33 protein-coding genes and 1 pseudogene (1 of these 34 only partly in view) are annotated in these 40,477 nt (G+C 59.5%); 15 read left to right on the top strand and 19 right to left on the bottom strand.

The genetic code is table 11. The features are described from left to right. The 6 genes and pseudogenes from AC1DNI_RS21545 to AC1DNI_RS21520 all read right to left on the bottom strand — a co-directional run. Positions 1 to 257: pseudogene (locus AC1DNI_RS21545) on the bottom strand (homoserine dehydrogenase); the annotation flags it as partial. A gap of 53 nt (positions 258 to 310) precedes the next feature. Continuing rightward, the gene (locus tag AC1DNI_RS21540; RefSeq protein ID WP_477693373.1) at positions 311 to 1,330 is read right to left on the bottom strand and encodes an aldose epimerase family protein; all 1,020 of its coding nucleotides are present in this window, start codon (positions 1,328 to 1,330) and stop codon (positions 311 to 313) included. Positions 1,331 to 1,332: 2 nt separating this feature from the next. Then, the gene (locus tag AC1DNI_RS21535; protein ID WP_477693372.1) at positions 1,333 to 2,310 is read right to left on the bottom strand and encodes an ABC transporter permease; all 978 of its coding nucleotides are present in this window, start codon (positions 2,308 to 2,310) and stop codon (positions 1,333 to 1,335) included. Then, positions 2,307 to 3,254, bottom strand: coding sequence for an ABC transporter permease (locus AC1DNI_RS21530; RefSeq protein ID WP_477693383.1), 948 nt, complete (start codon positions 3,252 to 3,254; stop codon positions 2,307 to 2,309). Before AC1DNI_RS21530 ends, AC1DNI_RS21535 begins: the two co-directional genes overlap by 4 nt. 44 nt (positions 3,255 to 3,298) lie before the next feature. Continuing rightward, the gene (locus tag AC1DNI_RS21525) at positions 3,299 to 4,837 is read right to left on the bottom strand and encodes a sugar ABC transporter ATP-binding protein (RefSeq protein WP_477693371.1); all 1,539 of its coding nucleotides are present in this window, start codon (positions 4,835 to 4,837) and stop codon (positions 3,299 to 3,301) included. A 99-nt stretch (positions 4,838 to 4,936) separates the two neighbouring features. Beyond that, entirely contained in the window at positions 4,937 to 5,917 is a 981-nt protein-coding gene (locus AC1DNI_RS21520; RefSeq protein ID WP_477693370.1) for an ABC transporter substrate-binding protein, read from the bottom strand. Positions 5,918 to 6,083: 166 nt separating this feature from the next. Between AC1DNI_RS21520 and AC1DNI_RS21515 the strand changes: the two genes are divergently transcribed. Further along, on the top strand, positions 6,084 to 7,214 hold the full coding sequence (locus AC1DNI_RS21515; protein ID WP_477693369.1) for a LacI family DNA-binding transcriptional regulator: 1,131 nt from the start codon (positions 6,084 to 6,086) through the stop codon (positions 7,212 to 7,214). Here the strand turns inward: AC1DNI_RS21515 and AC1DNI_RS21510 are convergent. Further along, the gene (locus tag AC1DNI_RS21510) at positions 7,211 to 8,569 is read right to left on the bottom strand and encodes a sigma-54-dependent transcriptional regulator (RefSeq protein ID WP_477693368.1); all 1,359 of its coding nucleotides are present in this window, start codon (positions 8,567 to 8,569) and stop codon (positions 7,211 to 7,213) included. The two genes, AC1DNI_RS21515 and AC1DNI_RS21510, sit on opposite strands and share 4 nt — an antisense overlap. Beyond that, the gene (locus tag AC1DNI_RS21505) at positions 8,566 to 10,416 is read right to left on the bottom strand and encodes a sensor histidine kinase (RefSeq protein ID WP_477693367.1); all 1,851 of its coding nucleotides are present in this window, start codon (positions 10,414 to 10,416) and stop codon (positions 8,566 to 8,568) included. The genes AC1DNI_RS21510 and AC1DNI_RS21505 overlap by 4 nt, the downstream gene beginning before the upstream one ends. 244 nt (positions 10,417 to 10,660) lie before the next feature. Between AC1DNI_RS21505 and AC1DNI_RS21500 the strand changes: the two genes are divergently transcribed. Further along, on the top strand, positions 10,661 to 11,989 hold the full coding sequence (locus AC1DNI_RS21500; RefSeq protein ID WP_051615333.1) for a dicarboxylate/amino acid:cation symporter: 1,329 nt from the start codon (positions 10,661 to 10,663) through the stop codon (positions 11,987 to 11,989). A 47-nt stretch (positions 11,990 to 12,036) separates the two neighbouring features. Here the strand turns inward: AC1DNI_RS21500 and AC1DNI_RS21495 are convergent, their stop codons facing one another. The 7 genes from AC1DNI_RS21495 to AC1DNI_RS21465 all read right to left on the bottom strand — a co-directional run bounded on the left by AC1DNI_RS21495 (position 12,037) and on the right by AC1DNI_RS21465 (position 19,167). Then, on the bottom strand, positions 12,037 to 13,404 hold the full coding sequence (locus AC1DNI_RS21495; protein WP_477693366.1) for an FGGY-family carbohydrate kinase: 1,368 nt from the start codon (positions 13,402 to 13,404) through the stop codon (positions 12,037 to 12,039). Beyond that, positions 13,401 to 13,724 (bottom strand): L-rhamnose mutarotase, encoded by a 324-nt coding sequence (gene rhaM / locus AC1DNI_RS21490; protein ID WP_027233151.1) that lies wholly within the window; start codon positions 13,722 to 13,724, stop codon positions 13,401 to 13,403. The genes AC1DNI_RS21495 and rhaM overlap by 4 nt, the downstream gene beginning before the upstream one ends. After that, positions 13,721 to 14,722 carry an ABC transporter permease gene (locus tag AC1DNI_RS21485; RefSeq protein WP_477693365.1) on the bottom strand — a complete coding sequence of 334 codons (1,002 nt, stop codon included), beginning with the start codon at positions 14,720 to 14,722 and terminating at the stop codon, positions 13,721 to 13,723. Before AC1DNI_RS21485 ends, rhaM begins: the two co-directional genes overlap by 4 nt. Then, a complete protein-coding gene (locus AC1DNI_RS21480) occupies positions 14,719 to 15,717 on the bottom strand; it encodes an ABC transporter permease (protein ID WP_027233149.1) in 999 nt (332 codons plus the stop codon). Before AC1DNI_RS21480 ends, AC1DNI_RS21485 begins: the two co-directional genes overlap by 4 nt. Before the next feature lie 4 nt (positions 15,718 to 15,721). Beyond that, complete coding sequence (locus tag AC1DNI_RS21475) at positions 15,722 to 17,242, bottom strand: sugar ABC transporter ATP-binding protein (RefSeq protein ID WP_091924969.1); 1,521 nt, start codon at positions 17,240 to 17,242, stop codon at positions 15,722 to 15,724. A gap of 64 nt (positions 17,243 to 17,306) precedes the next feature. Then, complete coding sequence (rhaS, locus tag AC1DNI_RS21470; protein WP_027233147.1) at positions 17,307 to 18,305, bottom strand: rhamnose ABC transporter substrate-binding protein; 999 nt, start codon at positions 18,303 to 18,305, stop codon at positions 17,307 to 17,309. A gap of 52 nt (positions 18,306 to 18,357) precedes the next feature. Continuing rightward, positions 18,358 to 19,167 (bottom strand): DeoR/GlpR family DNA-binding transcription regulator, encoded by an 810-nt coding sequence (locus AC1DNI_RS21465; protein WP_477693364.1) that lies wholly within the window; start codon positions 19,165 to 19,167, stop codon positions 18,358 to 18,360. 217 nt (positions 19,168 to 19,384) lie between these two features. Here AC1DNI_RS21465 and AC1DNI_RS21460 point away from each other — a divergent pair, with 217 nt between their 5' ends. The 7 genes from AC1DNI_RS21460 to AC1DNI_RS21430 all read left to right on the top strand — a co-directional run bounded on the left by AC1DNI_RS21460 (position 19,385) and on the right by AC1DNI_RS21430 (position 28,079). Beyond that, complete coding sequence (locus tag AC1DNI_RS21460) at positions 19,385 to 21,481, top strand: bifunctional rhamnulose-1-phosphate aldolase/short-chain dehydrogenase (protein ID WP_477693363.1); 2,097 nt, start codon at positions 19,385 to 19,387, stop codon at positions 21,479 to 21,481. A gap of 20 nt (positions 21,482 to 21,501) precedes the next feature. Next, the gene (rhaI, locus tag AC1DNI_RS21455) at positions 21,502 to 22,794 is read left to right on the top strand and encodes an L-rhamnose catabolism isomerase (RefSeq protein ID WP_477693362.1); all 1,293 of its coding nucleotides are present in this window, start codon (positions 21,502 to 21,504) and stop codon (positions 22,792 to 22,794) included. 141 nt (positions 22,795 to 22,935) lie between these two features. After that, positions 22,936 to 24,465 (top strand): ABC transporter substrate-binding protein, encoded by a 1,530-nt coding sequence (locus tag AC1DNI_RS21450; protein WP_477693361.1) that lies wholly within the window; start codon positions 22,936 to 22,938, stop codon positions 24,463 to 24,465. Between the two features lie 81 nt (positions 24,466 to 24,546). Further along, positions 24,547 to 25,488, top strand: a complete 942-nt coding sequence (locus tag AC1DNI_RS21445) for an ABC transporter permease (protein ID WP_027233142.1) — start codon at positions 24,547 to 24,549, stop codon at positions 25,486 to 25,488. Next, a complete protein-coding gene (locus AC1DNI_RS21440) occupies positions 25,488 to 26,357 on the top strand; it encodes an ABC transporter permease (protein WP_027233141.1) in 870 nt (289 codons plus the stop codon). Before AC1DNI_RS21445 ends, AC1DNI_RS21440 begins: the two co-directional genes overlap by 1 nt. Positions 26,358 to 26,359: 2 nt before the next feature. Continuing rightward, on the top strand, positions 26,360 to 27,571 hold the full coding sequence (locus tag AC1DNI_RS21435; RefSeq protein WP_477693360.1) for an amidohydrolase/deacetylase family metallohydrolase: 1,212 nt from the start codon (positions 26,360 to 26,362) through the stop codon (positions 27,569 to 27,571). Positions 27,572 to 27,581: 10 nt separating this feature from the next. Then, a complete protein-coding gene (locus AC1DNI_RS21430) occupies positions 27,582 to 28,079 on the top strand; it encodes a RidA family protein (RefSeq protein ID WP_477693359.1) in 498 nt (165 codons plus the stop codon). A gap of 11 nt (positions 28,080 to 28,090) precedes the next feature. On the opposite strand, the gene AC1DNI_RS21425 is transcribed toward AC1DNI_RS21430, so the two are convergent. Next, on the bottom strand, positions 28,091 to 28,918 hold the full coding sequence (locus tag AC1DNI_RS21425) for an IclR family transcriptional regulator (RefSeq protein WP_477693358.1): 828 nt from the start codon (positions 28,916 to 28,918) through the stop codon (positions 28,091 to 28,093). Between the two features lie 105 nt (positions 28,919 to 29,023). Between AC1DNI_RS21425 and AC1DNI_RS21420 the strand changes: the two genes are divergently transcribed. Further along, positions 29,024 to 30,235 (top strand): aminotransferase class V-fold PLP-dependent enzyme, encoded by a 1,212-nt coding sequence (locus AC1DNI_RS21420; RefSeq protein ID WP_477693357.1) that lies wholly within the window; start codon positions 29,024 to 29,026, stop codon positions 30,233 to 30,235. Between the two features lie 15 nt (positions 30,236 to 30,250). Further along, entirely contained in the window at positions 30,251 to 32,065 is a 1,815-nt protein-coding gene (locus AC1DNI_RS21415) for an ABC transporter ATP-binding protein (RefSeq protein WP_477693356.1), read from the top strand. Between the two features lie 42 nt (positions 32,066 to 32,107). Here the strand turns inward: AC1DNI_RS21415 and AC1DNI_RS21410 are convergent, their stop codons facing one another. The 3 genes from AC1DNI_RS21410 to AC1DNI_RS21400 are packed head-to-tail and all read right to left on the bottom strand — an operon-like array spanning position 32,108 to position 35,088. Then, entirely contained in the window at positions 32,108 to 33,307 is a 1,200-nt protein-coding gene (locus AC1DNI_RS21410; RefSeq protein WP_477693355.1) for an extracellular solute-binding protein, read from the bottom strand. 27 nt (positions 33,308 to 33,334) lie between these two features. Further along, complete coding sequence (locus AC1DNI_RS21405) at positions 33,335 to 34,354, bottom strand: amidohydrolase family protein (RefSeq protein ID WP_477693354.1); 1,020 nt, start codon at positions 34,352 to 34,354, stop codon at positions 33,335 to 33,337. Then, a complete protein-coding gene (locus AC1DNI_RS21400; protein ID WP_477693353.1) occupies positions 34,351 to 35,088 on the bottom strand; it encodes a glucosamine-6-phosphate deaminase in 738 nt (245 codons plus the stop codon). The genes AC1DNI_RS21405 and AC1DNI_RS21400 overlap by 4 nt, the downstream gene beginning before the upstream one ends. A 121-nt stretch (positions 35,089 to 35,209) precedes the next feature. Between AC1DNI_RS21400 and AC1DNI_RS21395 the strand changes: the two genes are divergently transcribed. The 4 genes from AC1DNI_RS21395 to AC1DNI_RS21380 form a co-directional block, all read left to right on the top strand. Continuing rightward, the gene (locus AC1DNI_RS21395) at positions 35,210 to 36,388 is read left to right on the top strand and encodes an ROK family protein (RefSeq protein ID WP_477693352.1); all 1,179 of its coding nucleotides are present in this window, start codon (positions 35,210 to 35,212) and stop codon (positions 36,386 to 36,388) included. Between the two features lie 45 nt (positions 36,389 to 36,433). Then, positions 36,434 to 37,624: a glycine C-acetyltransferase gene (locus AC1DNI_RS21390; protein WP_477693351.1), complete on the top strand. Its 1,191-nt coding sequence runs from the start codon at positions 36,434 to 36,436 to the stop codon at positions 37,622 to 37,624. Between the two features lie 9 nt (positions 37,625 to 37,633). Further along, the gene (gene tdh / locus AC1DNI_RS21385) at positions 37,634 to 38,671 is read left to right on the top strand and encodes an L-threonine 3-dehydrogenase (protein WP_477693350.1); all 1,038 of its coding nucleotides are present in this window, start codon (positions 37,634 to 37,636) and stop codon (positions 38,669 to 38,671) included. A gap of 238 nt (positions 38,672 to 38,909) precedes the next feature. After that, positions 38,910 to 40,477: the 5' portion of an alpha/beta fold hydrolase gene (locus AC1DNI_RS21380; protein WP_477693349.1), read on the top strand. The gene runs 7 nt beyond the window's last position; the window shows 1,568 of its 1,575 coding nt (coding positions 1–1,568); it begins with the start codon at positions 38,910 to 38,912; its stop codon lies off the right edge, out of view.

The following is a 40,477-nucleotide window of genomic DNA, read 5'->3' as shown; positions in this document are numbered from 1 at the left end:
GCCGTCAGCGCCGCGGCATTGGCGACCTCGCGGCCATGGCCGCTCTCCTGGTAGGCGATGTCGACGGCTTTGAGCGCATTCGGCAGCTTCAGTTCCGAGATCGCGCCGATCTCGATGCCCGGCATGTGCGCCACGCGCGTCACGATATCCGTGCCCATCTCGCCCGAACCGATCAGCCCGATGCGGATCGGCCGCCCGGCATCCGCCCGCGCCTGCATGTCTCGCGCCAGTCCCGTCAGTGCAACATTGGTGCTCATCTGATTGTCCTCCGGTTTGATGGGACCGGAATAGGACGGCAAGACGCGCTTGTCTAGGAACTGTGGAAGCGAAATTCCGTGCGTTGCCGGTAGGTTTCGCCCGGCACGAGGGTCGTGCTTGGAAAATGTGGCTGGTTGGGACTGTCAGGGAAATGCTGCGCCTCAAGACACAGCCCGGCGAACCGCCCGTAGTTTCTGCCGCCAAGACCGAGAAGGGCTGGAATCATGGCGCCGTCGTAAAACTGCAGGCCGGGCTCGCTGGTGTGAACTTGCATGGCAAGACCATTGCCGCCGGCAAGCGACGCGGCAAATCGCATGCCCTGGCTCAGGGGCTCGGAGAGGACGAAATTGTGGTCATAGGGCGTCGATCCCTCGACGCCGATGCGGCGCGGCAAGCGGAAATCGTAAGGCGAACCGGCGACCGAAGCGATCTCTCCGGTTGGAATGAGACCCGCGTCGACCGGTGTATAGGCGTCGGCGAGGATGCGCAGGCGGTGATTGCGAATGTCGTTCGTACCGTCGAGGTTGAAATAGCTGTGCTGCGCGAAATTCGCGACCGTCGGTGCATCGGCCGTCGCTTCGATATCGACGCGCAGCGTCGCGTCTTCCACGAACCGATATGTGCAGCGCACATCGAGATTGCCTGGGAAACCCTGATCGCCGTCCGGAAGGTGGAGGGTAAGGGTTACCGCACTTTCGTCGTGGTCGGCGATTTTCCAGAGACGCTGGGAAACGCCGCCGCTGCCCCCATGGAGGGTTTGGACACCTCGTTCATTGCGGTCGAGAACGATGGTCTTGCCGTCGAGCACGAAGCTGCCATTGGCGATGCGATTGGCATAACGCCCAACGAGCGCGCCGAAATAGGGTGAGCGCCCGGGGTAGGGGGTAAACTCATCGAAACCAAGCACCACGCGCTGGAGTGTGCCGTCGGCCAGCGGGACTTCCAGATCGCGGATAACGGCGCCCCAATTCAATATGCGGGCAACCGCGCCCGCTGCAGAGCGAATGGTGACTTCCGATACTGGGTCGCCCTCGAACTCACCGAAGTCTTTCGTATTTGTGACGCCACGCAAAATCAGTGTTCTCCTGCGACGGTTCGGCTGCGCGCGGCAAGCTTTGCCTGCAGCATGACGACGACGAGCAGGAAGAGCCCGCGGATCACCGACTGCCAGTAGGCCGAAAGCGAAATCCAGCCCTTGCCGTTCTCGAAATTGAGGACATTGAACAGGATGCCCAAAAGGAGCACGCCGGCAAGTGTCGCCCCGACCGAGCCGACGCCGCCAGTCAGCAACGTGCCGCCGACAACGACTGCGGCAATGGCAAAAAGCTCCCAGCCCACACCCTCGATAGGCTGCCCCGCGCCGAATTGCGAGGCCAGGATCACACCGGCAAGCCCGGCAAGCCCGCCGCTTCCGAGGTACACGAGGAACTTGATCCGGTCGGCAGGCAGACCCATAAGGCGCGTCGCGTCCTCATTGCCGCCGACGGCGAGGACGCCGCGACCCGTTCCCGTGAAGTTCAGCACGATCCAGCCGATGAAATAGGCGAGCATCGCGATCCATGCGGGAATTGGAAAACCAAGGAAATTGTCTTGTCCGATCGAGGTGAAGCCGCTGTCATAGGATACGGATACCGACTGATTGTCGGCAAGCAGCAACGCCGTACCGCTCGCGGCGAGCATCATTGCGAGTGTGGCGACAAAAGGCATTATCCGCAGACGCGTCACGAGGATCGCATTGACGAGACCGACGCAGAGGCCAGCACCGACACCAGCACCTAGTCCGATCCAGACTCCGTAGGGGCTGGCAAGCGCCGCAACGACACTGCCGAGCGCCGCAGTCGAACCGACCGAAAGATCGATGCCACCGGTCATGATGACGAAGCACATGCCGAGGGCGACGAGCGCGAACATGGAGTTGTAGCGGAGCACGCTGGTGATGTTGAAGAAGCCGAGAAAATAGTCGTAGCGCGCCCAGCCAAAGAGGACGAGCAAAAGCAACGCAACCACGACGCCATAACTTCCAAGCAGGGAGATCAATCTGGTTCTGGTCATGCGCGCCTGCCCTGTTGCTGTATCCAGACCGCGAGCACGATTATGCCAGCCTTGACGACGAGGGCCGCTGCGTCCGGCACGCCATTGGCGAGCAGCGTATAGCGCACGAGCTGGATGGTCATGGCGCCGAGAAGCGTGCCGATGATGGTTGCCTTCCCGCCGCTAAGAAGCGTTCCGCCGACCGCGACGGCCGCGATCGCATCGAGCTCCATGCCGAGCCCCACGAGGTTGGCGTCGCTCGACGAGTTGATGGCGATGACGATGAGTCCCGCTATCCCCGCGCACAGTCCGCTGATGGCGTAAACCGCCAGCTTCACCTTCGACACCGCGATGCCCGCAAGTTCCGCCGCCCGTTCATTGCCGCCAATTGCGATAATCTGCCTGCCGAAGACGGTCCGTCTCAGCACCCAGGCGGCGGCGACGACCAAAAGCGCCATGAGAACCACCTGGACAGGAATGCCGAAGATGCGGCCGAGACCGATGAACTGAAACTCCGGCACGCGGAAGGTCTGCAAGTTACCGTTGGTCAGCACCTGGGCAATGCCGCGCCCGGCGATGAAAAGCACGAGTGTCGCGACAATCGGCTGAATGCGGAACTTGGCTATTAGCCAGCCATTGAAAAGACCGAGCAGCCCGGCAATGCCGACCGAGACGATCATGGCCGCAGCAACTGCCAGGCCGACATTGTCGATCGGAACGATCTTGCCCAGGAAGATCATCGGTGCCAGCGCACCTGAAATCGCCATCAGAGAGCCGACGGAAAGATCGATACCGCCGGTCGCGATGACGAGCGTCATGCCCACCGCGACGATGACGATGGTGCAAACCTGCGTAAGGTTGACGTTGAGCGTCTGCATCGTCGCAAAATTACGGGTAAAAGCAAAATTGAAGATGAGGAGCGCGACGAGCGCAATCAGGGTACCGTAGCGCGCCATGAAATCCATGGGGACGAAGGGTCGCGAAACGCTTTGCTGCCGGGTCGTGTCGGTCAAGACAGGGCCTCCGCATTCGTTGGTGGGCTGCCATGCGCCATGGCCGACATCACCGCATCCTCCGTCGCCTCACTGCGGTCAAATGTGGCGACGCTCAAGCCTTCCCGCAGGACGAAGACCCTGTCGGCGCCCTCGGTGACTTCTTCGAGTTCGGATGAGATCATCAATACCGCGAGGCCTTCATCGGCGAGCGATTTGATCAATGACTGGATCTCGCCTTTGGCGCCGACATCGATGCCACGCGTAGGTTCGTCGAGGATGAGCAGGCGCGGGTTCATGGCGAGCCAGCGTCCAAGCAGGACCTTCTGCTGGTTGCCGCCGGAAAGTTCGCGCACTTTCTGGTCAGGTCCCGAACATTTTACGCCGAGTTGCTTGATGAAACGTTCGACGATTTCGCGCTGCGCCTTTTCGTCGATGATACCGGATTTGCTGAGTTTCGGCATCAAGGCCAGCATCATGTTTTCGGCAACGCTCATTTCAGGCACGATGCCTTCGCTCTTGCGGTCCTCGGTGCAAAATCCCATCCCTGCGGCAATGGCTTCTGCCGGGCCGCGTGGTGCGAATTTTTGCCCGTCGAGTTGCATCGTACCGGCGCGTGGCCGGTCGATGCCGAAGACAAGCCGCGCCGTCTCAGTGCGCCCCGCACCGAGGAGCCCAGCAAATCCCGCGATTTCGCCCTGCCGTACATCGAAGGAAACATCCTGGACCGTCTGATTGATTGCGAGATTTTCTGCCGACAACAGAACATTGCCGATCTTGCGTCGATCCCGCTCGCTGAAGGCGGTCGCATGCCCCTCGGCGCGGTCGATCGTGCGTCCGAGCATGGAAGAGACAAGCCCGATCTTGTCGATCTCGATCATCCGCGCAGATTTGATGGTCCGCCCATCGCGCATGATCGTGACGCGATCGCAAACTTCGTAAAGTTCATCGAGCTTGTGGCTGACGAAAATGACCGAGACGCCCTCTTGTTTCAATTGGCGGATAACGTCGAAGAGCACGCTCACCTCGCGTTCGTCGAGCGAGGAGGTTGGCTCATCCATAATGACCAGCTTGGCAGAAAAACCGATGGCGCGGGCAATGGCGACCATCTGCTGGGTCGCCGTGTTGAATTCCATCAGCGGGCGGCGCACGTCGATACGCACGTTGAATCGCTGCAGCAATGTTTCGGCTTCCTGGTGCATGCGCTTCCAGTCGAGAAAGCCGAAGCGCCGTGCTTCCCGGCCAAGACAGATGTTTTCCGTGATGGAGCGATAGGGGACCAGGTTGATCTCCTGGTAAATCGTGCTGATGCCGCTCGCCTGGGCCTGATGCGGCGAAAAGACCTCGAACGGCCGGCCGTCAAACGTCACTTCGCCGGCATCGCGGCGATGATAACCGGTCAGTACCTTGATCAGGGTTGATTTACCGGCACCGTTCTGGCCGATCAGGGCGTGAACCTCACCGCGCCCCACTTCGAATGAAGCGCCGGACAAAGCCGAAATGCCGGCAAACCGCTTGTCGATCCCCGTCATCGATAGAAGTGTACCGGTGTTCATTACCAAGCCGTTTCTGCAGAACGTGGAAAAGCTTCGACGATCAAAACAACACGTCGAAGGAGGGCCAGCGCCCTATTGAGCGCTGGCATGTTCATAAAATCAGTAGGCGGTGCTCAGCAGGTCTTTGGCGTTGCTCGCGTCATAGAACTGGTCCGGATTGATCAGCTTGGCAGGTATCTTTTCGCCGTTTGCATAGGCGACCGCCGTATCAAACGCTTTTGGACCAAACCGCGGATTGCATTCGACGACTGCCGCGATCTTGCCATCGACAACGCCCTGCACGGCTTCCTTGCCGCCATCGATCGAAAGCACGAGGATATCCTTGCCCGGCACCTTGCCCGCAGCCTCGATAGCCGAAATCGCACCAATTGCCATTTCGTCATTGTGGGCATAGACGACATTGGCGTCGGGATGGGCCTGGAGCAGAGTTTCCGCAACCTGACGGCCCTTGTCGCGAGCGAAGTCGCCGGTCTGCGAGGCTACAATCTTGAAGTCCGAGTTCTTGGCAATGACGTCGTCAAAGCCTTTCTTGCGGTCATTGGCGGGCGAGGAACCGGTGGTGCCTTCGAGTTCGATGATCGTCGTCTTGCCATTGGCATTCTTGACGAGCCAATCGGCGACGCGCTGTCCTTCCTCGATGAAGTTGGAACCGATGAAGGTAACGTAGTCTTCACCCGGCTTTGCAAGCGAGGCATCGACATTACGGTCGAGCAGAATGACCGGAATGCCGGCATTCTTGGCGGCCTTGATGGCCGGGATCAGCGGCTTTTCTTCGCGCGGGGCAAGGAAGATGAGGTCGACGCCCTGGGCGATCATCGAATTGACGTCAGCGACCTGCTTTGCGGCGGAACTTGCGGCGTCAGTGTAGACGAGCTGCCAGCCGCGCTTCTTGGCTTCGTCCTGCATGCTGGCGGTCTGAGCGAGACGCCATGGGTTGTTGCTCTCGGTCTGGGCAAAGCCAACCTTGTAGGTATCTTTCTTCTTCAGCGGCGGCGATTCCGCAAAGGCGTTGGCGGCAAACGTGGCTGCAGCAAATCCTGCGGCCGAAGTTAAAAGCAGAGTGCGGCGAGTAATGGTCATAAAAATTCCCTCCCAGAAATCTAGCGGGTCGTCCCACTAAGCGATCATCGCTGCTTATAAAAATTAGTCAATAATTATTTATATTGATTAGTCGGATCAACTGCTCCTAATATCCCCAGAGGTCCGGGGCGAGTCGATGCGCCGGGCAGGAGGGTGAACAACGCAAATGAGCGAAACAGTGGAAAAAGACCCCACTGAGAAACCCAAAAGGGCTCGCGTGACCACCCGCCGCAAGCGGGTCAGCAAACGCGTGACCATGACCGATATCGCCCGTGCAGCGGGATGTTCGCAGGCGACCGTCTCATTCGTTCTCAACAAGACTCCGGGTATCAAGCTCGCCGCCGAGACGCGCGAGCGCGTCATCGAAGCTGCTCGCACCCTCGGATATGCCGCGCCGAGCTTTGCTCACATGGAACCCGGCGAAGCGCATATTCCCCGCATTGAAGGCAAGATCGGGTTCGTGGTCGATCAGCTCGCCACGAGTCCCGAGGCGGTCGTCGCCATCGAGGGTGCGCGGCAGGCCTCATGGAACGCCGGCAATATCATCCTTGTTGCGCAGACGCTGAACGATCCGGAAATGGAGCCACGCACCATCCATGCCCTGCACGAGCAAGGCATATCGGCGCTCATCTACATGGCGATCTTCACCCGCGAGGTGGTGCTTCCCAAGGCGGTCTATGAACTCGACGTGCCGGTCATACTCTTGAACTGCTACTCGGCCGATCACGCCTTTCCCGCCGTTGTGCCGAGCGAAATTGCCGGCGGCCAGCATTCGACCCGCCACCTCATTCACCATGGCCACCGCCGCATTGGCACGATCACTGGCGAGCCGTGGATGGAAGCGGCCAAGGATCGCCTGAAAGGTTACAGGCGCGCCCTCGCCACGGCCGACATTCCCTTCGATCCGCAACTCGTCATCGAAGGCGACTGGTCGGCAAGCGCGGGCTATGCCGCGACGCGAAAACTGCTTGAGCTCGATGACAGGCCGACCGCCATTTTTTGCCAGAACGATCGCACCGCCATCGGCTGTTATGAAGCGCTGAAGGAAGCCGGCTTGCGTATTCCCGAAGATATTTCCGTCATCGGCTATGACGACGAGGAAATTTCACGGCATCTGCATCCGCAGCTTTCCACCTCGGTTCTGCCGCATCGCGCCATGGGCCGTTGGGCAATCGAGCAACTCGACAGCTATCTTCACAACCCGGCCAAGCGCTATCCGGTGACGAAGCTCGAATGTCCGCTCGTTGAGCGACTGTCGGTGACCGATTGTGCTGAGCGGAAAGCCGCATATCGCTAGGCCTCGGATTTTCTCTTCACATAGTCGCTTCGATCGATACCGTGCCGTTGCAATTTATCGTAAAACGTCTTGCGGGGTATGCCGAGCGCTTCAATTGTCGTTCGCACATCACCGTGATTTGCTGCAAGGGCATCGCGAATAAGTTTCGCCTCGTACTTTTCCATGGTCTCAGGCAAGCTTTTCGGGTTCGTCGCCTGACTGGTTTTGGCGTCGGCAATATCGTGGAGGCCAAGCGCCATCCGCTCAGCAAAATGCGCAAGTTCGCGCACATTTCCCGGCCAGTCGTGCTCCATAAGCCGTGATCGAATCGCAGTAGTAAATTCCGGCGGTTCCGATTTGAAACGAGCGGCCGCGCGGTTGAGAAAGTGCGTGAAGAGAAGCGGGATATCGTCCTTGCGCTCGCGCAAAGGCGGAATAGAGACTGTGACGACGTTCAAACGATAGAACAGGTCCTCACGAAAATTGGCGCGCTGCTCGGGACTGCCAAGATCAACCTTCGCGGCAGCGACGACCCGCAGATCGACGGAGCGGTGCTCGTTGGTTCCGAGCGGCGCAACCTCGCGCGTCTCCAGAACCCGCAGCAATTTAACCTGCGTCGCAAGCGGCATGCTTTCGATCTCGTCGAGGAACAGCGTACCGCCGCTCGCATGTTCGATACGCCCAACGCGTTTCTTCTGGGCCCCCGTAAACGCTCCCGCCTCATGGCCGAACAATTCACTTTCGATGACCGTATCGGGTAGCGCCCCGCAATTGAGCGCGACGAAATTTCCTCCCTTGCGGCGGCTCCATTCGTGCAACAGGCCGGCGGCCACGTCCTTGCCGGTACCGGTTTCGCCGGCGATTAGGACATCGACATCGGCATTGGCGACATGGCGCAACGTCTTGCGCAAATTCTGCATGACCGGGGTCTGGCCGAGCAGAGGCATCGCCTCGTCGGACGATTCGAGTGCCAGGCGCAATTGGCGGTTCTCGATCACCAGCCGCCGTTTCTCCAACGCACGCCCTATGCTCTGCACCAGGCGCTCGGCGGCAAAGGGTTTCGCGATGAAATCATAGGCTCCTTGGTGCATGGCCTCGACGGCCATTTCGATATCTCCATGTCCGGTGATGAGGATAACCGGCAGATCCGGATCGACTGCGCCCAACCGCCGGAACAGTTCGAAGCCGTCCATATGCGGCATGCGCACATCCGTGACGACGATACCAGGGAAATCCGGCGTCAGAAACCGCAGCGCGCTCATCGCATCGGCAAAGGGAGTGACATTGAAACCGGCAAGTTCCAGCGTCTGGCGGTTGGCGTTGCGCAACTCGTCATCATCATCGACAAAAGCAACCGTTGGCTGGATATCCGTCATGCGACCCTCGGCAAATGCACAGTGAACGTCGTCCCGCTCGAACTCGATACGACTTCGATACGGCCTCCATATTCGGCGACGATGTCATGACAGATGACCAGCCCAAGGCCGAGGCCGCGCTCCTTCGACGTGTTGAACGGCGTGAACATCGCCTGCATGATCGCGTCCGGAATACCGGGGCCATTGTCAGAAACGATGAGCGCAACTTCGTCTTCGTTCACCGCATAGCGCAGATTGATACGGCTTTTTGGCCCACCTTCCGTCGCCTCGAGGGCGTTCTGCATGAGGTTGATGAGTACCTGTTCGAGCCGGATGCGATTGCCGTTCACCTTGATTTCGGGAGGCGGGATGTCGGTCGTGATGTGTCCTACCGTCTGGCGAAACCGGCTACCGAGCAGAAGCATGGCACCATCGATGATGTCGCAGACGGCGATTTGACCGGTGTCGCCCGTGCCCTTGCGTGAAAACGTACGCAGTTCATCCGTAATGCTGCCGATCCGTTCGGTGAGCCCGGCAATCGATGCGAGATTTGCCTTGGCGGAATCGAACTGCGTGCGGTCAAGAAAGATCTTGGCGTTATCGGCATAGGCGCGGATCGCGGCGACAGGCTGGTTGATCTCATGAGCGACGCCGGCTGTGACCTGCCCGAGGATGGCGAGGCGGTTTGCCTGCACAAGTTCTTGCTGAACCGTTTGGAGCTTTGCTTCCGTCTTCTGCCGCTCTTCGGATTCCATGACGAGTTCCGCGTGGGCGGCGCTGAGATCGGCCGTGCGTGCGGCCACCCGGCGCTCAAGCTCGATCCGGGCGGCGTCCTGTTCGCGGGCCCGGCGCAGCGCAAGGCCCCTTCGCCGCATGACAAATGCCGCCAGTCCGGCCAACGGGGCGAGCACGAGCAGCGCGAGGGAAAGCGCGGTGCGGGTTGCCTCTGCCACAGCGGCTGTCGATGGCGTTAACAGCTGCAACGTCCAGTTAGTGGTTGGCACCGCGGCTTCGACACGCACGAACTCCGCAGTCGTTGTCGCGCCGGGCAAGCGCGCCGCCACGATATCAGGCTGGCTTTGCGGCAAAGCAGGAATGACATTAAGGGGCTCCAGCGGCGCATCGCCAAACTGGAGGCTTTCGCGCAGCGGCCGCTTCTGGTCGGCAGGAACGGGCTCGCGAGTCATGAAGCGCCATTCAGGGAAACTGGTGATCAGGACGATGCCGCGCTGGTCGGTGACGAAGGTCGGGTCGCTGTTTTTGCGCCAATCGGTTTCCAGTTCATCGAACTCGACCTTCACGACAATCACCCCGAGGAGACCGGAAGGACCGTCGATCCGCTTGGAAATATAAAGGCCAGGACGCTTGCTTATGGTTCCAAGTGCGTAGTGCTCGGCGCTACCGTTTTCCACCGCCCGCGTATAATAGGGACGGAAGCTATAATCGATGCCGACGAAACTGGTGGGTTCGCGCCAATTGCTCGCGGCGACCGCAAGGCCATTGGCATTGAGAAGGTAAATGACAGCCGCCCGGGTTCCGGGTACGAGGCTCTCAAGCCTGCCGCTAATCAGCTTGAACATGCTCTCACTGCCCGACGACAGGGCGCTGAGAACGTCACGGTCTTGCGAAAGCACCAGCGGCAGGGACCGCTGCTTTTCAAGCACGGTCCGCAAGAGGACGGCGTTAAGTTCGGCGCTGCTTTGTGCGCGAGCCCGCAGCGAGTCATAGGCACGCTCGCGACCATAGCGCGCCGCGCCCAAAAGGCACACGCCGATCAGGATCGCCGCAACGACGGCGAAAACATATTTCGCCACAGGCTTTGACTTGCCATAGGCGTCGACAGGGCCGATTTCGGAAGCGTGCTCCATTTTTCCATCTGTGCATAAATCCGCACAAATAACAATAATGTCGTGCGAAACTTCGCACGGACCCACGACAACCCATTTTTAGGTGCAAATAATATCTTTTGTTTTCAATGCTTTATTAATTTCACGAAACTGGCACGACGCTTGCAAAACAAAATCTCAAGGCATGGACCATTCCAGCCCTAACCGAGCCTCGGGAGGCTGACAGGCTTTTCTGCCAGACGCGGCTCATACCATGGAGGAAGTCATGAGTCCTGTGACAATCAACACAGCGCCGCAGCCATCGCGCGGCAAGACACCAATTTACGCCCATCTCTATTTCCAAGTCATCGTTGCCATCACAATCGGCATTCTGCTCGGCCATTTCTATCCGGAAATCGGCACGAGCATGAAGCCGCTCGGCGATGCTTTCATCAAGCTCGTCAAGATGATCATCGCTCCTGTCATTTTCCTGACGGTCTCCACCGGCATCGCCGGGATGAGCGATCTGAAGAAAGTCGGCCGCGTCGCCGGCAAGGCAATGATCTATTTCCTTACGTTCTCGACCCTTGCGCTCATCGTCGGCCTTATCGTTGCCAATCTCGTTCAGCCGGGCGCGGGCATGAATATCGATCCGGCGTCGCTCGATGCAAAGGCAGTGGCAACATATACGCAGCAGGCGCATGAACAGAGCGTCGTCGGGTTCCTCACCAATATTATCCCGACAACGATCGTCGGTGCGTTTGCCTCCGGTGACATCCTGCAGGTCTTGTTCTTCTCGGTTCTTTTCGGCGTGTCGCTGGCAATGGTTGGCGAAAGGGCAGAGCCGGTCACCAACTTCCTGCAGGCCCTTGCAGCCCCGATCTTCAAGCTGGTTGCGATCCTGATGAAGGCCGCCCCCATCGGCGCTTTTGGCGCGATGGCCTTTACAATCGGCAAATACGGCATCGGCTCGGTCGCCAATCTGATCATGCTGATCGGAACCTTCTATCTGACCTCGCTGCTCTTCGTGTTCTTCGTCCTTGGCGCCGTCGCCTGGTATAACGGCTTCTCCATTCTCGCGCTTATCCGCTATATAAAGGAAGAACTGCTACTGGTCCTCGGTACGAGCTCGTCGGAAGCGGCATTGCCGACACTGATGGCCAAGATGGAAAAGGCGGGCTGCAAGAAATCCGTCGTCGGCCTTGTCATTCCGACCGGCTATTCCTTCAATCTTGACGGCACCAACATCTACATGACCCTGGCGGCCCTGTTCATCGCCCAGGCGACCAACACACCGCTGACGCTTACCGACCAGGTGCTCCTGCTGCTCGTTGCCATGTTGAGTTCGAAAGGCGCAGCCGGCATTACCGGGGCGGGCTTCATCACCCTTGCTGCCACCCTATCGGTCGTTCCGGCGGTCCCCGTTGCCGGTATGGCACTCATCCTCGGCATAGATCGCTTCATGTCCGAGTGCCGTGCCCTCACCAATCTCGTCGGCAATGCAGTTGCCACGATCGTAGTTGCCCGCTGGGAAGGCGAGTTCGACAAGAACCAGTTTGATCTCGCCCTCAACGGCGGCTTCAGCGAAGACGAGGCACTCGTCCCCGCGGAGTAATACTTCCAGCGTCTCAAAGGGAAGGCGGGCTCAAGGGCCCGCCTTTTTCATTTGTCGGACAGTCGCTCACGCCATTCCGCGGCATAAGCCAGGAATTCTTCGCCAAGGGGCTCAACCATAACGCTTGACTGTTGAAGATCGCATGTGGCGCCAGCGAGCAAAGCGGCTCCGAGGCTGGTACCCGTCGAGCCTGGCAGCGCAATAATCTCGCGGCTGGTAAGAGAGCGCAGCGCCGAGAGGTAAACGCCGTTGCGCGAGAACGGGCCCTCCACGACAGTCGGCCCCGAAGCGCCGATCAGTCCAAGGCAGTTATGCGTCATCATGGCGGCATAGAGCGATGCTGCGGAATTTCGCTCCAAGCTACCGGAAGGTTCCCCGTTCGGCCAAACGGCTTTACGTTGCGGGAAGGGGCCGGACCCATTGACGACGCCCGGCAAAATCATCAGCCGTCTGTCCACAACATCGCGCAGCGTACCGGCATCGGGTTCGCGCTTGTCGCCTGCGGTGAGAATGTCGAATTCGCGCCCGCCCATGAACCGAGCGGAAGGCACGGCATGGCCGTTGGCATCGACATTGGCGAGCGTGTCCCGGTCAGGATCAAGGCGGTCGAGCTGCCCGCCGACGGCAAATGAAACGACCCAGGTACCGGTCGATACGACCGCAAAGGGCGATTTTCGGGTCATAAGGTGGGGAAGCAACGAAGCGTTGGAATCATGAATGCCGCAATAGACCGGGATAGTCCTGTCACTACCGATCTTACCCGCGACAGCGGGCGTCAAATTGCCGATCCGCTCAAAGGCGGAGCGAATTGGTGCCATCAGATCACGAATACCCAAGGTATCGACGAGGCTCGAATAGGCATTTGCCTGCGGATTCCACAGATCGGTATGGCAGCCGAGCGAGGTAACCTCGTTGGCGGCAATTCCCGTCAACCGCCACACCCAATATTGAGCATAGGTGAGGATGGTGCGCACCTTGGCGAAGGCTTCAGGAAACTCGGTCTTCTGAAAATGTATCTGCGCACCGACATTCAATCCTCCGGAAAGAAGCGGGGAACTGGTCTCCGCAAAGGGCGGGCGCAGCTTCCTGTAAGCGGAGCGCACGCTTTCCGGGTATTCATATTCGTAATCGATCACCGGCATGGCCAGCGCATCATCGCCGAGCAGCGCCGCCGCCGCCCCGTGTGCTGTAACGGAAATCGCATCGACACCCGGCGCCTTGACGAAACTTGCCAGTGCGCCGACAACAAAATCCCAGAGCGCATCTACATCGTAATGCGGATAGGGGCCCTCGCGGATGACGGTGTTAGCAACGCTGCGCGCGGCAATCTCGGTTCCAGTCGCGGCATCGACGACCACCACTTTGGCATTGGTCTTGCCTATATCGAGGACGGCTATGTTGTGGCGCGACGTCATGGCATATGGAACAGGCAGACAAGTTCGCTCTGCACCGGCGAGTTATCCTCATTGGTCGCCATGATGTCGGCCATATGCGCCCACCACTTCTTCATGACCGGATGATCGGGCAGACCTTGCATTCCGTGATCGCTCGGACGCGTCAAGACACCAAAGAGCGTGTTGGTTTCGCGGTCGAGATGAATCGAATAGTCGCTGACGCCCGCATCATGGAGAAGACTGACGAGTTCCGGCCAAATCGCATCGTGGCGGCGCCGATACTCGGCTTCCATGCCAGGATTGAGGTGCATCTTGAAAGCGTATTTTTCGAGTTCGCTCATGCTGGCTTCCTGCGTCCCAACCGGCGGATGATGATCGGCAGGGTAATCGTTGTGATCAGCAGCAACCCGATGAAGATCGACATGACGATGCCGGGCACATTGAGGAGCCCCAGTCCGAACGTCACGAGCCCCATGACGAAGGCTGCGATAACGACGCCGCCAATCGTTCCCGAGCCGCCGAGGATGGAGACGCCGCCGAGAACGACCATGGTGACGATCTCGAGTTCCCAGCCTTGCGCGATTGAGGGGCGTGTCGATCCGAGACGCGAGGTCAGGCAAACGGAAGCAATTCCCGCCATGAGACCCGTCAACAGGAACAGGGTGAATTTGATACGCTCGACATGTATGCCGGAGAAACGTGCCGCGAACTCGTTGTTGCCGATCGCATAGATGCGACGGCCGAAATTGGTCGCGTGCAGGACGACAGCGAAAATCACTGCAAGTACGCCAAAGAGAAAAAACTCGAAGGAAATGACCCAGAACACGTAGCCCTGGCCGAAATAGGCGAACGAAGGTGGATAGCCGCCATAGGCCTGATCACCAAGCACGATGTAGGCGATGCCGCGAAACAGGCTCATCGTGCCAATGGTTACGACAATGGACGGCAAGCGCAGTCCTGCCACGAGAATACCGTTGATGAGGCCGCAGCCGAGGCCGACGCCAATGCCGATGAGGATGAGACCGGGCGTGCCAATGCCTGCTTGCGCCGCCGCGCCCATGGCAGTAGAGGCGAGGGCGATGATTGCGGCCACCGAGAGGTCAATCTCGCCGGAAATGATCAGCAGCGCCATGGCAAAGGCGACCATTGCTTTTTCGGTGAAGTTGAAGGTCGCGTCCGACAGATTCCATGCGTTGAGGAAGTAGGGCGAGGCGAAGGCGTTGGCGATGAAGATCAGTACCGCCACCATGAAGAGGAGCGCTTCCCAGCTCGCGAACAGCCGCGTCGTCGATGTGCCGAGGCGATCGGGGATCTGTCGTCTTTCGGAAACCGCGCTCATGCTGCCACCCCTATCTCTTCAGATGCGCCGCGATCGCGCAGAATGATGCGGCCCCGGCGGCGTTCCTGGCGCGCGTTGAATATGACGGCGGCAATAATCACCGAACCCGAAATCGCCATCTGGGCGAAGGGCGATATGTCGATGACCGGCAGCGCATTCTTGATGACACCGAGAAACAGAGCGCCGAGGACCGCGCCAGCTACGGTTCCGATTCCGCCAAGGGTCGAGATTCCGCCGATGACACAAGCCGCGACCGTATCGAGTTCGAAACCGGCAGCGATATCGACATAGGCCACCGCATAGCGCGATACCCAAAGATAGGCGCAGAGCCCGGCAAGCGTGCCCGAGATCACGAAAGCATAGAACCGCGTCCGCCCGACATCGATGCCTGCATAGACTGCTGCCGTGGGGTTGCCACCGGAAGCATAGATAGCGCGTCCGAGGAATGTGCGCGACATGATGAGATACATGATGCCGACGATGACGATTGCCGTCCAACCAAGAAGTGGCAAGCCGAGAAAGAGCTGCCGCGGCGTCTGCAGGAAGGGCTCGGTCATCTGGTGAGCGTTAACCCAGGCGCCTCCGGAAAGGACGAACGCCATGCCGCGATAAATCGTCAGGGTTCCAAGCGTGACGACAATCGAGGGGATGCCCAGCTTCCAGACGAACAGACCGTTGATTGCACCAAGGACAGCGCCTATGCCGAGAGCCACAAGCACGATGGCGGCGAGCGGCAAATCGGGATGAGCCGCATTCAACATCCCGACCGCCATGCCGGTAAATGCCACATTGGCGGCGACGGAAAGGTCGATCGACTTCGTCAGGATCACCGTCATCTGCCCGAGCGCGAGAATAATCAGGATCGACGTATCGTTGAAGATGTTCGCAAGATTGGCGGGGCGGGCAAAGCCGGGTGAGCGCGTGGAAAATGCTGCGACGAGAATGGCGATGACCACAACCAGCAGCATTTCGCGATATTTGAACAACTGTCTCATCATCTCATGCATTCCCGGTTGCGGCTCGAACCAGCGTCTCGGCATTGAGGTGGTTTCGCTCGTAAATGCCCGCTGAAAGCCCTTCGCGCATGACGAGCACACGGTCGGACATGCCGAGAATTTCCGGCAGCTCAGAAGAAACCATGATGATGCTGAGGCCTTCGCCGGCGAGCTCGCTGATGAATGCGTGAACGGCCGCCTTCGACCCGATGTCGATACCCTTGGTCGGCTCATCAAGGATGAGGATCTTCGGCTGTGTCGCCAACCATTTGCCGATGACGACCTTCTGTTGGTTGCCGCCCGAGAGCGTTCCGACAGGAACAGAAAGCGCCGCGGCCCGAAGATCGAACCGTTCGGCGTATTTCCTGGCAAGCGCGAATTCCGCTGCCGCGCGCAAAAAGCCCGAGCGCGACGTGCGCGTCAGCGAAGGCAGCGATATGTTCTGGTAGATCGGCAGTTCCAAAACCGCGCCGTGACGGCCGCGCTCTTCCGGAACGTAGACGATACCAGCTTTGATCGCCTCGCCGGGAGAGCCGATCGTGATCTCTTCGCCATGAAGCCGCAGTTTGCCGCCAGACGGCCTGGTCACGCCGAACAGGGATTGGCAGATCTCAGAACGACCGGCACCCACCAGGCCATAGATACCGAAAATCTCGCCTTTCCTCAGCGTGAAGGTGATATCGCGAAATTCCGTCGGATGCGTGTAGTTCTCGACGGACAGCACCGCTTCACCGAGCGGAATCTCGACCTTGGGAAAGGCATGCTCGATGGAACGGCCAACCATCAGCCGCACGATCTCGTCCTGCCCGGTGCCGGCAAGCACGCCGCTGCCGACAGCCTTGCCGTCGCGGAACACCGCATAGTTGTCGGCGATTTCATAAACTTCGTCGAACTTGTGGCTGATGAAAAGAATCGCCTTGCCCTGTCCCTTCAGCCGCCGAACGATCTGAAACAGATCATCGACCTCCTTGCGCGACAGTGCCGCCGTCGGCTCGTCCATGATGACGATGCGAGCGTCGACGGAGAGCGCCCGCGCAATCGCCACGAGATGGCGCTGTGCGATCGACAGATTTTTGAGACGGGTGCGTGGATCGATATTGCTTTCAAGCGAATGCAAGAGGGCAAGAGCCCGCGCATTGACGGCCTTCCAGTTGACGAAGCCGAGCCTGGTCTTCGGCGCGTGGCCGAGAAAGATGTTTTCGGCCACCGACAATTCGTCGAAGAGCACCGTCTCCTGATGGATCGCCGTAACGCCGAAATCGATGGCGTCCTGCGCATTGGTGAAGCTGACGGCATCGCCATCGACGCGGATCTCGCCTTCATCAGACTGGTAAATCCCGGTCAGAATTTTCACCAGAGTCGACTTGCCCGCACCATTCTCGCCGATCAGCGCCGTCACCTTCCCCGCATAGAGGGCAATGTTGACGTCGTTGAGTGCCTTGACGCCGGGGAACGACTTGGAAATGCCGCGCATTTCGAGAAGCGGCGTCTCCAGGCGTTGATCTGACATGGCAATCTGGTTCATCGAGCATTCCGAGAGTGAAGGAATGCCCGGCAGACGTGCTGCCGGGCGGGGGCGGTGTCGAAAATCAGAAGATTTTCGAGAACTGGTCGATGTTCGTTGCGTTGTAGACGAATGGATCGGCCATGGCGGCTTCGCCATTCTCGCCCACCTTGATCTTGCCCATGCGGCCGGCATCGATCTCGCTGCCGGGCGCGCCGTCCGTCTCGCCCTTGACGAGGCGATAAGCGATTTCGGTGGCTGAGTAGCCAAGATCGATCGGGTTCCAGATGGCGAATTCCTTGGTAACGCCCGACTTGATCGCGCCGGCCATTTCCGAAGGCAGGCCGAGGCCTGTGACATAGACATCGCCGATCTTTTTGGCATCAGCGACGGCCTGCGAGGCCGCAAGCACACCGACCGTTGTCGGCGCGACGATGACCTTCACGTTCGGCTGCGAGGTGAGGATGCCCTGTGCTTCGCGGTAGCTCTTGTCGGAAAGGTCATCGCCATAGACGGTGGTAACGAGGTTGAGGCCCGGGAAGTTCGGCAACTGCTTTTTCATCTCGGCAATCCAGGTGTTCTGGTTGGTCGAGGTGGTGGTTGCCGAGAGAATGGCGAAATCACCCTTGCCGTCCTTCAGATGGTTGGCGGCGAGCTGCAGGCACATCTTGCCAATGAGTTCATTGGATGACGGATTGAGGTGCATGATGCGGCCATCCTTGCCGACAGCCGAGTCCCAGGAAATAACCTTGATGCCGCGGGCCATGGCCTTCTTCAGTGCCGGCACGAGCGCATCGGGATCGTTGGCCGAGACAGCGATGGCGTTCACGTTCTGCGCGATCAAAGCGTTGATCACCTCGATCTGGCCTTCCGCCGTGGTCGAGGTCGGACCGGTATAGATGACCTCGACGCCGCCAAGTTCCTTGGCAGCTTCCTGCGCGCCCTTGTTGGCAGCTTCGAAAAAGCCATTGCCCAGCGATTTGACGACCAGCCCGATCTTTACCGTATCGGCCGCCTGCGCCTGCGTTGCGAGCATGGCAACGGCGAATGCCGATCCCAGTATGAGTTTCTTCAATAGTTTCATTGTCTGTCCTCCCAGAGTTTGAACCATGCGTTGGATAGTGACCGCTACGCCCTCAAGCGACCGAAGCGGAATTTCGTGACTTGTCCTGATTGACCTTGGCGACGATCAGCTGAATGCTCGCATCCTCCACCATCTTCCGGTCAGCATCGGTAATGCCGTCATCGGTGATGATGGTCGCCACCCGTTGCAACGGACACAGGATCAGGCTGGAACGGCGCGCAAACTTCGTCGAATCGACCAGCAGCACCAGATCGTCGACCTGGTTGATCAGCTTCTGCTCGCCCTGGATGATAAGCGCATCGGATTCCATGACGCCGAACGGACCAACGCCCTGCGCCCCCATGAACATGCGCTTTCCGTAGAAGTTGCGGGTCACGTCATTGTCGAAAGGCGACAGGATGATGCTCTGCTCGCGGTAGATGGCGCCGCCCGGCACGATCACCGAACTTTTGGAGTTCTTCACCAGATGTTCGGCAATGGCAAAAGAATTGGTCATGACCTGCAGACGTCGCGACGCGAGGAAATGCACCATCTGGAAAGTGGTGGTGCCACCATTGATGATGATGGCGTCCCCTTCCTCGCACAGCGCCACGGCCTCCCTGGCAATGGCGCGTTTCTTGTCGGCGTTTTCGGATTCCGAAACATGGAAGTGCCGGCCCGCGAGCGGCGTCAGTTGCGGCGGATGGACGGCTTCGGCACCGCCACGCACACGGCGCAGCTTACCCTTGACGTGAAGCGAAGCGATGTCACGGCGGATCGTTGCCTCCGACGCTTCCGTCAGATCGGCGATGTCCTGAATGGTGATGACCGGCTTTTCCTGAACAGCGCTCAAGATGATGCGGTGGCGCTCACGCTCGTGCATTCGTCGTCTCCTCCTGCGAAGATTTATTGCGCAAGTTTGTGATCAGTGTCAATCAACTTCAATCAAATAATTTCATATTGCACTGCACAATGATGCGAATATGATTGGATTTGATTGTTTATGATTGACAATAAAACCGGTTCTGCTCCATAGCTAAAGGAAATCGCGGTGCTGGCAAATCGAGCCAGACCGGCAATTGACCTATCGGGAGGCGAACATGGCAGACAGGGTCCAACTTCTGGAAAACCGCTGGGACGATGCAAAGGCAGCCGGGCTCGATGAGCCTGGCAAATTGCTCTATCGCTCCAATCTGCTCGGCGCCGACAAGCGCATTACCAATTACGGCGGTGGCAATACGTCGGCTAAAGTCAGCGAAAACGATCCGCTGACGGGCGCGACCATCGAAGTCCTGTGGGTCAAAGGTTCGGGCGGGGATGTCGGCACCATCAAGCTCGATGGCTTCGCGACGCTGTATATGGACAAGCTGGAATCGCTGAAGTCGATCTACGGGGGCGTCGAGGATGAAGACCGCATGGTGGGCTTCCTGCCGCACTGCACATTCAACCTGAACAGCCGCGCCGCATCGATCGACACTCCCTTGCATGGTTTTGTGCCATTCAAGCACGTCGACCATATGCATCCCGATGCGATCATCGCCATTGCCGCCTCGAAAAACTCGCGCGAACTGACGCGAGAAGTGTTCGGCGACGAGATCGGCTGGCTGCCCTGGCGCCGTCCCGGATTCCAGCTCGGTCTCGATCTCGGTGCCTATGTTGCCGCCCACCCCAATTCCAAAGGCGTCGTGCTCGAAAGCCACGGGCTTTTCACCTGGGCCGATGATGCAAAAGAATGCTACGAACTCACGCTCGATATCATCAATAAGGCAATCGTCTGGCTTGACGCAAAGTCGGAGGGTCGCAAGGCTTTCGGCGGTGAAGCCGTCGCGAGCCTCGATAAGCCAATCCGACGCGCAATTGCCGCGCGTCTGATGCCTGAGATACGCGGTAAGATCGGGGTTTCGGAGCGCAAGCTCGGCCACTTCGACGACCAGCCAGCTGTTCTCGAATTCGTCAATTCACACGATTTGCGCCCGCTTGCGGCGCTTGGAACAAGTTGCCCGGACCATTTTCTGCGCACGAAAATCCGTCCGCTGGTGCTCCAGTTCGATCCCGCCAATCCGGATGCGGATGCTGTCGTTGCTTCGCTTGACCAGGCGCTCGAAGACTACCGCACGGACTATGCGCGCTACTACAACGCCTGCAAGCATGCAAACTCGCCCGCCATGCGCGATCCCAATCCGGTGATCTTCCTTATTCCCGGCGTCGGCATGTTGTCCTTTGCCAAGGACAAGGCGACAGCACGCATCGCCGGCGAATTCTATGTCAATGCGATCAACGTGATGCGTGGCGCATCTTCTGTGTCCGAGTACCAGGGGCTTTCCGAACAGGAGGCCTTCGACATCGAATACTGGCTGCTCGAGGAAGCAAAGCTGCAGCGGATGCCCAAGCCGAAATCGCTCGCGGGTCGCGTCGCCTTCGTAACCGGAGGCGCCGGCGGCATCGGACGTGCGACGGCGGAACGCCTGCTCGGGGAGGGCGCCTGCGTGGTGCTCGCGGATATCGATCAGGAGGCGTTGAAGCTCGCCCATGACGATTTTGCCAAGCGCTATTCCGCTGATGCCGTGCGCAGCGTTCCCTTGAATGTGACTGACGAGGCCGGTGTCATAGCCAGCTATGCGGAAGCGGCCGTGGAATTCGGTGGTGTCGATATCCTGGTCTCGAATGCCGGCATAGCCTCCTCGGCTCCGATTGAGACGACCGAACTTTCGATGTGGAACCGCAATATCGACATTCTGGCGACGGGTTATTTCCTGGTCTCGCGCGAAGCTTTCAGGCTGTTCCGGCGGCAGAAGCTCGGCGGCAATGTCGTGTTTGTTGCCTCGAAGAACGGTCTTGCGGCTTCGCCGAACGCCAGTGCCTACTGCGCCGCGAAAGCCGCCGAGATACACCTTGCGCGCTGCCTCGCCCTTGAAGGCGCGGAGGCAGGAATCCGGGTCAATACCGTCAATCCCGATGCCGTGCTGCGTGGCTCGAAAATCTGGAACGGGGAATGGCGCGAGCAGCGTGCGGCTTCCTCGAACCTTCAGGTGGACGAGCTCGAAGAGCACTATCGAAAGCGCTCGCTGTTGAAGCTCAACGTGCTGCCGGAGGATATTGCCGAGGCCGTATACTTCCTTGCCTCGGACGCGGCAGCCAAATCGACGGGCAATATCATCAACGTCGATGCCGGCAACGCTCAGAGCTTTACGCGTTAAGATTGTCTCGGGAGGACATGATGGCTGAACAGAAGATATCCGGCGACCTGATCGCATCCGAGAACGAGCGGCTGCGTGCCGCCCACGAGAGCGACTACGAGGCGCTTGGCGCTCATCTGGCGCGGCGCAACATCGACATCGGCGCAGTCACGAAAGAGGTAGCGCGATTTTTCGTTGCGGTGCCCTCATGGGGCGTCGGAACCGGCGGAACCCGCTTTGCGCGCTTTCCGGGCAGCGGCGAGCCGAGGGGCATTTTCGACAAGCTCGACGATTGCGCCGTCATTCAGCAACTGACACGCGCAACCCCGACCGTGTCGCTGCATATTCCCTGGGACAAGGCTGATCCTGCGGAGCTCAAGGCGCATGCCGACGCACTCGGTCTCGGCTTCGACGCAATGAACTCGAATACGTTTTCGGATGCACCGGGACAGACGAATTCCTACAAGTACGGTTCGCTCAGCCATGTCGACGCCGCCACCCGCGCGCAGGCCGTCGAGCACAACATTGAGTGCATCGAGATCGGTAAGGCCATCGGTTCCAAGGCACTCACGGTCTGGATCGGCGACGGATCGAACTTCCCGGGACAGACCAATTTCGCGCAGTCCTTCGAGCGCTATCTCGCCGCCATGCAGGAGGTCTACAAGGCGCTGCCCGATGACTGGCGCATCTTCTCCGAGCACAAAATGTACGAGCCCGCCTTCTATTCCACGGTCGTACAGGATTGGGGCACAAACTACCTTATCGCACAGACGCTCGGACCGAAGGCGTTCTGCCTCGTCGATCTCGGCCATCATGCGCCCAACACCAATATCGAGATGATCGTTTCTCGTCTCATCCAGTTCAAGAAGCTCGGCGGCTTCCACTTCAACGATTCCAAATATGGCGATGACGATCTGGATGCCGGGTCGATCGATCCATACCGCCTCTTTCTCGTCTTCAACGAGTTGGTCGATGCCGATCATCGCGGCGTGACGGATTTTCATCCTGCGCACATGATCGACCAGTCGCACAATGTGACTGATCCGATCGAAAGCCTGATATCGAGCGCCAACGAGATCCGCCGTGCCTATGCCCAGGCCTTGCTCGTCGATCGGGAAGCTCTTGCCGGCTATCAGGACGACAACGATGCGCTCATGGCGTCCGATACGCTGAAGCGCGCCTATCGCACCGATGTGGAGCCAATTCTCGCGGAAGCGCGCCTGCGCGCGGGTGGGGCCATCGATCCGATCGCCGCCTATCGCCATAGCGGCTATCGGCAATTCGTAAGCGACAAGCGTCCCGCAAGCGTCGCGGGAAGCGGCGGCATCGTCTAGTCGATTTCCACTCTTGAGAATTACCGAGCAGCGCCCAGGCGCTGCTTTTTCCTTTTTTGAATTGACAGCCTTCTACACATTTGGTCTTATTCTACTATAAAGCATTATAATCCATTATAGTGGAATACGAAGGGAACTGTCATGAAGTCATTGAAGCTTGCGCTCCTTCTAGGTTCGGCACTTGTTGCTCTAAGCCCGTCGGCTTTCGCCCAGTCCAAGGGCGGCGTTATCAATGTTGCCACCATCGGCGAACCACCAACGCTCGATGCCATGGCCTCGACGGCCGATCTTGTCGGCATCGTCTCGCAGCACATTTTTGAAACGCTCTATACATTCGACAAGGCCTGGAACGTTACGCCGCTTCTTGCCGCGAGCCTTCCGGAAGTTTCGGCTGACGGCAAGGTCTATACGATCAAGCTGCGCTCGGGCGTGAAATTCCACGATGGCACGGATATGGATTCGGCCGATGTGGTCGCATCGCTGCAACGCTGGACGCAGATTGCGTCGCGCGGCAAGCAGACCGCCTCGATGATCACCTCGATCGAAGCTGTCGATCCCGCCACGGTCAAGATCACGCTGAATACCCCTTACGCGCCGCTGGTCTCTCTCCTCGCGTTCAACAATGCAGCGGCGATTATTCTTCCCAGCGAAAAGCAGCAGAACCCGATGACCGAACCGGTTGGCACCGGACCCTATATGCTGAAAGAGCGCAAGCCCGACCAGTATATCCAGCTGACCCGCTTTGACGGCTACAAGTCGCCCGAAGGCGACGAGAACGGCTATGGCGGCGCGCGTCATCAATATCTTGATGAAATCCGCTTCGTTCCCGTACCGGACGCGAACACGCGCGTGCAGGGCGCTCTCTCCGGCCAATTCGACTATGTCGACAGCCTGCCGGTCGAATCCTACGAACAGCTGAAAGGCCAAAAAACGACCGAGGCGGTCCTCCTCAAGCCTTTTGGCTGGCCGGTCTTCGTGATGAACACAAGTCAGGGCATCACCAAGAATCAGGATCTGCGCCTCGCTGTCCGTGATGCGCTCAGCGAAGAAGACATGTTGGCTGCCGCCTTCGGCAGTACGGACTTCTATGCGCTCAATCCGTCCATGTATCCTGATGGCTACAGCTGGAAAACCGACGCAGGAACAGAAGGCGCCTATAATGTCGCCGATCCGGAGAAGGCTGCCGAGGAGTTGAAGAAGGCCGGCTACAATGGCGAGCCGCTGCGCATTCTCACCAGCCGCCAGTATGAATTCCACTACAAGATGGCGCAGGTTGCGGCAGAATATCTGAAGGCTGCCGGATTCACCGTCGATCTTCAGGTCGTCGATTGGGCGACGCTGACGCAGCGCCGTGCCGATCCCAAGCTCTGGGATATCTATATCAGCCACAGCCCGTTCCTGCCCGAACCAGCGCTGATCGGTGCCATGTCGACGAGCGCACCGGGCAATTGGGACACGCCGGCGCGCAAGGCCGCCGTCGATGCGTTCAACTCCGAGGTCGACCCGCAAAAGCGCATCGCCCTGTGGGCCGAGGTGCAGAAGGTGATCTATGCCGAAGTACCGATCATCAAGATCGGCGATTTCAATGCGCTATCGGCGAAGTCACCGAAGCTCGAAGGTTTCACGCCTGCACCGTGGCCATATTTCTGGAACGTATCGCTCAAGCAGTAGTGCTTTGCCGGGTGCGGAAGGCGATGCGCCAACCGCGCCCGGCTGCCCAGTCCTCGTCAATTTGGGATCGATTGGCCACAGATGCTCCGTTACATTATTCAACGCTTTATCGGCATGATTGTCGTGATGTTCCTGGTGGTGACGATTGTCTTCGTCATCGTCCGCGTCACGCCGGGCGATCCCGCCGCCGTCATGCTCGGGCCTGAAGCGACCGCCGCCGATATCGCCGAGCTGCGCCAGCGCCTCGGGCTCGACCAGTCGATACCGGTGCAGTATGTGTTTTTCATCGGCAACCTTCTCAAAGGCGATCTCGGCCAGTCGATCTTTCTCAACCAACCGGTATTGCAGGCGCTCGCGCAACGGGCTGAGCCCACATTCTTCCTGACTATCTTCTCCCTGCTAATCGCCAGCGTGATTGCAATACCGATCGGCGTCTACGCGGCCTATCGGCGAGGCTCGCTGTTCGACCAGGCGGCAACGGCCCTCGCCATGCTGGCCGCCAGTATTCCGAGTTTCTGGCTCGGCCTCATTCTCATGCAGGTTTTTGCCGTGCGCTTCGGGCTGTTCCCGGTCTCCGGTTATGGCGGCCCGGGAACCTCGCTTGGCGAACGCCTGTCTTATCTGGTCCTCCCGGCCTTCGCGCTCGGCATCGTATCTTCCGCGCTCATCATGCGCTTCACCCGCGCCTCGATGCTCGACGTACTCGGCGACGATTACATTCGAACCGCTCGAGCCAAGGGCGTCGGCGAGGCCAGCGTCGTCCTGAAACACGCTTTCAAGAATGCCCTCATTCCGATCCTTACCGTTCTCGGCCTCACCGCCGCGGTGCTGATTTCCGGCGCGGTCGTGACCGAAACGGTGTTCGGACTCCCCGGCGTCGGCAGCCTTGTCGTTTCGGCAGTGCTGCGCCGCGATTACCCGGTGATCCAGGGCGCATTGCTGATTATCGCGGCGCTCTATGTTCTCATCAATTTCGCCATCGACATGCTCTATCTCGTCGTTGATCCAAGGGTGCGCTACTGATGACCGAAATCGTGTCCACCGCGCCCGTCAGCGAGCGCTCCAAATTCTTCCGCGTCCTGATCCGGCGCAAGACTGTGCTGTTCGGCATGATCGTGCTGGCCATCTTCGTGCTGCTTGCCGTTTTTGCACCCCTGATCACGCCGTTCTCGCCAAGCAAGCTTTCGATCGTCAACCGGTTGAAGCCGCCGGACATGAAGTTCCTCTTCGGAACCGACGAGTTCGGCCGCGACGTCTTCTCGCGTACGATCTACTCGGCGCGCCTCTCGCTTCTTGTCGGTTTCGCAGTGGTCGTCCTTGCCTCGCTTATCGGCGTCACGCTCGGCCTGCTCGCCGGTTTCTTCCAGAAGCTTGACGCGCCGATCACACGTCTCATCGATGCGATGATGGCGTTCCCGGATATTCTCCTTGCCATCGCGCTCGTTGCTGCGCTTGGGCCATCGCTCACGACCGTGATCGTGGCGCTCAGTATCGTCTATGCGCCGCGCCTTGCCCGTATCGTGCGGGCCTCGACCCTTGTCATTCGTGAGCTCCCCTATGTGGAAGCGGCGACATCGCTCGGGATTTCCACACGCCACATCATGACCCGGCACGTATTGCGCAATCTTCTTTCTCCCATTCTCGTGCAGGGCACATTCCTCTTCGCCAGCGCCATGCTAGCCGAAGCCGGACTTTCATTCCTCGGCCTTGGTGTCAGCCCGGAAGTACCCACCTGGGGGACGATGATTGCATCCGGCCGCCAATATATCGGCAAGGCCGACTGGATGACCCTCTTCCCCGGTATCGCGATCGTGCTCGCCGTTCTGTCGCTGCAGATGGTCGGCGACGGCTTCCGCGATCTTCTTGACCCCCGCCTCAGAAAGGATCTTTGATCATGTCTGCCTCCCCCGCAACCGATGGTCGCCTGCTTGTGACCAACGTAAAGCCGGTTGCCTTCGGACCCGGTATGCCGTCGTCCCGCATCGACATTCTTGTCGATGCCGATGGCAAGATCGCTGCATTCGGCCCCTCGCTGAATGTTCAGGACGACATTCGCCGCATTGACGGCAACGGCGCCTGGATTTCGCCGGGCTGGGTGGATCTGCATACGCATATCTGGCATGGCGGCACCGACATTTCTGTGCGTCCGCAACTGTGCGGCGCCGAGCGCGGCGTAACGACGATCGTCGATGCGGGATCGGCCGGAGAGGCCAATTTTCATGGCTTTCGCGAATATATCATCGATCCGGCGCGCGAGCGCATCAAGGCCTTCCTCAACCTCGGCTCCATCGGCCTCGTTGCCTGCAACCGCGTCAGCGAGCTTAGCGATATCCGTTCGATCGACATCGACCGCACCGTCGCCTGCGTCAACGAAAACCGCGACCATATTGTCGGCCTCAAGGTCCGCGCCAGCCACGTAATCACCGGCTCATGGGGCGTTACGCCCGTCAAGGTCGGCAAGAAGATCGCCAAGATCCTCAAGATACCGATGATGGTGCATGTGGGCGAACCGCCCGCTCTCTATGATGAGGTACTCGAGATTCTTGGACCCGGCGATATCATCACCCATTGCTTCAACGGCAAGGTCGGCAGCAGCATCATCGAGGATGAAGACCTGTTCGAACTCGCGGCGCGTTGCGCCGGGGAGGGCATCCGCCTCGACATCGGCCATGGCGGCGCATCCTTCTCGTTCCGGGTCGCGGAAGTGGCGATACAGCGCGGTCTTCTGCCCTTCTCGATCTCGACGGACATACATCTGCGCAGCCTCAACTTTGCCGTCTGGGATCTGGCGACGACCATGTCCAAGCTTTTGAACGTCGGCATGCCCTTCGACAAGGTCGTCGAGGCCGTGACACTTTCGCCCGCCTCGGCCATTGGACTGCCTACCGAAAACCTGCTTTCCGTCGGCACCCGCGCCGATTTCACCATCTTCGAACTCGACGACTCCGATCTCACCGTCATCGACTCCATGGGTTACGAAGCGAGGCTCGAAAAGCTCTTCGAACCGCGCTGGGCGGTGCTCGGCAACGAATTGGTCAAGGCAGGTCGTTACCAGCCGGCCAAACCTGAAACTTCGGGTGCGATAGCGCCCTATTCTTACCGCTGAGGAACACGTCTTGAGCACAACACCCAGCCCGGCAGTCAGCGCCGGCAAATCACCCTACGATCGTTTGAAGGCGCTCGGGCTGACCCTGCCGCCTGCGCCAAGCCCGATCGCCAATTTCGTCACCCATATCCAGGAGGGTAACATGCTCTACCTGTCCGGGCAGGGACCGCGCGAGAACGATGGCCATCTTCACACCGGCAAGGTCGGCGGCAATGTTTCGGTCGAGGAGGCATACGAGCATGCCCGCCTCACCGGCATCAATCTCCTTGCGGTCATGCATTCGGCGCTGGGAGATCTCGGGCGGGTCAAGCGGGTCGTCAAGCTGCTGGGAATGGTCAATGCCGTTCCCGACTTCGCCGATCATCCTTCGGTCATCAACGGCTGCTCGGACCTTTTCATCAATGTCTTCGGGGAAGCGGGCAACCATGCGCGCTCGGCAGTGGGCTTCGGCTCGCTCCCGGGCAACATAACCGTCGAGATCGAGGCGATCGTCGCACTCAAAAACTGAACGCCAGGAACCTACGAATGACTGCGCCAGCCCATTACAGTTTCGATCCGCTCCGCCGAGGCCTTCACCTCGTTGGTATAGCGTTCGGGGTTGTCGCTGACCTTCTGTTCCGGCAGAACGATGGAAATCGTGGCGATGCATGCGCCCTTGTCGTCGCAGATCGGCGCGGCAACGCAAGCAACCGCATAATCGGACTCTCCGGCCTGGATGGAAAGCCGCGCGTCGAGCGCCTGTCTGGCGGACGCCGAAAGTACAGCTGGGTCAATGACGGCGCGGCCCGTCGGCGAGGACTTGGCGCAATGCTCGAAAAGGTCGAGGCGCTCGGCTTCCGGCAGATGCCCTACGAGCAGGCGTCCCGACGCCGTCCAGTTGAGTGGAACGCGCGTGCCGACGCGGGACGTCACCTGAAAATGACCCGGCCCGTCGGCCATGGCAAGGACCAACATATGGTCGCCATCGCGTCCGCACACTTGCACCGTCTCGCCGGATATGCGGCTGAGATTGTGCATTTCGTGGTTGGCGACGTTGAGAAAATCCAGCGAGCGAGCATAGGCAAGACCGTAGTGATAAAGCCGCGCGCCAAGCCACACCGAACTGTCGCTATTGCGCGACAGCATGTTCTTTTCGACAAGGTCATCGACGATCACATAGACCGTGGAGAGCGGTGCTCCAATTGCCTTAGCGATCGCGTAGACACCCGCCGGGCTGCCGGTCTCGTAAAGATAATCGATGACTTGCAAGGCACGGTCGATGCCGCTCACACGCGAGCGACGCGCTTTCGCGCTGTCTTCCTTCGCGATGCCGCCGGTGCTCTCCATGTCTGAAATCTTTGCGTCCACGCCACACTCCGGACCGTTCGAGTCATTCAACGAATTATTACATTATAAAGGCATAGCTGCCAAGCCGGTGGAATACTTGCTGGCCGGCACTTCAAGGAGAAGACCATGACAGACCAACACTCACCGTCCGATATACGCGAATCCCTCGGGCTGCGCCGCGTCATCAACGTCTCCGGCACGATGACCTCGCTTGGCGCTTCGATCGTCGTGCCGCAAGCAATCGCGGCCATGAGTTCCATACTGCCGCAATTCGTCGAAATCAACGACCTGCACCGCATGGCAAGTCCCGTCATCGCCCGTCTGACAGGCGGCGAGGCCGGATTCGTTACGGCTTCCTGTTCCGCCGGCATTACCCTGGCGGTTGCCGCAACAATGACCGGACCTGATCTCGCCGCGATCGAGCGCCTCCCTGATACAACCGGCCTCAAGAATGAGGTCATAATTCAGACCGGCCATGTAGTAAGTTACGGGGCTCCAGTCGATCAGGCGATCAAGCTTGCGGGCGCCAAGGCCGTACTGGTTGGCCAGGCTACGTCCTGTTACCCCTATCATCTGGAAGGGGCAATCAATGAGCGTACGGCTGCGGCCGTCTTTGTTGTCTCGCACCATACCGTTCAGTACGGCCTCGTTGCGCTGAAGAAATTCGCTGAAATATGCCACGCCCGCGGGGTGCCGGTGATTGTTGATGCGGCATCGGAATATGACCTCAGGATTTTCCTCGCCGAAGGCGCCGACATCACGATCTATTCCTCGCACAAGTTCCTCGGCGGCCCTACGGGAGGCATTGTTGCCGGGCGCAAGGATCTCGTGCGCAGTGCGTTCCTGCAGAACATGGGCGTTGGACGGGGCATGAAGCTTGGCAAGGAAAGCATTCTCGGCACGATCGTAGCGCTCGAAGCCTGGGAGAAGCGCGACCATGCCGGCATTCGCGAGAAGGAAACCGGCTACCTCCACCTCTGGAAGCAGACCCTGACCGGAAAGCCGGGCGTTACCGCGGAGATCGAAGCTGATCCGACCCATAACCCGCTGGATCGCCTGCGGGTTACCATCGATCCGCGCGAGGCGCATATCACCGCCTGGGACTTCGCCGACGCATTGGCGAAAGGTGAGCGGCCGATCATCGTCCGCGATCACGAGGCCGAGCACGGGTACTTCTACATGGACCCGTGCAACCTCCATCCGGGCGAAGAAAGGATCGTGGCCGGCCGCCTCGAAGAGGAACTGCGGAAAGCGAGGGCGTCCAACGAGATCATCGCAACCCCGTTCGAAGAGCGCTACGCCCGTCGCATCGCCGGCCTCATGCGCTGGCCGGATTGATTGAGAGGACCGCTTATGGAAAAGCCCATCGCCCCCGTTCTTTCCGTCTCGAACCTTACCACGTCCTTCCTCGGCGATGGTCAATGGCGACCGGTCGTGCGCAACGTCTCCTTCGACGTAGCGCCGGGGGAGACGGTGGCGATTGTCGGCGAATCCGGCTCCGGCAAGAGCGTCACGTCGCTCTCGATCATGCGGCTTCTGCAAAAAGACAAAAGCCGCATCGAAGGCAAGATCATGCTGGATGGCAAGGACATTCTCGCCTTGCCGGAGAGACAGATGCGGTGCGTGCGCGGCAATGACGTTGCCATGATCTTCCAGGAGCCGATGACCAGCCTAAACCCGCTTTTCACGGTCGGCCGCCAGATCAGCGAAGCCTTGCTGTGTCATCGCAATATCTCGCGGGCAGAGGCAAAGGCCGAGACGATCCGGCTCTTGGAAAAGGTTCGCATACCCGCGGCTGCTTCGCGCTTCGACGAATATCCGCATCGCTTTTCGGGCGGCATGCGGCAGCGCGTGATGATCGCGATGGCTCTCGCCAGCAAACCGAAGCTGCTGATTGCCGATGAGCCGACGACGGCACTCGACGTGACGATCCAGGGACAGATCCTCGATCTCATCAAACTTCTGCAGGAGGAGGAAGGCACCTCCGTCCTCTTCATCACCCACGACATGGGTGTCGTGGCGGAAATCGCCGACCGCACGGTCGTCATGTATAATGGCGAGGCGGTCGAAACCGGCAACACCGGCGAAATCTTCGCGAACCCGCAGCATCCCTATACGCGTTCGCTGCTTTCCGCCGTGCCGGTTCTCGGCTCGATGAAAGGGCACGCGCGGCCGCTGCGCTTCCCGGTGGTCGATCGCGCGACTGGCACATCGGATACGCCAGTCGAGACCGCCGATACGGTGCAGGCCGACAAGCCGCCGCTGCTTGAGGTCCGCAACCTGACGACGCGCTTCAATATTCACTCCGGGATGTTCGGCCAGTTGGAGGGCCGGGTGCACGCGGTTGAAAACCTCTCCTTCACCCTGCAGCCCGGAGAGACACTCTCGCTTGTCGGCGAGTCTGGCTGCGGCAAATCAACGACCGGCCGCTCGATCATGCGCCTCGTTCAGCCGCAGAGCGGCGAGGTGCTGCTCAATGGTCAGAATGTCCTCGCCATGGATCCGAAGCAGATGCGCGACATGCGCCGCACCATGCAGATGATCTTCCAGGATCCGTTCGCCAGCCTTAATCCACGCATGACCGTCGGCGCCGCCATTGCCGAACCCTATCTCGAGCACAGGCTTGGAACCCGCGCACAGGCCCGCAACCGGGTCGCCGATCTCCTCGAACGTGTCGGGCTCAAGGCGGATATGGCCGGACGCTATCCGCATGAGTTCTCCGGCGGTCAACGCCAGCGTGTCTGCATTGCCCGTGCGTTGGCACTCGATCCGAAGCTTATCGTTGCGGACGAATCCGTTTCGGCCCTCGACGTTTCCATCAAGGCGCAGGTCATCAACCTGCTCCTCGACCTACAGGCCAGCCTCAACCTCGCCTATCTCTTCATTTCGCATGACATCGCGGTTGTCGAGCGCGTCAGCCATCGCATTGCTGTCATGTATCTCGGGGAAATCGTGGAGATCGGTCCGCGGGCAGCGATTTTCGAGAACCCGCAGCATCCCTATACGAAGAAGCTGATTTCGGCCGTTCCGGTGCCTGATCCCGCGCGTCGCGGCGTCAGGCGCCCGGTTTCCGACGACGAAATCAAAAGCCCGGTGCGCGCCCCGGACTTCGTCGTTCCGTCGCGCCAATATGCGGAAGTCTCAAGCGGACATCTAGTGCAGATGTAGGAGAGGCCGCGGCAAGTTCGCCGCGGCTCCCAACCTATACGCTTATTGTGCTTTCTTCTGCGAGCCGACGAGTTCGTCCCACTTGCGGAACGCCAAGACCATCTGGTCCGGCTTCAGCGGCAGTTCGATTGGGTTGTTGGCAATGAGGTCGGCGTATTCAGGCCTGCCAAACTCCTTGATGACATCCTGGCTGTGCTGCGGCGCCATGCTGATCGGCACGTTCTTCACGGCCGGGCCGGGATAGAGATAGCCTTCATCATAGGCATAGGCCTGCGCCTTGGGGGTGAGCAGGAAGGCCATCAAATCAAGCACGACAGCGACCTTGTCGTTCGCGATGCCGTTCGGCATGCACATGAAGAACGCATCCGACACCCAATGGAAGCCCTTCAGCGTACCGATCTTCGCCGTCTCAGGCACAATGCCGAGGGCGCGGGGATTGATGTCCCATCCGGTCGTGCTGATGATGATGTCGCGCGAACCCTCGCCGAATTCCTTCATGGTCGCGCCGGTACCGGCCGGATAATAATCGATATACTGGCCGATCTCGGTGAGATAGGCCCAGGTCTTTTCCCAGCCATTGACCGGATCGTGCGGATCCTTGTCGCCGAGGAGATAGGGCAGGCCCATCATGAAGGTCCGGCCCGGTCCGGAATTGGTCGGACGCGCATACATGAAGCGGCCAGGGTTGGCCTTGGCATAGGCGAGGAGTTCCTCGGCGGTCGTCGGCACCTGCTTGACGCGCTCGGGATCGTATTCGATCAGTGGCCCCGACGGGTAGTAATTGACGACCACACCGAAACCCTGGCCTTGCGCCTTGTGTAGCGCGAGTGCCGCCGGTTCGTAGCTCTCTTCGAGGCCGGGGAGCTTGTCGGCAAAATCCGGCAGGATTTTCATCCAGGTTTCGTTGGCGAGGCCTGCCGCCAACCCATCGCTGCCCGTCAGCACGATGTCGATGTCAACGCTCTTTGCCGCCTGCTGCGCCTTCAGCTTGCCGGCAAGTTCCGTTACCGGCGCCTTGGTAAAGACGATGCGGGAGGCCCGTTCAGGATAGGTCTTGGCATATTCCTCGAAGGCCGGCTGCATCAGGGCGAGTGCGCCGCCGACATCCATGACGGTGATCAGGACAGGAGCGGCGGGCAGTGCAGGCGCCGCCGCCCATGCGCCTGTGATGCCGCCTACTGCGGATACGGCGATACCGCCGAGTACCGTACGGCGGTTGATGCGAGTAAAATTATTTGTCATGTCAAATTCCCCTTTGTTTTATCGCGTTCAGTTGAAAGTCCGTTCTTCGCCGCCGAGCCGGACACGGCGTATGTTCATTGCGTCCGTCCATTCGATTTCCGCGGCAGGCAAGGTGATACCCCGCGCGCCGAGCACAGGCGCGAGCGCATCGACAAGCCGGCGGGATGCCATTTCCACGGCCTGCTCGAAGGTGGTGATGTTCCAGTGAACAAGGTTGCGCACCGCCTCGTCGAGGCAAAGCGCTGATCCGGCAAGTCCGGCGAGCCCGGCCAGTCCGACGCTGCCGTCAGCCGAGCGGCGGATGCGCATGCCGGCAAAGTCATAGTCGCCGGGTTCGGCTGCGGCAGCTGCCGTCGCGTCAGTGACCAACGCCGACCGCTTGAAACCCTTGGCGCGGATGAGCGCCTTCAGCGCCAGAGGCGGAACGTGAATGCCATCGGCGATGAATGTTGCGAGCAGCCGATCGTCGGCAAGCTGCGCGAAGAGCGGATTGGCAAGCTTCGGCAGAACCTGCGGCAGGCCGTTGCCTAGATGGGTGGAAAGGCGCGCGCCGGCAGCGACGGCCGCATCGACACCTTCAAAATCGAGCGCGGAATGGCCAATCGACACAAGCCTGTCCTGCGCAGCCATGGCTTCGATAAATCCGATCCCATTGCCGACTTCCGGAGCGACGGTGACGAGTAAAATCGGCCGTTTCAGCTTTTTCTCAAGGTCGAGGACGAGCGCCGGATCGGCTGCGGTCATGGCGCTAGCCGGATGGCACCCCGAAAATCCGTCAGCGGGGTTGAGAAAAGGCCCCTCCAGATGGTAGCCCGGACACATCAGCGGACCGAGACGACTTTCCGCAACGCTCCGGTCCAGGGCGGCGAAGCGGGCTTCGAGTTCCGCCGGGGTGGCTGTAATGATCGTCGGAAGACAGGTCGTCACCCCGCTCGCCAGCATCGCTTCGAGCGCCCGGTCCAGGGCCTCAGCGGTCAGGCCAGCGTCGTTGAAATCGACGCCGGCATAGCCATTGACCTGGATATCGACGAGGCCGGCCGTGATCATGCGAGAAGCGACGCCGAGGCGGGATCGAGCAAGAGCACGACGTTGGGATGTTCCTGGACGATCGAGGCGGGATGGCGCGGATCCACCTCTCCTTCGATCGCATCCTTCACTGCCTGCGCCTTGCGCGCATCGGGCACCGAGAGGACGATGAACTTGCTCTTCATGATCTGCCGGATGCTCATTGAAACCGCCTGCTCGGGAACCGCCGCGAGATCAGGAAACCAGCCTTCGCCGAACTGCTGCTGGCGGCAGGCTTCGTCAAGGGTCACGACGATATAGGGCTCTTCGGTTTCGAAATCGGCCGGAGGATCGTTGAACGCGAGATGACAGTTTTCGCCGATCCCGGCAAAACATACATCTATCTCGTGCTCGCTGATAAGCTTGCTGATCCGCTCTGCTTCCGCCTGCGCATCATTCTCGGCCTCGATCGGATAAAACGTCACCTTGCCTGCAAGCGGCTCGACAAAGCGTTCGTTCAGATATTTGCGGAAACTTGCCGGATGGCCGATGTCCATGCCGACATATTCATCAAGGTGAAAAGCCGTCACTTTCGACCAGTCTATGTCCTTGGCCGCAACGAGATTGCGCAGGACCTCGAACTGGCTCGCGCCCGTAGCAACGATAATCGACGCCTTGCCTTTCTCCGCGATCGCCCTTCCAATGGCTTCAGCGCCAAGATCGGCAGCAGCAGCGCCCAGCGCCTCCTTGTCGTTCAAAATGCGTATATCCACCATCAATTTTCCGTTCATCTGCTTGTGCTTTATCGGGCTGCGGGCAATGTAACCACAGCTGCCCCTGGCATCGCAAGCATTTTCGAATAATACTATTCAAAAATAAGGATCAGGTTTTTCCGGCATGATTTTGACGATTGACGAGACCCGCTATGAGGATGCCCACCAGCGCGATTGCGCGCGGGTTGCGGCCTTGCTTTCAGATGGAGAATCGCATTCGCGTCCGAATGTGAGCGAAGCGTTGCAAATGACGTCGACGACGACATCGCGTGTCGTCGCGGACCTCCTGGAGCGCGGTCTCGTCATCGGCGAAGCAGGCGAAAAGAGCGGACGCGGCCGGCCTGCGATCCAGATCGCCCTGAACCATTCACGCCTGGGCGCGACGGTCATTCTCATGAGCAGCCGGTCTCTGCTCGGCGTATTGGTCGACCTGAGTGGCCGCGTGATCGGGCGCTGCACTGCCGACGTGCCCGAAAGCGCCGACAATGAGACGATGGCTGCGAGGATGCGCGGGCTTATAAACTCTCTGATGAAGGATTTGCCGGCGGGCATGAGCCACATGGGAACCTCGGTGTCGATCTCCGGTGTCGTGAACGTGCGTGACCGCAAATGGCTGATCACATCACGCTGGCCCCATGTCCGCGATCTTGACCTTGCTGCCGCTCTAGCGCCGGTTACGCCTGTGGTCTTCGTCTGCCGTCATCTCGATGCCGAATTGACGGCGCGGACCATGCAGGACGGTGCGCAGGGCCGGGACAGCACGCTCCTCTTGCACTGGGGCTGGGGCATAGGACTTGCGTATAGCGTTGAAGGCGAGCCTTTCATGTCGGCGAGCAATCCCTTTGGCGAAATCGGCCACTGGCGCTTCAATATGCTCGATCAGCGCCAATGTGGCTGCGGCAACCATGGCTGCCTCGAAACGGCTGCGGCGCTCTGGGCCCTCTTGCCGCAACTGCGAGCAAGCTGGCCCGAGCTTTCGGAGGATGAGGAGCGGGTAGCCGGACAATTGACCAGCCTCGATGTCGCTGAACGACCGGAGATTGCGACGGCAATCCATCTCATGGCTCGATCGCTTGGCAATGTTTGCCGCCTGCTGTTCCCGAGGCGCGTGATTGTCACCGGCCCTTTCGTCGGCAATGCCGAACTCTGGCACGCTTTTTCAGATGCGTTTCACGCGGAGGGCATCATGGACGGCCTCGCGCTTCCCGTTCTGGTTGCTGACCGGTCCAGTGAGGAATACGCTATCCTCGGTGCGGTTCGACCTTTGCTCAATCTTGGGCTTGAGACATTCATCCGATCGTGAGATGAGAACCGCCATAACGGATGTACGCATGAAGCGGGAATAATCATGACCAAGCCATTTATCGACCATTTGTCACACGAACTCGCCCAGTTGAAGGAGACCGGCCTCTACAAGAGCGAGCGCGTCATCGTCTCCAAGCAGGCAGGCGAAATCGAGATTTCTACGGGCGCAAAAGTCTTGAACTTCTGCGCCAATAACTATCTCGGCCTCGCCGACAATGAGGAACTCGCCTCTGCCGCAAAATCGGCACTCGACCGCTACGGCTACGGCATGGCGTCAGTGCGCTTCATCTGCGGCACACAGGAAGAGCACAAGCAGCTTGAAGCGCGCATCTCCTCTTTCCTCGGCCTTGAGGATACGATCCTCTATTCGAGCTGCTTCGATGCCAATGGCGGAATGTTCGAAACCCTGCTTGGCGAAGAAGACGCGATCATTTCCGATGCGCTCAATCATGCATCGATCATCGACGGGGTGCGTCTCTCCAAGGCCAAGCGCTTCCGTTACGCCAATAACGACATGGCCGCGCTCGAAGAAGAATTGAAGAAGGCCGAAGGCAGCCGTTTCAAGCTCATCGCCACCGACGGCGTGTTTTCGATGGACGGCATCATTGCCAACCTGCAGGGTGTTTGCGATCTCGCAGAAAAATATGGTGCGATGGTCATGGTCGATGACAGCCATGCGGTCGGCTTTGTCGGCAAAAATGGCCGCGGTTCGGCCGAACATTGCGGTGTGGAGGGACGTGTGGACATCATTACCGGCACGCTCGGCAAGGCGCTCGGCGGCGCGTCGGGCGGCTATACGTCCGCCAAGGCGGAAGTAGTCGACTGGCTGCGCCAACGCTCGCGTCCGTACCTTTTCTCCAACACGCTGGCGCCGGTCATCGCTGCTGCCTCGCTCAAGGTTTTCGACCTCATCGACAATGGCGCGCACCTTCGCGCCCGGCTGATAGCCAACGCGCAACATTTCCGTCGCGACATGTCGAAGCTCGGCTTCACCCTCGCCGGTGCCGATCACCCGATCATTCCCGTGATGCTGGGCGAAGCGACGCTCGCGCAGGAAATGGCGGCGCGGATGCTGGAGAAGGGCGTTTATGTCATCGGTTTCGCCTTCCCGGTGGTACCGCGCGGCCAGGCTCGCATCAGGACGCAGATGTCTGCCGCTCACACCACGCAAGACGTCGCCCGGGCGATCGAGGTTTTCGCCGAAGTCGGGCGTGATCTCGGCATCATCAAATAGGAAAACACCATGTCGAACATGATGAAGGCACTGGTCAAGGCGAAGGCGGAGCCTGGCATCTGGATGGAACGCGTGCCTGTTCCGGAACCCGGGCCGAATGACGTGCTCATCAAGGTCAGGAAGTCCGCCATCTGCGGGACCGATGTGCATATCTATAATTGGGATAAGTGGGCGCAGGCGACGATCCCCGTTCCCATGGTCGTCGGGCACGAATTCAGCGGTGAGATCGCCGAGATCGGCTCGGCCGTGACCAAATACACGGTCGGCCAGCGCGTTTCCGGCGAAGGTCATATCGTGTGCGGAACGTGCCGCAATTGCCGCGCGGGCAGGGGACACCTTTGCCGCAACACGCTCGGCGTCGGTGTTCACCGTCCGGGATCGTTCGGCGAGTATCTCTGCATTCCAGAGGCCAATGTCGTGCCCATACCGGACGACGTTCCGGATGAAATCGCCGCGATCTTCGATCCGTTCGGCAATGCCGTTCACACCGCGCTATCCTTTGACCTTGTCGGTGAAGACGTGCTGGTAACCGGGGCGGGCCCGATCGGCATCATGGGCGCGCTGGTGGCAAAGCGCTCCGGTGCCCGCAAGGTGGTGATCACCGATATCAATCCTTCGCGCCTCGCACTGGCACAGAAGCTCGGCATCGATTACGTCGTCGATGCCTCCAAGCAGAACCTGGCGGACGTTATGCGCGAGATCGGCATGACCGAAGGATTCGATGTCGGCCTCGAAATGTCGGGAGCGGCACCCGCCTTCCGCGACATGATCGACAAGATGAACAATGGCGGCAAGATCGCAATTCTCGGCATTGCTCCGACAGGGTTCGAAATCGATTGGAACAAGGTGATCTTCAAGATGCTCAATCTGAAGGGCATCTATGGCCGCGAAATGTTCGAGACCTGGTACAAGATGATTGCCTTTGTGCAGGGCGGCCTTGACCTCTCGCCCATCATCACGCATCGCCTGCCAATCGACGATTTCCAGGAAGGCTTCGACGCCATGCGATCCGGGAGCTCCGGCAAGGTCGTGCTGGACTGGAAATAACCAATTTGCACGACTCTTTTCAATAATGATGGGACGCCGACGGCGTCCCATCATTCATTTTCATGGCCAGAGGACCATCGCTCGATAAAATCATCGAGTTACTTTTCGTACATCAAAGCAGCGAACGGAATTAACCCGCCGGGGTGATGCCCTCGGAGACCAAAAACAGGTATTTTGTTGGCAATGCTGTGGGGCACCTTCGCGAAAGCAGCCCACGCGGCAATGGGGACCAACGAACATGGCTGCGACCAAATACAGATTTCATCTGGATTCGCCAGCATTGTGCCTGATGCTGTTTGCAACCCTGCTATTGCTTGTCGCAATGCTTCCAGCAGCACCAGCCTTGGCTGCAGCGCCCGAGTTCCGGGAAACGCCGTGCTGGTTTGCCTTGCCCAAGGACCGGGACATGCGCTGTGGGCATCTGCTGGTCCCCGAAAACCGCAGCAAGGCCGATAGCGCCACCATAGAACTTGCAGTGGTGATCTTCGAACCGGACCGCGTTCGCCATGAGCCGGTCGTTTACCTCAATGGCGGGCCCGGACAGGCTGCACGCATCGACACGCGCGAGGATATCGACGATTGGTGGAGCTTCATCGACAACGGCGACTGGCTGCGCGGACGGCGGCTTGTCGTTGTGGACCAGCGCGGCGTCGGTCTTTCGAAGCCGTCGCTGAGCTGTGCCGAGCATTACAGCCCGAAGGTCTGGGGCGGCATCATGTCCCGCCCGGAGGAGATCATCGATTTCGACGGTGCGCAGAAGAACGAGGTCAAAGCCTGCCGCGACGCGCTTCAGGCCAGGCACATCGACCTTTCCGCCTATAACACCGCCGAGAACGCAGCCGATATCCATGACTTGCGCAGCGCTCTCAATATCGACAAATGGGTCGTCTTCGGCATTTCCTACGGTACGAAACTTGCCTTACAGGTTCTTGAAGATCATCCAGAGAACCTCGTTGCAGTGGTCCTCGATTCCACGCTGCCGCTCGACGTCGACTATGTCGACCAGGACGCCGCCAACTTTGACGGGGTCCTGAAGAAGCTCGAGAAGGACTGCGCGGCGCGCCAGGAATGCGGATCTGATGGCACAAGCCTTAGAACGATGATCACCGAAATCGTGCAGCAACTCGACGCCCAGCCCGTGCTTCTGCGCCTCAAGGCGGCGGGAGAACCCAGCGCATTCACGCGCGTATCGGGCAACGACTTCCTCGAGGTCCTGTTCAACCAGTTTTATGATCGCGACTCGATCGAACTCCTGCCGCAGCTGATCAAGGACACGGCCAACCAGAACTATGGTCCGCTGGCGGAAATGATCGGCCTGAGCGGCGACGACGGCGACGCCTTTGCTGACGGCATGCATCTTTCCATCGTTTGCAATGACGGTGTCTCGGCGGCGGCGTCCTTTGCAGCGTTTCCGCTTCTCGACCGCTGGGCGCAGAACAATTTCTACAGCTGGGCCTGCCCACTATGGCCCACCGCCACGCCGAAGAGAGCTTATAAATCACTGGCCCAGAACAAGGTGCCGGTCTTGCTGCTCGCCGGCGATTACGATCCCGCAACACCGACAAGCTGGGCAGAGCGCGTCATCAGGACAACCGGCCATAGTCAATTGGTGCTCTTCCGCGGCGTCGGCCATGATGTGCTTGATACGACCGAATGCGGCGGGGAGGTGGTTGCCGACTTCCTCGACAATCCCAATGCGAAAGTCAGTACACCCTGTATTGGCGATATGACCGAACCGCAATTCGGGCCGCCCGACGATAAGCCCTCGGTGCTGCTGACCGGATCGGCCCAGCCTGCGATGTTGCA

It is taken from the genome of Phyllobacterium sp. 01N428 (assembly GCF_056399405.1).
This window is presented reverse-complemented; position numbering and strand designations above follow the sequence as displayed.

Coding starts and splice junctions, on each gene's coding strand:
- AC1DNI_RS21535 (WP_477693372.1), bottom strand. CDS start 2,310: ATGACCAGAACCAGATTGATCTCCCTGCTTGGAAGTTATGGCGTCGTG.
- AC1DNI_RS21530 (WP_477693383.1), bottom strand. CDS start 3,254: ATGGATTTCATGGCGCGCTACGGTACCCTGATTGCGCTCGTCGCGCTC.
- AC1DNI_RS21525 (WP_477693371.1), bottom strand. CDS start 4,837: ATGAACACCGGTACACTTCTATCGATGACGGGGATCGACAAGCGGTTT.
- AC1DNI_RS21520 (WP_477693370.1), bottom strand. CDS start 5,917: ATGACCATTACTCGCCGCACTCTGCTTTTAACTTCGGCCGCAGGATTT.
- AC1DNI_RS21515 (WP_477693369.1), top strand. CDS start 6,084: ATGAGCGAAACAGTGGAAAAAGACCCCACTGAGAAACCCAAAAGGGCT.
- AC1DNI_RS21510 (WP_477693368.1), bottom strand. CDS start 8,569: ATGACGGATATCCAGCCAACGGTTGCTTTTGTCGATGATGATGACGAG.
- AC1DNI_RS21505 (WP_477693367.1), bottom strand. CDS start 10,416: ATGGAGCACGCTTCCGAAATCGGCCCTGTCGACGCCTATGGCAAGTCA.
- AC1DNI_RS21500 (WP_051615333.1), top strand. CDS start 10,661: ATGAGTCCTGTGACAATCAACACAGCGCCGCAGCCATCGCGCGGCAAG.
- AC1DNI_RS21495 (WP_477693366.1), bottom strand. CDS start 13,404: ATGACGTCGCGCCACAACATAGCCGTCCTCGATATAGGCAAGACCAAT.
- rhaM (WP_027233151.1), bottom strand. CDS start 13,724: ATGAGCGAACTCGAAAAATACGCTTTCAAGATGCACCTCAATCCTGGC.
- AC1DNI_RS21485 (WP_477693365.1), bottom strand. CDS start 14,722: ATGAGCGCGGTTTCCGAAAGACGACAGATCCCCGATCGCCTCGGCACA.
- AC1DNI_RS21480 (WP_027233149.1), bottom strand. CDS start 15,717: ATGAGACAGTTGTTCAAATATCGCGAAATGCTGCTGGTTGTGGTCATC.
- AC1DNI_RS21475 (WP_091924969.1), bottom strand. CDS start 17,242: ATGAACCAGATTGCCATGTCAGATCAACGCCTGGAGACGCCGCTTCTC.
- rhaS (WP_027233147.1), bottom strand. CDS start 18,305: ATGAAACTATTGAAGAAACTCATACTGGGATCGGCATTCGCCGTTGCC.
- AC1DNI_RS21465 (WP_477693364.1), bottom strand. CDS start 19,167: ATGCACGAGCGTGAGCGCCACCGCATCATCTTGAGCGCTGTTCAGGAA.
- AC1DNI_RS21460 (WP_477693363.1), top strand. CDS start 19,385: ATGGCAGACAGGGTCCAACTTCTGGAAAACCGCTGGGACGATGCAAAG.
- rhaI (WP_477693362.1), top strand. CDS start 21,502: ATGGCTGAACAGAAGATATCCGGCGACCTGATCGCATCCGAGAACGAG.
- AC1DNI_RS21450 (WP_477693361.1), top strand. CDS start 22,936: ATGAAGTCATTGAAGCTTGCGCTCCTTCTAGGTTCGGCACTTGTTGCT.
- AC1DNI_RS21445 (WP_027233142.1), top strand. CDS start 24,547: ATGCTCCGTTACATTATTCAACGCTTTATCGGCATGATTGTCGTGATG.
- AC1DNI_RS21440 (WP_027233141.1), top strand. CDS start 25,488: ATGACCGAAATCGTGTCCACCGCGCCCGTCAGCGAGCGCTCCAAATTC.
- AC1DNI_RS21435 (WP_477693360.1), top strand. CDS start 26,360: ATGTCTGCCTCCCCCGCAACCGATGGTCGCCTGCTTGTGACCAACGTA.
- AC1DNI_RS21420 (WP_477693357.1), top strand. CDS start 29,024: ATGACAGACCAACACTCACCGTCCGATATACGCGAATCCCTCGGGCTG.
- AC1DNI_RS21415 (WP_477693356.1), top strand. CDS start 30,251: ATGGAAAAGCCCATCGCCCCCGTTCTTTCCGTCTCGAACCTTACCACG.
- AC1DNI_RS21410 (WP_477693355.1), bottom strand. CDS start 33,307: ATGACAAATAATTTTACTCGCATCAACCGCCGTACGGTACTCGGCGGT.
- AC1DNI_RS21405 (WP_477693354.1), bottom strand. CDS start 34,354: ATGATCACGGCCGGCCTCGTCGATATCCAGGTCAATGGCTATGCCGGC.
- AC1DNI_RS21400 (WP_477693353.1), bottom strand. CDS start 35,088: ATGGTGGATATACGCATTTTGAACGACAAGGAGGCGCTGGGCGCTGCT.
- AC1DNI_RS21395 (WP_477693352.1), top strand. CDS start 35,210: ATGATTTTGACGATTGACGAGACCCGCTATGAGGATGCCCACCAGCGC.
- AC1DNI_RS21390 (WP_477693351.1), top strand. CDS start 36,434: ATGACCAAGCCATTTATCGACCATTTGTCACACGAACTCGCCCAGTTG.
- tdh (WP_477693350.1), top strand. CDS start 37,634: ATGTCGAACATGATGAAGGCACTGGTCAAGGCGAAGGCGGAGCCTGGC.